Source organism: Xanthomonas sp. LMG 12461 (assembly GCF_009192935.1).
GTDB classification, from domain to species: domain Bacteria; phylum Pseudomonadota; class Gammaproteobacteria; order Xanthomonadales; family Xanthomonadaceae; genus Xanthomonas_A; species Xanthomonas_A sontii.
On the sequence record NZ_NQYT01000017.1, the window covers coordinates 1 to 40897 of the forward strand.

A 40897-nucleotide genomic window follows, 5' to 3' on the forward strand; every position below is an offset into this window, starting at 1 on the left:
AGGGGGTAAGACGGTATCTGCGAGTCAACCGCGCTCACCGAGCCATGGCAAGTGACTAGCGGTGCGCCGATGCCGCGCCTGCAGAGTCTGCTGAGGTCGCCGGCTCAGCACGTGCTGTCGCCTGTGTGCAGTCCGCACGCTGTGAGATGGCGAACGATGTCAGCGTCCAGTCATGCATGGATGCTTCCTCAACGCCGTAGATCCACGATTGGCGCAGGCCGTCGATGCAGCTGGCGATGGCGATGCTGTCGCCGGGCGCGCCCTGGTCGGGCAGCGGCAGCGCTACCGGCGCCTGGGTCGGCACGCCGTGCAGCGCACGTGCGTAGGTCAGCATCAGCGGGCCGAGTCGCTCCAGGTTCTGGGCCCGTGCCGGGCCGGCGTCCGATGGCCGATGCTGCGCCAGCCAATCGCGCACCTGGCGCCATTCGGGCGTGCCCGCGGCGTAGGTGTTGGTACTGGACACGCGCAGGCTGTCCGGCACGTCCGGCGCGGCGTAAGCCGCCAGCGGCAGCAGGGCGAGCAGCAGCGCGCCCATGCCCCATCGGGCGTGCCGGGGGCGCGTCTGCCCGTTTTCGAACGCCTCATCGCTGCGCTTGCGCATCCGCCCGCTCCCTGCTGGTTGCCGATGGCGCGACGATAGCACCATCGGTGGCCATGCCTGCCCGCGTGGCCCGGGCGTGTCGCCGGCCGCGCTCGCGCTCAGCGTTTGCCCGGGCGATCGGCCAATGAGGCCTGCAGCGCGGTCGCCAATGCCGCGTCGCCGCTGACCAGCGCACTCCGGCGCAAGTCCAGGCCCTTGCGACGACCTTTCTCGGTGAGCTTCAGGCCGTCCGGATCCACGGTCAGGGTGTAGTGCACGCCGTCGATCTCCAGTGCGCGGCGCAGGGGTTTGTCGAGCGGGGTCATGCGGCGGTTCCCGTTTTCACGATGCGACGAGGGTAGCGGGGCCAAGGTGATGGCAGATTCTGCAGGCGCGCCGGATGAAGACGCTCAAGATCGCCACCTACAACGTCAACGGCATCCGCAGCCGCTTGCCGCAGCTGCTGCAGTGGCTGCAGCGCGAGGCGCCGGACATCGTCGGGCTGCAGGAGCTCAAGAGCGTGGATGCCGGCTTTCCGCTGGCCGAGCTGCATGCCGCCGGCTACGGCGCGGTGTGGATGGGGCAGTCGAGCTGGAACGGCGTGGCGCTGCTGGCCAGGGGTTGCGATCCGGTCGAGAGCCGGCGCGGCCTGCCCGGCGATCCGCGCGACACCCAGAGCCGCTACATCGAGGCGATGGCGCACGGCGTGCTGGTCGGCTGTCTGTACCTGCCCAACGGCAATCCGCGCCCGGGTCCGAAGTTCGACTGCAAGCTGGACTGGTTCGCGCGGCTGCAGCGGCATGCGCAGCACCTGGTGGCGCTGCCGCATCCGGTCGCCTTGATCGGCGACTTCAACGTGGTGCCCACCGATGCGGACATCTACAACCCGGCCTCATGGCGGCGCGATGCGCTGCTGCAACCGGAAAGCCGCCAGGCCTATGCAGAACTGCTGGCGCAGGGCTGGACCGACAGCCTGCGCCAGGTGCACGGCGAGCGCCGCGTGTACACGTTCTGGGATTATTTCCGCCAGCACTGGCAGCGCGATGCCGGGCTGCGCATCGACCACCTGCTGCTGAATCCACCGCTGGCCGCGCGCCTGCGCGACGCCGGCGTGGACCGCTGGGTGCGCGACCTGCCGCACGCCAGCGACCATGCGCCGACCTGGGTCGCTATGGGCGCGGCGCCGGCCCGCGGTGCAGCTGCGTCGCGGGCGAAGCCGAAGCGCGGTGACGCGGGCGCTGCAGGAAACACGAAGGGCGCCAAGGCGACGAAGACCACACGCACCTCCGCATCTGGCGCGACGTCGTTGGCGGAGAAGGCGGCAGCGCGAACCAAGGACAAGACGACGGCCAGGACCAAGGCGAAGTCGACGACGCCAGCGCCGGCAACAAAAAAGAAAGGCGCAACAAAAACGGCAACCGCCAAGACGCCGAAAGCGTGCACGCCGCGCGCTGCCGCCACGGTGCCGCCGACGCCCTCGCGCGGTGGCAAACGCCGGAAACCACCCCTTCTCCCACCGGGAGAAGGTGGCGCGTAGCGCCGGATGAGGGTACGGCAGAATCGGAAAGACGCAGTTCCCGCTATGCCGCCGCGCGGTGTGACCGACGCGGCGGCACGTCTTCCCTTACTTCAACATCTCGGTAAACGCACGATCGGCCTCGATCACGTCCGGCAGCGCGGCGAACAACGCGTCCAGATCCACGTCGTCCAGCAACGGTCCGGTCACCGCCTGCCGCGCCTGGTCGTTGGCGCCGCCGTGGCGCTCCAGCGCATCGGCGACCAGCGCGGCCTGGGCGACGACCTTCGGCATCGGCTCGCCTTCCGGGGCCTGCAGCGGCCGCGCCTGGAAGGCGATGGCGGTCTGGATCACCTGCGGCAGGTGCCAGCGCCGCGCCAGCTCGGCGCCCACTTCCGGGTAGCCGAAGCCCAGTTGCACCGTCTCGTCGGCGGCGCGGCCGCTGGACGAGGCGTCCGGGTGCAGTTGCGCGGCGTAGTCGGGCGCGCCGGTCTGGATCAGCAGTTCGCCGATGTTGTGCATCATGCCGCAGGTGAACGCGGTCTCCGCGTCCAGGCCCTTCTGCCGCGCCAGCAGCCGGCACACGCCGGCCACTTCGAAGCTGTGCAGCCAGAACGCGCGCAGGTCGAAATGCGCCGGGGCATGGAACGCGCCGGTCACCGAGGAGGCCAGCACCAGGGTGCGCAAGGTGTTGAAGCCCAGGCGCAGCGCCGCGTCTTCCACCGTGGTGGAGTCGCGCGCGCCGCGGAAGCGCGCCGAATTGGCCAGCCGCAGCACCTTGGCCGCGATCACCGGGTCCCGCTCGATGTTGCGCGCCACCGCGTCCAGGCTGGTGCCCGGCGCATCGAACTGCAGGATCAGGTCCTGCGCCACCTGGGGAATGGTCGGCAGGGTGTGCAACTGGTCGAACAGCGCCTCTAGCTTCATGGGGACCCTCGGAACGAAACGGGAGGCGGCAGGACCGGAAGCCGGCCGCGCCGCCACGGTGGCGGAATGCGCGCATCCTACCGATTCGCGATGGCCGGCGTGTGGAAGACCGGTCCCGCGGCGACGGCCGCGCCCTGGTGCAGCGGAGCGCGCGGCTCAGCCGGCGGTGCGCACGCGCAGGGTCAGGCCCTTGAGGAAGTTGCGCAGCAACTGGTCGCCGCACAGGCGGAAATTCTTGTGCTCCGGCTGCCGGAACAGCGCCGACAGTTCCGGCTTGGACACCGGGAAACCGGCGGCGTCGAAAATCTGGTGCATGTCCACGTCCTTGAGCTGGAACGCCACGCGCAGCTTCTTCAGCACCACGTTGTTGGTGATGCGCGCTTCCACCGGGCGCGGCGGCAGGCTCTCGTCGCGGCCGCGGTAGTGGAACACCAGCCCGTCCAGCACATGCGCCAGCACCGCGTCGCTGCATTCGACGAAGCCGTCTTCGTCCTCCTTCTTCAGCCACGCCGGGATCTGCGCCTTGTCGATCGGGAACGCGGGATCGGCGAGGTGCGCCAGATCGACGATCTTCTGGTCGCTCAGGTCGAGCATGTAGCGGATGGAGCGCAGGATGTCGTTGTTGAGCATGGCGGGTGTGGGAGTGCGGGAGGCCCGGCGAGGGGCGCTAGTCTAGGCGCTGGCCCGCATCGGCGCGTAGACCGCGCAGGCCCGGGCCATGGCTGCGGTTCACCGAGGGTGTGCACGCGGCGCGGTTGCATCCGCGGGCGCATGCGCCATCATCGGCGCATGGACCATTCGATTCCCAAGCCGAGCGCGGTGTCCGCGCTGAATCCGCGCCAGGAGCAACTGGTGGCGCTGGTGCGCCAGCAGGGCTATGCCGAGGTGGAAGGGCTGGCGGCGCGCTTCGAGGTGACGCCGCAGACCATCCGCCGCGACCTGACCCTGCTGTGCGAGGCCGGCGTGCTGCGCCGCTACCACGGTGGGGTGAGCCTGCCGTCCAGCGTGGAGAACCTGGCCTACACGGCGCGCAAGTCGCTGCAGGCGCAGGAGAAGCGGCGCATCGCCACGCTGCTGGCGCAGCACATTCCCGACGACGCCTCGTTGTTCATCAACATCGGCACCACCAACGAGGACGTGGCGCGCGCGCTGATGGGCCACAGCGGCCTGCGCGTGATCACCAACAACCTCAACGTCGCGGTGATGATGAGCGCCAACCCCAGCTTCGAGGTGATGGTGGCTGGCGGGCGCGTGCGCGGCCGCGACCAGGGCGTCACCGGCGAGGCCACCATCGAGCTGATCCGCCAGTTCAAGGTGGACTTCGGCGTGATCGGCATCTCCGGCATCGATCCGGACGGCACCCTGCTGGATTTCGACTTCCACGAGGTGCGGGTGGCGCAGGCGATCATCGAGCACTCGCGGCAGGTGTTCCTGGCTGCCGACCACAGCAAGCTCGGCCGCAACGCCATGGTCCGGCTGGGGCCGATCGGGCGGGTGCACGCCTGGTTCACCGATCGCGCGCCGCCGGCCGAGCTGGCCGCGGTGCTGGAGGCGGCCGGCACCCGCGTGTTCGTCGCCGAGGGCGATGCGGCCGACCAGGGCGCGCCGGCGCTGGACGCGGCCGCGGACTGAACGAGGCCGGCCCTGCCGCCGCCGGGGTGGCCACAGGGCGTGTGTTCGGATTGTTTCGTTAATGTTGCGTGATGTGGCGCGGTCATCGCGCCGCAGCGGCCCCGCGCGCCCGCCTGGCTGTCTATGAGCTAAGCCGCTGGCCGGTTACGGCCGGTTTGCAGGATGCCGTCGACGCCACGCTGCAGTGCAGCGTGATATGTTCGGAAATGTTCGTTTACGATCTTTTAGTCCTCAGTTCTGCGCTCGGCCGCTGTAGCCGAGCCGGACACGACACTTCCGGGAGTCGGCTATGCGTGAGACCTACGATGTGCTGGTGGTCGGTGGCGGCATCAACGGCGTGGGCATCGCCCGCGACGCGGTGGGCCGCGGATTGTCGGTGTGCCTGTGCGAGCGCGACGACCTGGCCGCGCATACCTCCAGCGCCAGCACCAAGCTGATCCACGGTGGCCTGCGCTACCTGGAGCAGTACGAGTTCGCCCTGGTCGGCAAGGCCCTGGCCGAGCGCGAGGTGCTGCTGCGGCTGGCTCCGCACATCATCTGGCCGCTGCGCTTCCTGCTGCCGCACCAGCCGCACCTGCGCCCGGCGTGGATGATCCGCACCGGCCTGTTCCTGTACGACCACCTGGGCCGCGGCCGCCGCACCCTGCCGGGCTCGCGGCGCCTGGCGCTGCGCACGCACCCGGTGGGCGCGCCGCTGCTCGAGGAGTTCCGCACCGGTTTCGTCTATTCCGACGCCTGGGTGCAGGACGCGCGGCTGGTGGTGCTCAATGCGATGGACGCCGCCCAGCGCGGCGCGCGCATCCTCACCCGCACCCGCTGTGTCGGCGCGCGCCGCGTCGATGGTGTGTGGCAGGTGCAACTGCAGCACGCCGACGGCCGCCGCGAGGAACTGCGCGCGCGTTCGCTGGTCAACGCCGCCGGGCCGTGGGCGGTGCAGTTCCTGGACGAGGTGGCGCACGTCGGCCACGACCACGCGCTGCGCCTGGTCAAGGGCAGCCACATCGTGGTGCCGCGGCTGTTCGAACACGACCATGCCTACATCTTCCAGCAGCCGGACCGGCGCATCGTCTTCGCCATTCCCTACGAGCAGGACTACACCCTGATCGGCACCACCGACGTCGACTACCACGCCGACCCGGCCGCACCGCGCATCGACGGCGAGGAGACGCGTTATCTGTGCGAGGCGGCCAACCGCTACTTCCGCAAGCAGATCGCCCCGGACGACGTGGTGTGGAGCTACAGCGGCGTTCGCCCGCTGCTCGACGACGAGGAGGACAACGCTGCCGAGGTCACCCGCGACTACCTGCTGGAACTGGACACGCGCGATGGTGCGGCCCTGCTCAATGTGTTCGGCGGCAAGCTCACCACCTACCGCAAGCTCGCCGAGGAGGCGGTGGACCGGCTGACCGCGCATGCCGGGCGCAAGGCGCCGGCCTGGACCGCGCACGGTGCGCCGCTGCCGGGCGGCGAGCGCAACGACATCGCCACGCTGGCGCGCGAGTTGCGCGCGGCGCGGCCGTGGCTGGCCGAGGCCACCGCGCAGCGGCTGGCGCGCAACTACGGTACCCGCGCGGACACACTGCTGGGCGATGCCGCCTCGCTGCACGACCTGGGCCAGCACTTCGGCGCCGACCTGTACCAGGCCGAGGTCGACTACCTGCGCGAGCACGAATGGGTGGTGGAGGCCGAGGACTTGCTGTGGCGGCGCAGCAAGCTCGGCCTGCGCGTGGACCCCGCCGGCCGCCAGCGTCTGGTCGCCTACCTGCAACAGGCGCCGGCCACGCTGGCCGCGGCACCGGCATGATCTAAACGCTGCCGTCGGCCCCGTTCGGGCCGCGGCGGCGCGTGCACAATCGCGCTGCGCCCGGCACCCGCCGCGGCGCACGAACCTGGACGCAACCGTGGAGGGTGGCAGGCATGGGTGGATCGACAGCGGCAACGACGGCAGGCCGGGAGGCATGGGCATGAGCCGGCAACTGGTGGGTGAACTGATTTCCGAAGCGATCGCGATGCTGATCATCATCGCCTTCGGCTGCTCGGTGGCATGCATGTACGTGCTCTACGACCCCAGCCCGTACCAGCACGCCTACTGGGGCGTGTGCATCGCCTGGGGCCTGGCGGTGACCATCGCCATCTACGTCACCGGCTCGGTGTCCGGCACCCACGCCAATCCGGCGGTGACCCTGGCGCTGGCGCTGTACCGCGGCTTCCCCTTGCCCAAGGTGCTGCCGTACTGGGTGGCGCAGGTGATCGGTGCGTTTCTCGGCGCGTGGATCGTCTACCTGCTGTTCGCGCCAGTGATCGACCACTACAACCAGGCCCAGCATCTCACCCGCGCCGGCGGCGGCGCGGCCGGGGTGTTCTTCACCGCGCCCGGCCTGGCGATCACGCCGATGCACGCGCTGCGCGACCAAGTGATCCTGACCGCGTTCCTGATCTTCGGCATCTTCGCCATCACCGAGCGCTACAACGAAGCCGCGCCCACCGCCAACTCCGGTGCGCTGATCATCGGCCTGTTGGTGGCCACCATCGGCGCCTCGATGGGCTATCTGGAAGCCTGGGCGATCAATCCGGCCCGCGACTTCGGCCCGCGCCTGTTCGCCTACGTCGCCGGCTGGGGCTCCTCGGCGCTGCCGTCGGCCGACAACTACTGGTGGATCCCGATCGTCGGCCCGCTGATCGGCGGCGTGATCGGCGGTGCCGCCTACCAGTGGCTGATCTATCCGTTCCTGCCGGCGCGGGTGAAAGCGCTGGAAGAAGAACAGGCCGCCGCGCGCCGCGGCTAGCGCGCCGGCAGCGCGTTCGTTTCCGCGCGCGGCGTGCGCGCCTCCCTAATTCCCCGTTGGCGCCGCGCCCGTGCGCGCGGCGTGCATCCTGCAGGAGTCTCCGATGGAAAAGCAGTTCATCCTGGCCATCGACCAGGGCACCACCAGCTCGCGCGCGATCCTGTTCGACCGCCAGGGCCGCATCGTCGGCATGGCGCAGCGCGAGTTCTCGCAGATCTTCCCGCAGCCGGGCTGGGTCGAGCACAACCCGCGCGAGATCATGACCAGCGTCTACACCACGATCACCGAGCTGCTCAACAACCACCAGGTGGACGCCAGCGCCATCGCCGGCATCGGCATCACCAACCAGCGCGAGACCGCGGTGGTGTGGGATCGTGCCACCGGCCAGCCGATCTATAACGCCATCGTCTGGCAGTCGCGGCAGACCAAGGACATCTGCGACCAGCTCAAGGCCGACGGCCACGAGGACATGGTGCGGGCCAAGACCGGCCTGCTGATCGATGCGTACTTCTCCGGCACCAAGGTCAAGTGGATCCTCGACCATGTGGAGGGTGCGCGCGAACGCGCGCAGCGCGGCGAGCTGGCCTTCGGCACCATCGACAGCTGGCTGATCTGGAACCTCACCGGCGGCAAGGTCCACGTCACCGACTACACCAACGCCTCGCGCACGCTGCTGTACAACATCCACGAGCTGCGCTGGGACGAGGAACTGCTGCAACTGCTCGACATCCCCGCCTCGATGCTGCCGGAGGTGCGCTCGTCCAGCGAGATCTACGGCAACACCCAGGGCCAGTATTTCTACGGCCATGCGGTGCCCATCGCCGGCATCGCCGGCGACCAGCAGGCGGCGCTGTTCGGCCAGGCCTGCTTCGAACCGGGCATGGCCAAGAACACCTACGGCACCGGTTGTTTCATGCTGATGAACACCGGCGAGAAGGCGGTGGCGTCGAAGAACGGCCTGCTCACCACCATCGCCTGGGGCGTGGATGGCAAGGTCGAGTACGCGCTGGAAGGCGCGATCTTCGTCGCCGGTTCGGTGGTGCAGTGGCTGCGCGACGGCCTGCGCATGCTCGGCAAGGCCAGCGACTCGCAGGCCTACGCCGAGCGTGCCGGCGACAACGACGGCGTGTACTTCGTGCCGGCCTTCGTCGGCCTGGGCGCGCCGTACTGGCGCAGCGACATCCGTGGCGCGGTGTTCGGTCTGACCCGCGGTACGACCAAGGAACATTTCATTCGCGCGGCGATCGAATCGATGGCGTACCAGACCCGCGACGTGCTGACCGCGATGCAGGTCGACTCGGGCATCGAACTGAAGGAACTGCGCGCCGATGGCGGCGCCATCGCCAACGACTTCATGGCGCAGTTTCAGAGCGACATCCTGGACGTGCCGGTGCTGCGTCCGGAGGTGGCCGAGACCACTGCGCTCGGTGCGGCCTACCTGGCCGGCCTGGCGACCGGCTTCTGGAAGAATCGCGACGAGATCGCCCAGCAATGGGCGGTGGACCGCCGTTTCGAGCCGGACATGCCAGCCGAACGCCGCGAAGCGCTGTACGCCGGCTGGCAGCAGGCGGTGGAGGCGACGATGGGGTTCCGGATTCGCTGAGGCGGTCGCGCAGTGCAGTCGGGGCTGCGGCTGCTCCTTTGCATCTGCCGGCCGAGGCGTTGTTCGTCGCTGCGACTGCCGAAGGCGGCAGTCGCCAGCCGCCGCACCGAACCTGGTAGGCGTCAGCGGTGATGCCGCCGCGACAAGCGGAACCGAAAGCCGAAGGACACCTTCCGTCGTCGGGACTGAAGTCCCTCCCACAAGGGTGCCTTTCCCACAGGGTGTCCTGCCCCTTCCCTGTGCGAGCGGCTTCCGCCGCCGGGCGCTCTCGCGAAACGCCGCTCGCCGTCGTTCAAGCGCCGCTGCGGCCGAGCCGGCGCGCACTCCCGGCAACGGCGAAGGATTCAGACGTACTGCGTCGGCCCACGCGGACCCGGCACCGGGGAGTCGACGTCGCCGACCGGGTCTTGGATCGGCGGGATGGTCGGATCGGTCGGCTGGTCGGGGATCGGATCGATCGGGCGGTCCGGGGTCGGATCCACGCCCGGATTCGGCACCTGGCCCGGCACCTCGTTCGGTGGCTGCTGCGGGTCCTGGCCAGGATTGGGGGATTGCATGTGCATGAGCCTCTCCGTGCGATGGCGCTCCAGCGTGCGCGCCATGGCAGCGCGTGCGGGTGAAGCGCATGCCAAGGACGGATGAAAGACGGGCCGATGCGTGCGCCTTGCCATCGCGATTGGCACGCTCGCCGCTGGCGCCGACTCCAGCGCTCCGGCATGCTGCCGCCGCATGCACCGCTACGACCTGGTCATCTTCGACTTCGACGGCACCCTGGCCGATTCGTTCCCCTGGTTCCTGGCCACCATCAACGGCGTCGCCGACGAGTTCGGCTTCCGCCGCTTCGACGTGGCGCGGCTGGACGAGATCCGCAGCCTGAGCGCGCGCGAGCTGATGGCGCGCAGCGGCCTGCGCTGGTGGCGGGTGCCGGCGGTAGCGCAACGCATGCGCACGCTGATGAGCGCGCAGATCGAGCGCATCGCGCTGTTCGACGGCGTCGCCGACCTGCTCGCGCAGCTGGCGCAGGCTGGCGTGCAGTTGGCCCTGGTCACGTCCAACAGCCGCGCCAACGCCGCGCGCGTGCTCGGCCCCGCGTTGTTCGCGCAGTTCCGCGACGTGCGCTGCGGCGCGGCGGTGCTGGGCAAGCGGCGCAAGCTGCGCGCCAGCCTGCGCGCCTGCGGCGTCCCCGCCGCGCGGGCGCTGTGCGTGGGCGACGAGATCCGCGATGCCGAGGCCGCGCGCCAGGCCGGCATCGCCTTCGCTGGCGTGGCCTGGGGCTACACCTTGCCGGCGGCCTTGCAGCCGCACACGCCGCTGCCGTTGCTGCAGCGGCCGGAGGCGCTGCTGGCCCTCGTGCTTGGTGCTGATGACCGCACGCAGCCGCCTGCGCTGCAGGCCGATGCGTGCGGTGCCTGCGCGGCCATGGGTCGCGACGCATGATGTGGCTGCCCGACGCGATCGGTGCGGTGATCGCGGTCGTCTTCCTGGGCAGCGCCGCGTTGTCGATCGGTGCGCTGCATCGCATGGGGCGCAGTCAGGTGACGGACCTGCTGGAGGCTTCGTTCCGTGAGCAGGCGTTTCCGGGCGAGCACGGGCCGTTGCGTGGCAGCGACCTGACCGTGGTCAGGCGATCCAGGCAGACCATCGAAAGCAGCGACGGCCACGTGTATTCGATCGCGCCGGATGCCGCGCTGCAGACCGCCGATGCGTTCTGGTACTGCGTCGGGGCGGGACCGAGTTGGTTCCTGGCCATTCCGGTGGTGACGTCGGGCTTCGGCAAGGCGCAGGTGCATTGGATCGTGCGGCCGATGACCGAGGTGCGCATGCGCGTGGCGCTGCAGTTCGACCGCAAGGCGACCCGCCTGGCCTTCGGTACGCGGCCGGCTGCGCGCTGAGTCCGCCGACCCGAGCGAAGCAGCCAGACGCGCACGACGCGAAGTGACCTGTCGATCGCGTCCTCGCGCCGTCCCACTGTCCTCGGCGTGCCAGCGGCATGCGCCGCCACCGACGCCGCGGAATCCAGCGGCGCACTGAGTGCCATCGGGCGAACGTCGGCCCCGCCATGCGCCGGCTGGCGCGGCCGGCGCCGAGCGGAATTGCTGCGCTGCAGGTTGATTGTTCACTTGTGATTGCTATATTCATATGCGAACAGCCGCCGTGCCATCGCCATCCTGGGCGTGCATGCTGCGGCCTTCCTTCATCGCGCCCGATCCCGGGCAGAGGCGTGCCATGCGTGACCCCAGCCACTTCCGTCCCTCGCGCGTCCGTGGGCGATCCGCTGTGGCCGTCGTTCCGGGCGTGCGCGCATGGCGCTGAGCGCTGTCGCCGCCGACGCCACCCTGGCGCCGCGCGCGCTGGGCCGCAGTGGTGTGCAGCTGTCCACCCTGGGCTTCGGCGCCGCGCCGATCGGCAATCTGTACGCCGAGGTGGACGATGCGGTGGCGCTGGCCGCGGTGGCCGATGCCTATGCCGCCGGCATCCGCCATTTCGACACCGCGCCGTACTACGGCTACGGGCTGAGCGAGCAACGCCTGGGGCAGGGCCTGCGCGGGCTGCCGCGCGCCAGCTACACGCTCTCGACCAAGGTCGGCCGCTGCGTCTACGACGATGCCGCGGCCGCGCCCGGGCGCGAGGGCTTCGCCGTGGCCGGGCGCCGCGCCGAATTCGACTACAGCCGCGACGGCGTGCTGCGTGCCTTCGAGTCCAGTTTGCAGCGGCTCGGCACCGATCACATCGATGTGCTGCTGCTGCACGACATCGGCCGCCTGACCCACGGCGAGCGCCATCCGGCGATGCTGCGGCAGGCGCTGGACGAAGCGCTGCCGACGATGGCCGCGCTGAAGGCGCAGGGCGCGTGCCGGGCGATCGGCATCGGCGTCAACGAGGAAGACGTGGCGGTGGAACTGATGCCGCTGTTCCCGCTCGACTGCGTGATGCTGGCCGGCCGCTACACCTTGCTCGAACAGCATGCCGCGCAGCGGATCATGGCGCAGGCGCTGCAGCGGCAGATCGGCATCCTGGTGGCCGGGCCGTACAGCTCGGGCCTGCTGAGCGATGCGCGCGGGCCGGGCGAGACCTACAACTACGCGCCGGTGGATCCGGCCACACTGCAGCACGCGCAGCGCCTGTTCGCGGCCTGTGCGGCGCACGGCGTGGACGTGGGCGCGGCGGCGCTGCAGTTCCCGCTCGCCCATCCGGCGGTGAGCGCGGTGGTCGCCGGCATGCGCACGTCGGCCGAAGTGGCCAGCGCCGCCACGCGCCTGCGCGCGGCGATTCCCGCGGCGCTGTGGCAACAGTTGCGCGACGACGACCTGCTGCGCGCGCCGGTGCCGACGCCGTGACCATCATCGACGCCCATGTGCATTTCTGGCGCCTGGCGCGTGGCGACTATGCCTGGCTGACCCCGGACCTGGGCGTGCTGTACCGCGACTACCTGCCCGAGGACCTGGCCGCGACGCTCGACGCGCAGGACGTGACCGCGCTGGTGGCGGTGCAGGCGGCGCAGAGCGAGGCGGAAACGCGCTACCTGCTGCAACTGGCGCGTGCCGAGCCGCGCATCGTCGGCGTGGTCGGCTGGGTCGATTTCGAGGCCGCTGACGTTGCCGCGCGCATCGCCGCGCTGTGCGCCGACGGCGCCGGCCTGCTCAAGGGGCTGCGGCCGATGGTGCAGGACCTGGCCGATCCGCAGTGGTTGGCGCGGCCGCAGCTGGATGCGGCGTTCGACGCGCTGCTGCAGCACGATCTGGCCTTCGATGCGCTGGTGCGTCCGCTGCACCTGCCGGCGCTGCTGGCACGGCTGCAGCGTCACCCTCACTTGCGCGTGGTGCTGGACCACGCCGCCAAGCCGTCCATCGGCGGGGCCGATTTCCAGGCCTGGGCCGATGGCCTGGCGCACCTGGCGCAGCACCCCAACGTGGTGTGCAAGCTGTCCGGCCTGCTCACCGAACTGCCGGCCGGCGCCGCCATCGACGATCCTGCGCTTGCCCCCTACGTGGCGCACCTGTTCGCCTGCTTCGGCGCGCAGCGGCTGCTGTGGGGCAGCGACTGGCCGGTGCTGACCCAGCGTGCCGACTACGCCGCGTGGATGGCGCTGGCGCAGGCCTGGGTCGCGCAGCACGCCGTCGATGACGCCGAGGCGGTGTTCGCCGGCACTGCGCGGCGCGTCTATCGCCTGTCCGATCCGATTGCTTCCTCCCCCACCTGGAGTCCCGCCCCATGACCACGTTCGCGTCCGTTTCCGGGAGCCGCGCATGAGCGGCCGTCTGCAAGGCAAGCGCTGCCTGATCACCGCCGCCGGCGCCGGCATCGGCCGCGAGAGCGCGCTGGCCTGCGCCCGCGAAGGCGCGCAGGTGCTGGCCACCGACATCGATGCCGCCGCGCTGCAGGTGCTGGCCGCCGAGGCCGACGGCATCGTCACGCAGACGCTGGACGTCACCGATCCCGCCGCGATCCAGGCGCTGGTGGCGGCGCAGCCGACCTTCGACGTGCTGTTCAACTGCGCCGGCTACGTGCACCAGGGCAGCATCCTCGATTGCGACGCGCCGGCCTGGAAGCGCTCGTTCGCGATCAACGTCGACGCGATGTACTACCTGTGCCAGGCGGTGCTGCCGGGCATGCTCGCGCAGGGCCGCGGCAGCATCGTCAACATGTCCTCGGTGGCGTCCAGCATCAAGGGCGTGCCCAATCGCTTCGCCTACGGCGTGACCAAGGCGGCGGTGATCGGCCTGAGCAAGGCCATCGCCGCCGACTACGTGGCCAAGGGCATCCGCTGCAACGCGATCTGCCCCGGCACGATCAAGACGCCGTCGCTGGGCGAGCGGGTCAAGGCGCTGGGTGGCGACGAGCAGGCGGTGTGGAAGAGCTTCACCGACCGCCAGCCGATGGGCCGCCTGGGCGACCCGCGCGAGATCGCGCAACTGGTGGTGTACCTGGCCTCGGACGACTCCTCGTTCACGACCGGCCAGACCCACATCATCGACGGCGGCTGGTCGAACTGACCGCGCCTTCCCCTTCCTGACAGAGGACTTCCCATGAAACTGCTGCGTTACGGCGAACCCGGCCACGAACGCCCGGCCCTGCTCGATGCCGACGGCCACTTGCGCGATCTTTCGGCGGTGATCGACGACGTCGCCGGCGAGCATCTCACCGCCGCCGGCCTGGCCAGGCTGCGCGCGCTCGATCCGACCACGCTGCCGCAGGTGGATGGCGAAGTGCGCTACGGCGCCGCCGTGGGCCGCGTCGGCAAGTTCATCTGCGTCGGCTTGAACTACGCCGACCACGCCGCCGAGTCGGGCATGGCGGTGCCGGAGATGCCGGTGCTGTTCATGAAGGCCACCAGCGCGATCAGCGGCCCCAACGACACCGTGACCATTCCGCGCGGTTCGCTCAAGACCGACTGGGAAGTGGAGCTGGGCGTGGTGATCGGCGATACCGCGCGCGATGTGTCGGTGGACGAGGCGCTGTCGCATGTCGCCGGCTATGCGGTGATCAACGACCTGTCCGAGCGCGCGTTCCAGCTCGAGCACGGCGGGCAGTGGGTGAAGGGCAAGAGCTGCGACGGCTTCGGCCCGATCGGCCCGTGGCTGGTCACCGCCGACGAGGTGCCCGACCCGCAGAACCTGTCGATGTGGCTGGAGGTCAACGGCCACCGCTACCAGAACGGCAGCACCCGCACGATGGTGTTCGGCGTGGCCGAGCTGGTCAGCCACATCAGCCGCTATATGACGTTGCTGCCGGGCGACGTGATCAGCACCGGCACGCCGCCGGGCGTGGGCCTGGGGCAGAAGCCGCAGGTGTACCTGAAGCCGGGCGACGTGATGCGGCTGGGCATCGAAGGCCTGGGCGAGCAACGCCAGGCCGTGGTCGCGCATCCGCGCGACGCGGCCTAAAGCCCCTCTCCCCTCGGGAGAGGGGTTGGGGTGAGGGTAAGGGGCGAAGCCACCTCGCATTGCATCCCGGTGCGGCTTTCGCTCGCGCATTGAGCGACACCGCTACGTGCTGTTACTTCGTTCTTGTTTCACAGGGTCGGTACCCGCCATGCACCACCGCACCCTCACCCCAACCCCTCTCCCGGGGGGGAGAGGGGCTACTTCACCGCTTTTTTTGACTTTCCCACCGCCTCACCGACCAGGACCCCCATGAGCAAAATCGTCGCGCTCGAGACCTTCGACGTCCGTTTCCCCACCTCGCGCGAACTGGACGGTTCCGATGCGATGAATCCGGATCCGGATTATTCGGCCGCCTATCTGCGCCTGCGTACCGATGCCGACGACGGCCTCGCCGGCTACGGCCTGGCCTTCACCATCGGCCGCGGCAACGACGTGCAGAGCGCGGCGGTGGCGGCGCTGGCGCATCACGTGGTCGGCCGCGACGTGGAGACGGTGATCGGCGACCTGGGCGGGTTCGCGCGCAGCCTCACCGACGACTCGCAGCTGCGCTGGCTGGGCCCGGAGAAGGGCGTGATGCACATGGCCATCGGCGCCGTGGTCAACGCCGCCTGGGACATGGCCGCGCGCCGCGCCGGCAAGCCGCTGTGGCGCTTCATCGCCGAGCTGTCGCCGGAGCAACTGGTGGCCGCGATCGACTTCCGCTACCTCAGCGACGCGCTGACCCCCGACCAGGCGCTGGCCATGTTGCGCGATGCCGAACCGCTGCGCGCCGAACGCATCCAGACGCTGCTGGAACAGGGCTATCCGGCCTACACCACCTCGCCCGGCTGGCTCGGCTATTCCGACGAGAAGCTGGTGCGCCTGGCCAAGGAAGCGGTGGCCGATGGCTTCCGCACCATCAAGCTCAAGGTCGGCGCCAACGTGGAGGACGACATCCGCCGCTGCCGCCTGGCGCGCGCCGCGATCGGCCCGGACGTCGCCATGGCGGTGGACGCCAACCAGCGTTGGGATGTCGGCCCGGCGATCGCCTGGATGCGCCAGCTCGCCGAATTCGACATCGCCTGGATCGAGGAGCCGACCAGCCCCGACGACGTGCTCGGCCACGCCGCGATCCGCCGCGGCATCGCCCCGGTGCCGGTGTCCACCGGCGAGCACACCCAGAACCGGGTGGTGTTCAAGCAGTTGCTGCAGGCCGGCGCGGTGGACCTGATCCAGATCGATGCCGCGCGCGTGGGCGGCGTCAACGAGAACCTGGCGATCCTGCTGCTGGCGGCCAAGTTCGGCGTGCGCGTGTTCCCGCATGCCGGCGGCGTGGGCCTGTGCGAGCTGGTGCAGCACCTGGCGATGGCCGATTTCGTCGCCATCACCGGCAAGATGGAAGACCGCGCGATCGAGTTCGTCGACCACCTGCACCAGCACTTCGTCGATCCGGTGCGGATCGTCCACGGCCGCTATCTGGCGCCGACCACGCCGGGCTTCTCGGCCGAGATGCATGCCGCCTCGGTCACCCAGTTCCTGTATCCGGACGGCCCTTTCTGGAGCGCGGATCTGGCCGCACAGGGCGGCTGACGCCAGCGACCTTGGTGCGCTTCCGCCGAAGGAAGCGCGCCGGTTGCGGTGGTTGCCAGTGCATCTGTCGCGGCTGAAGCCGCTCCTGCGACGGCGGCGGCAGCGGTGCTGGATCGCTCGCTGTGGGAGCGACTTCAGTCGCGACGCACGAACCTGTGCACGCACCAGCTTCGGCAGCAGTCGGGACTGAAGTCCCTCCCACAACGTCGCACAGCATCCGCCGCGCCTGCCACGACCTCTGCAACCGCACCTGCCGCACTCTCTGCAACCGTGGGAGCTGCTTCAGCCGCGACGAGCGAAGCGGTAAACCAACCGGTCTCGCGCGCGCTCGGCACCGGCTTTCCAACACACGCGTACGCCCACGCAATACCTCAGCCCGCGCCGTTGCGCTCCTGCGCGGCCAGCGCCGCCTGCAAGGAAAAGATCTGCAGCGCTTCGCGCCATTTCTCGCCGGGCGCCGAACCGGGCAAGGGTTTCTGGAAGCGCCACATCAACTCCTCCCACGCCTGCACGCGCGGATCGGCGGCGTCGGCAGCGGCCTTGGCGGCGGGCGAATAGTCCTCGTCCACCTCCATCAGCATCACCAGGCGGTCGCCGCAGCGATGGATGTCCAGCTCGCGGATGCCGGCGGCGCGCAGCGAGGCGACGATCTCCGGCCACACGGTGTCGGGACGGTGCCAGCGTTCGTATTCGGCGATCAGCGCCGGGTCGTCGTGCAGGTCCAGCAGGTAGCAATGGCGCGGCATGGCTCAGGCTCCGCGGGCAGAGGGAAGGGGCGCCACGCGGTTTCGCGCCGCATGCAGCGCGAAGCCGAGGATCACCGCGAAGCCGATCGCAGGCACCGCGAGCGCCCAGTGGATGCCGGCATGGTCGGACACCGCGCCCATCACCGCGGTCAGCGCGGCGCCGCCGATGATCGCCATGACGATCAGCGACGCGCCCAGCTTGCGCGCGTCGTCGTCCAGCCCGTCCAGGCCCAGGGCGAAGATGGTCGGGAACATCACCGACATGAACAGGCTGCTGGCGACCAGCGCATACAGGCCGATCCAGCCCGGCAGCGCCACCGCCACCGCGCACAGCAGCAGGTTGAGCAGGGCGAACACGCCCAGCAGCCGTGCCGGCGCCAGGAAGCGCAGCAGCGCGGTGCCGATGAAGCGGCCGGCCATGAACAGCACCAGCGACAGGGTGAGGAAATCGGCGGCGGTCTTCTCCGGGGTGCCGGGCACGCCGTCCTGCAGGTAGCGGATCAGGTAGCTCCAGATGCCGACCTGCGCGCCGACGTAGAAGAACTGCGCGATCACCGCGAACACGAAGCGGCCATTGCGCCGCAGCTGGCCGAAGCCACCGGCGCGCGCGCCATCGCCACCGGCGCGGGTGGCGGGGAAGCGGGTCAGCCCGATCAGCAGCGCCCACAGCAGCACCACCGCACCGATGATCAGGTACGGCGTCTGCACCGCCAGCGACTCGGTGGCGAAGAAGGCCTCGCGCGCGGCCGGCGCCATCGCCGCCAGCTCCTGCGGCGTGTGCTCCACGCCGGAGAGGATGAAGTGCTGGCCTACCAGGATGCCGGTGATCGAACCCAGCGGATTGAACGCCTGCGCCAGATTCAGCCGTCGCGCCGCGCCCTCGGCCGGACCGAGCACGGTGACCAGCGGGTTGGCGGTGGTTTCCAGGAAGGCCAGACCGCTGGCGATGACGAACAGCGCCAGCAGGAACAGCCAGTAGGTGTGCACCTGCGCGGCGGGGTAGAACAGGAACGCGCCGACCGCGTACAGCAGCAGGCCCAGCACCACCGCGGCCTTGTAGCTGTAGCGTCGCATGAACATCGCCGCCGGGATCGCGAACACGAAGTAGCCCAGGTAGAACGCGCTCTGCACCAGTCCGGCCTGCAGGTCGCTCAGCTCGAAGGCCTTCTTGAACTGCTTGATCAGGATGTCGTTGAGGTTGTTCGCCATGCCCCAGAGAAAGAACAGGCTGACGATCAGGACCAACGGCGCAAGCGCGGTCCGGGTGAGACTGGCGGACGCCGGTGTGGCGGATTCGCTGCTGTAGTGCATTGCCGCCTACCCCTCCCAAGGTGTGCCGCGTCGCGTTCGGATTGTCGGCGGAGCGTACTGCGCTGGCGAGTGCCATGCAAATATAAAATTTGAGTTCATATGTGGATTGCAATGCAGCATCGACGCGTGGGCTGCGGGGTCCCAGGCGGTGCGAGCCGGCGCGGCCTCCCTGTACCCTAGTCCTCTTCACCTGCTGCCGGGCCCTCGACGGAATGACCACCCCCTTGCCCAAGTACCGCGCGCCCGCCCTGGACAAGGGGCTGGACATCCTGGAGCTGCTGGCGCGCGACGGGCGGCCGATGAGCATGGGCGAGATCTCGCAGGGCATCGGTCGCTCGCGCGGCGAGATCTTCCGCATGCTGCAGGTGCTGGAAGAGCGCGGCTACCTGACCCGCACCGCGGGCGAGGGCGGCTACACGCTGACCAACCGCCTGTTCATGCTCGGCATGCAGCAGCCGCGGGTGCAGAACGTCACCGAGGTGGCGTTGCCGGTGATGCGCGCGCTGGCCGACGCGATCCGCCAGCCCTGCCACCTGGTGGCGCCGTCGGACGACCAGATCGTGGTCATTGCGCAGATGGACGTGCCCAGCGACCTCGGCCTGGTGGTGCGCCCCGGCCATCGCCGCCCGTTCGCGCACTCCACCTCCGGCCTGGTGCTGTTCGCGTTCCAGCCGGCCGACGCGCAGGCGCAGTTGCTGCAGCGTCTGGATGCCAGCGAGGTGGCCTACGACCGCGCCGCGTTCCTGGCCGCGGCGCAGGAAGTGCACGCGCTGGGCTACAGCATCCACCCCAGCGAGGCGGTGGTCGGGGTAATCGACCTCGCCGCGCCGATCCTGCAGCACGGCGTCGCCCGCTACACCCTGACCGTGCCCTTCATCGAACGTCGCCCGCAACCCATCGACGCGCAGGCGGCGATGCGCGCGGTGTGCGATGCCGCGGCGCAGATCAGTGCGGCGTTGGCGTAGGTGCCGTGATCCTGGCGAGTCCGGGGCTGGGATGCCGGGACGGTGTGCAGGAAGTGAGCTGGGGGCGTGCCTTGCTCAATGAGCAATCATCTGGCGCAAGCCCCGGGGGCGCGATCCGTGGCATGCTCAACTCTCGGGGCGGTGCTGGGGAGCATGGTCCATGCGTTGACTACCTCCTGGCAGCACAGCCTAAGCATTCAGCCAAGCCGAAGTCGCGTCGCGTTGCTGCTTAACTCGGGCGTTAGGCATTACACGAACAAAAGAGGGTTCCATGGCAACAATGATCTCATGCTTGCTAAACGGCACTCCCATCAGCGTTGAGACGGCGATCGACATGAAGGATTCGGGGAAGCGTGGAGACTTTCGCTGTACAGAGTGCAAAGAGCCAGTGCGGCCACACCGCTCAGGAGGCCACGCCGCAGCCCACTTCGAGCACTTGGAGCGGAACTCGTCCTGCTCGCAAAGCCATGTTCCACGTAATGCCTAACCATTCATTAAACCGACGCCGCTCCGTGGGTTGGCTTAAATTATGGTGTTAGGCTCCAATTAGGAGAGTTCATGGCTATTTTCGGAATCGGTGCCTACTACGATCGCGACATGAGTGGAGAATTCATCTCGTCAGGAGTCGCGGGTCCTGGTTGGTCCAAAGCTGACGCACCAGAACTGCATCAGTTCATTCAATCGCTGAAGGTCGGCGACATCGTTTATCTGAAATCCTTTGCACCGTCCAGCCCAGACATGCTGATCAAAGCGATCGGCTTGGTGGCAGACCAGCACCTTGTAGAAGACATCACAGTGCTTTCCGCGGGCAGGAACATCAAATGGGTGGTTACCGAGGAGTTCCGCATTCCCAAACCGAGCGAGCGCCTCAATGTCCGGCTTAACACTATGTACGAGGAGTTCAATCCCATCGTACAAGCCGCGATCATCGGCCGCTTGTTTGGCAGCTAACAATAATTAGGTCTCATGTCCGAGGTCTTGCTCTTCACCGTTGACGATGTATTTCAGCTTTCCGGGCGACTCGGACTTGTGTTGGTTCCCGGAATTCCAGATTTGCCGGGCATGCCGGTCGTCCATATCGGTTCACCGATCATCCTATCCATCCCCGACGGCAAACGTATCAACACGGAAGTGGCGGGCTTTGAAATGCTTAAGTTTGGTGGTCGATCACGGCCTGCCATCTTGTCCACCCCACTCGCGTTGCCGGCGGGTATTTCAAAGCAAGACGTTCCTTGGGGTACGAAGGTATTCTTAGTCATCAGCGGCGCTAGCAACACTGGGGCATAACAGTTCTTCCAAACGGCTTCGCTGACCCCAGCCGCTTAATTCAAGCTTTAGATACTAACATGGATCAACGGAAGCTCGTTCTATACCTTGAGGCTCCGTTTGCTGCCTATGACGCGACTATCGCGCCAGCAAGGGATGTCGTTCTTGCTGGCTTGAGCACAATCTGGCCTTCTGATTACTGGGTGGCACTCGCGATCGGCTGGCTTGAAGAAGGAGCGCCAATCGATAGTGAAATAGTTCAGATGCTCGACGCCACGGTCAAGGGACCATTCTCGCAAAGTGTTCGGCATCGAGCATTTGCATTAGCTAGGCGTTGGTGCCGAGCGCACAACGCCTAGCAACTCGTTCAAAGCGGACGTGCGTACCTCGCGCCGCTGAACCCCAACGTTAGACGGCATGAACCAAATCACGTCACAAGCGGAGATTTGCAAGCAATTCGGCTCGCTCTTTGATCCTCCCGGCGAGGATGGGCACGTGGACGTCTGGTATGACCCAGCGCTTTTAGCCGTGTAGCGCGCGGCCTAACAACGCATTCAAGACAAAACCGCTTCGTGGCTCGGCTCAATTGAAACGTTGGACCAGCTGACCTGTCTTGCACATGGAGCGCCGAGAAGTCCTGACGGAAGCATCGCTACCCGTGCGTTGACCGCGCTGCGTCCCTCACGCTGCGCACCGCGCATGCGGCGAGGTCGCTGCATGCCCACATATGCGCCACACCGCTGGAATGCGCGCCCACGGTGCACGTGACTCGATCCCCAGCCTGATCACGCAGTCGCTGCGCGTGCGCGCAAAGCGTTGACCTGTGCGCCACCGCTGCGCAGCCTGCAGGGAACACGGCGACATGGACACACGGCATGGCACGGCGGTTTCCCTGGAGTTGGTTGGCGGTGCTGGCGGCATGCGCGTTGGTGCTGGTGCTGGCCTGGCAGAACCGCGGTCTGCGCGAGGAACGGCGCTGGTTCGTCACCCGCACCACCGAGCCGTATTTGGGCATGTATGTGCCGCGCATCGCCGCTACCACCTTGGACGGTGCGCCGCTGACGCTGGGTGAGCCGGCGACCGAGCGACAAGTCCTGTTCTTCTTCACCACCACCTGCCCGTACTGCAAGCGCTCGGCGCCGCAGATGGTGCAGGCCGCGCAGCGTCTGGCCGCGCAGCAGCCCGACGTGCAGGTGCTGGGCGTGTGCCAGTGCAGCCCCGCGCAGGCGCAGCGCTACGCCGCCGAGCACGGCTTTACGTTTCCGGTGACCACGTTGACCGACCGCCGCGCACTGATGCTGTTCCGCGCGCGCAACGTGCCGACGCTGCTGGCGCTGGACCACGAAGGACGCGTGCGCTATGCGCGCGTCGGCGTTTTCGAGACCACGGAGCGGATGCAGGACCTGATGGCCGCAGTGCGTCGCACGGATGCGCCGCCGGCCTTGGCAACCATCGAGGAGTAAGCCATGAAACAGCGTTGGACAGCGTTACGCAACGGGATGCTTGCGGCCGTGTTCCTGGCCAGCATGGGCTTCGGCGCGGTGCAGGCGACCGCCGGCGACGGTATCGAGAAGGAGGCGGCCTGCAGCGCCTGGGCCTGCCAGCAGGAGTGCGCACCGTTTGGCGGCGAGTTGGGGCCGGGCGGGCCCGGAAAGCCGCTGGTCTGCTACTGCTGTGGCTGAGCCGTTTCCGGAGCCGGTCGCACCAGGCCGGCTCCGGCATCGGGGCAGGCCTGGCGGCGATCACGGATCGCAGTGAGCATCTGCCGCGTTGCGACTCTGCAGGGCACGCCTGGTGCGCGCGATCGCGCCTTGCGTTACGGCCAGCCGCCGCCGATTCACGCAGGTTTGCGCGCTGGCTGGGCATGGTGGAACGCAGACCAACCAGGAGCGTTCCATGACCTCACCTCTTCATCCCGTCCGTCTGTCCCTGCTTGCCGCGCTGATCGCCGTGGCATTGAGCGGCTGCGGCAAGCCCGGCGACCAGGCCTCGCGTACCGCACCGGCCACCTCGCCGGAGCCCACCGCCGCGCCGGTCGGTGGCGAAAGCGGACGCGCACCGATCGGCGGCGACGCCTCGGCCAAGGCGATGCTGCAGGTGTTGGAGGGCAACGTGGTGGCGCTGTCGAAGCAGGCGCTGTCGCGCAACGTCAGCAAGACCGTGGCCGATTTCGCCCGCGAGACCATCGCCGTGCACCACGATGCCGACCCGGCCACGGCCGGCAAGGGCGGCCCCGGCGATGCGGAGAAGATCGACGCGCAGGTGGCCAAGGGCCGTGCGCAGCTGCAGGCGCTGGGCGATGAAAAGGACAATTCCGCCTACATGAACGCCTACGCGGCGGCAGTGGTGCGGCAGTACTCCGATGCACTGTCGGTGATCGATGCCGAACTGGTGCCGGCGGCCAAGGAAGACGCCACCCGCCAGGAACTGCAGCAGGCGCGCAAGCGCATCGCCGAGCAACTGGAGCGCGCGCAGGCGCTGGCCTCGGCCCGCTATTGAGCACCTGGCCCCTCTCCCATTGGGGCGACAGGGCGCGGCCTGCGCGCCACTGGCGCGCGCACCTGGAGCGCCCGCGCCGCAAGCGCGGGCCGGGGCGCGGAGCGGGGTTGGGGGTACGGCGCGGAGCGACGCGCAGAATTGGTGTGCACGAGGCTGGGAACGCGGCGTCCTCTCGAATCGGTAATACGCCCTAGCCGTCGGCAGCGACCGCGCGCGACGCCGGCCGCTCCTCGCGCCCATCCGGATGTCGCGCGAAGCGGGTCGGGTCGCTGCCGTGCACCGGCGCCTCGTCCCGCCATGGCCAGCCGCCGAACTGGGTGCGGCGATAGTCGGCCATGGCCTGGGCGATCTCGGCCTGCGTGTTCATCACGAACGGACCGTGTTGCGCCATCGGTTCGGCGATCGGTCGGCCTTGCAGCACCAGGAACTCGCTCGCCTCGCCGTCGCCATTGACCAACTCGACCGCCTGATCGGCGCGCAGCTCGATCGCCGCATGGCGGGTCACCGGGCGCCCGCCCACCGTCACCGCTGCGCCCTTGAAGAAGTACAGGCTGCGGCGCGTGCCGCGTCCTTGCGCGGCGGGCAGGGTCCAGCGTGCGCCGGGTGCCATGCGGATCGTCCAGATGGCCACATCGGCATCGTCCTGCGCGGCCCACGAATCCGGTGGCGGCGCGAGCGGGCCGCCGGCGCTGCCGGGCGCGGCGTCGACCGGGCCGATGCGGCCGGCCACGCAGGCCACCTCGGTGGTGCGGCCGGCATCGTCGGTGGCGGTGAAGCGCGGCAGGTCTTCCGACCAGAACATGGTGAAGTGCGGCGCAGCCAGCTTGTTGCGCGCCGGCAGGTTGAGCCAGATCTGGAACAGCTCCAGCGGGTTGGGTGCGGCCGTGTCCAGCAGCGGGAACATCTCCGAATGGACGATGCCCGCGCCGGCCGTCACCCACTGCACGTCGCCGGCGCCGAAGCGCGCCGCCGCACCGAGCGAATCGGCATGGTCGATCAGGCCCTTGCGCACGATGGTCACGGTCTCGAAGCCACGGTGCGGATGACCGGGAAAGCCGGGAATCTCTTCGCCGTGATACATGCTCCAGCCGTCCTTGCGGCTGAAGTCCTGGCCGATGGCGCGGCCATGCAGGGACGCCGCCGGCCCCATCGCACCGTTGCCGGCGGGGTAGGCATCGTCGTGGTAGACGCAGAACAGGAACGGGTCGATCGTGTCCCAAGGGAAGCCAAGCGGCTTGATCTGGACGATGGGGTCGGTCATGGAGAGATCCTTCATGCGAACGCCGCCCAAGATTGGACGCGGCAACCTTCACGATATGGGGCGATGCCGACGGAACGGAAGGCCGCTTCGAGAGACATCCTGTCCCGCACGGGAAACGCTGGGATGCGCCGCCGCCGCGTCCATGGCGAGGGCGCAGGCGCGGTGACCGGCCGCGTTGCATGCGCCGATCGCGCGAATCCGGCAGTCAGCGGTGAACTGAATGCTTGCCGGGGCGCAACCGCTCCGCTACGCCCGCAGGACCCGTGCGTCATCGGACTGTCATCGCCGAGGACCAGCATCGCAGCCTTTCCGAATCCGCCGGCCGCCGATGGCGCCGGCATTGCGAGTGGCTGGTGCGTTCCGAACCCCTGCCGGCGTTGTCGCGGCTGTTCCTGCAATGGCGGCCGTCGCTGAGCCGCTATTTCCGCAAGCGTCGCGCCGCGGCCTGGGATGCCGACGACCTGCTGCAGGAAGTGTGGCTGCGGCTGCAGCGCAGCGAGGCGCATGCGCCGGAGATCACCAATCCCGAAGCCTACCTGTTCACCATCGCCGCCAACCTGATGCGCGAGCATGCGCTGCTGCACCAGCGCAACAGCCAGCGCGACACCTGCCTGGACGATGTGCTGGAGCGGCTGGCGGTGCCCTGCGAGGCCGATGCACAGGTGCACCGCGCGCAGCGCCGGCAGCGCCTGGCCGAGCTGATGGCACGGCTGCCGCCGAAGTGTCGCGCGGCGATGACGCTGCGCTACCGCGACGAACTGGGCTACCAGGAAATCGCCGAGCAACTGCAGATCTCCAGCCACATGGTCAAGAAATACATCATCAAGGGCCTGGCGGTGTGCCGGCAGGGCATGGCGCGCTATGCGTGAGGATCCGCAGCGCGTCGCCGAGGCGGCCGCGGACTGGTACCTGGCGCAGCGCGAGACCGCGTTGCCGCCGGCGCGGCAGGCCGAGTTCCTGGCCTGGCTGCGGCAGTCGCCGGCGCACGTGGCCGCCTATTTCGACATCGCGCGGATGCACGCCGACCTGCCGTCCGCGGCGCAGGCGCAGCAGGCCAGCAGTGCGCAGCTGCGCGCGCATGCCTTGCGCAGCGGGGCGGTGGTGGTGCCGCTGCGCCCGGATGTGGACACGCCGACGTCGGTGCCCCACCCGCGTCGTGTCCTGCCACGGCGCAGGCGCTGGCCGTTGGCGGCCGCCGCCGTGCTCGCGCTGGCCGCCGTGGGTGTGGCGCTGCGCCTGAGCGCGCCGGAGCAGGTGCCGGCGACGGTGTACGCAGCGCCAGCGGACGCGCCGCGCAGCGTCGCGCTGGACGACGGCAGCGTGGTGCAACTGGAGCGCGGTGGCGCGATCGCGGTGCGCTACGGCACGCAGCGTCGCGACATCGCCCTGCTGCGCGGCAAGGCGGTGTTCGATCTCGGCCACGATCCGGCGCGGCCGCTGCGGGTCAGCGTCGGCGCGCTGGTGCTGCGCGACGTCGGCACCGTGTTCGGGGTCGACCCGCAGGCCGGCGGCGCCCGCGTCACCGTGCTGCAGGGGCGGGTGCAGGTGTCGCGCGATACCCCGGCGTGGTGGCGCCGCGGCGACCTGCCGTCGGAGGGGACGACGCTAGCCGACCTGGGCGGCGGCCAGCAGGCGCGGCTGGATGCGCAGGGCCGCGTGCTGGCGCGGCGCGACCATGCCGACATCGCCGACGCCACCGCCTGGCTGCCGGCGCAGGTCGGCGTGCACGATCGCAGCCTGGGCGAAGTGGCGCGCCTGTTCAACGCCTACACCACGCAGCCGCTGCGCATCGCCGACCCGGCGCTGGCGGCGCGGCGGGTCAGCGGCGTGTTCCACCTGCGCGATCCGGAGGCCTTCGTCGCCTATCTGGGCAGCCTGCCGGACGTGCAGGTGCAGCGCGATGCGCACGCGGTGACCATCCGCCACGCACCGGCACCGCTGTAAGAAAAAATTCATGCAATCGACGGTAGCCGCACGGCGCACCGGGGCACTCCTAGGAAGCATGGCCGTCGCGCAGCACGCGCGGGGCCGCCCTTCCTCCCCTCCGGTGTGATCGTCATGCGCAAGCCTCTCGTCGTCTCCATCGCCCTGCTGTTGGGCTGCACGTCCTCGCTGCCGGCCTGGTCGGCGCCCGCCACCGCGGCCCAAGCCATCGCGCCCATGCCGCTGGCGCAGGCGCTGGACCAGTTCGCGCGCAGCAGCGGGCTGCAACTGATGTACGACCCGGCGCTGGCCGAAGGCCTGCGCAGCAGCGGCGCCCCGGCCGGCCTGGCGCCGCCGCAGCAGTTGCATGCCTTGCTCGCCGGCACCGGCCTGGACTACCGCATGCTGACGCCCAGCTCGGTCGCCATCGTGCGCAGCAGCGTCGCCGCCGCGCCTGCCGCCGCACCACGGGCGCCGCGCAGCGCCGCCCCGGCCCGTGGCGAGGTCGACGGCGAACACGACGGCCCGCGCGAACTGGCGCCGATCAACGTCACCGCCAACAGCGTCGACACGCTGGCGCCCAGCGCCGCGCCGCTGGAGGCGAGCCAGCCGACCTCGGTGATCGACGAGCGCTTCATCCGCGACGGCCTGCGCCTGAATTCCAACTACGACGACATCATCAAGTACGCGCCCAGCGTGGTCACTACTTCGCCGGAAGGTCCGGGCCTGGGCAAGAACGAAGGCGTCAGCATCCGCGGCTTCCAGGACGGCCAGTTCAACATCACCTTCGACGGCATTCCCTTCGGCGATGCCAGCGACCTGCACCACACCACCTCGGCCTACTTCAACAATCACGTGCTCGGCCAGGCCGAGATCGACCGCGGCCCCGGCGGCGGCGCCACCATCGGTAACGCAACCTTCGGCGGCACCCTGGCGCTGCGCACGCGCAACCCCAGCCAGGTGGACGGCGTGACCGTGTACGGCACCGGCGGCAGCTGGAACACCTGGGCCGGCGGCGTCAGCGCCGACGAGCACATCGGCAACACGCGCCTGTTCGCGGACCTGTCCAAGGAAGCCAGCGACACCTACCTCAAGGGCACCGACGACCGCCGCGAGCACGCCTTCCTCAAGACCGTCACGGACCTGGGCGAGGCGACCACGCTGACCTTCGTCAGCAGCTACAACCAGGAGCACCAGAACACCGTGCAGGGCGCCACCCGCGCGCAGATCGCGCAGCATGGCTGGCGCTATGGCCTGGGCAACGATCCGACCCTGCAGAACTACACCGGCTACAACGCCGCGGCCTACTACTCCAGCTTCACCTACCTGGGCCTGAGCACGCGCCTTGGCGATTGGGACCTGGACAACAAGGTCTACTACAACAGCTTCGACCACACCGCTTCCAAGACCAGCATCCCCACCAGCGAGAGCGCTGCCGACAACGGCGTGACCTTCTACAGCGCGACCGGCAAGAAGCTGTCCAAGGCCGCCAAGGACGTGCCGGGCAAGCTCTCGGACAACGACTTTCGCGCCTTCGGCGACGTGTTGCGTCTGGCGCGGGACCTCGGTCCGGGCCAGCTGCAGACCGGCGTGTGGGTGGAGCGCAACCTGGACGAGCGCCAGCAGTTGCCGGTGGACATGACGACCGGCGCGGCCAGCGGCACCAAGTACGGCCCACTGTACAACTACAACCTGCACGACCGCACCGACACCCTGCAGCCGTACCTGCAGTACGACTGGAAGCTCAGCGACAGCCTGACCCTCAGTCCGGGTCTGCGCTACGCGCGGGTGCAGCGCCAGCTCGATGCCGAACTCAACAAGAGCACGCCGCCGGCGCCGGCGCACAGCGAGGCCAGCTACGACGCCACGCTGCCGTCGCTGAGCCTGCACCAGAGCTTCAACGAGCACTGGAGCGGCTATGTGCAGGCCGCGCGCGGCTTCCTGGCGCCGCCGATCGACGTGATCGAACTCAACGGCGCCCGTGGCCTGCGCCCGGAGCTGACCAGCAACTACCAACTCGGCACCAGCTATGCCGCGCGCGGCCTGACTTTCGGCGCCGACGTCTACTACATCGACTTCAGCAACTACATCAGCCAGACCCTGATCAACACCGACAGCGGCACCGAGAGCGCCTTCGTCAACGGCGGCGGTGCGGTGTATCGCGGCGCCGAGGCCGAGGCCACCTATGCGCTGACGCCGATCCTGAGCCTGTACGCAAACGCCAGCTACAACGACGCCACCTACAAGCACAGCAGCACCCAGGTCGCCGGCACGCCGCGGGTGACCGCCGCCCTGGGCCTGCTGTACAACAGCGGCACCGGCTATTTCGGTTCGCTGATGGAGAAGGTGGTGGGCGCGCAGTACGGCGTGGACAACAGCACCGCGGCCAACGGCGCCACCGTGTTCGGCAACGACCAGCGTCTGGGCGGCTACGCCAGCCTGGACGCGGCGCTGGGTTACCGCAGCACGCACGGGCCGTACGGCCTGAAGGGCTACTCGATCAGCATGGACGTCAACAACCTGCTGAACCGGCATGCGCTGATCGGCTACGCCGGCACCCGCTCTTCCGACAACCAGTCGCTGTACTTCGGCCTGGCCGGGCGCGGCGTGTTCCTCGACCTGTCGCTGAAGTTCTGAGGCCGGCCATGTTCGCTTCCCGATTCGCACGCGTGCGCAGCGGATGGCGCCTGGCCGCGGTGTTTTGCGTCGCCAGCGCCGCCTGGCCGGCGGCGGCATCGCCCAAGGCGCCTACCGCACCGGATGCGGCGCAGGTGCGCCTGACGATCGTGGTGATGCGCCATGGCGTGCGCGCACCGACGCAATCGCCAGAAGACCTGGCCAGGTACGCCACGCAACCCTGGCCGCAATGGCCGGTGGCACCCGGCCAGCTCACCGCGCACGGCGCCGCCGGCATGCAGGCGCTGGGTGCGCGCTACCGGCAGCGCTGGCTGTCCATGTCGGCGCTGGCGCCGGACTGCGCCGGATCCGGCGCGGTGGTGATCGCCGACAGCACGCCGCGCAACCACGACAGCGCGGCGGCCTTCACCGAAGGGCTGCTGCCGGGATGCCAGGCGCACTACCTGGCGTTGCCGACGACGCAGAACAATCCGCTGTTCCATTTCGGCAAGGACGAGGACAAGGACGACGATGCGCCCGCGCCGCCGTTGCACCTGGACGCGGCCACGCGCAGCCGGCTGCGGGCGCTGCAGCGGGTGCTGTCCGGCTGCGCGGGGTCGACCTGCGCTGCGCAGGCTTCGCCGCACCTGGACGATCCGCAGCGGCTGCAGGATCCGGTGCAGGCGGCCAAGGTCTTGAAGACCGCCGGCAGCCTGGCCGAGAACCTGATGCTGGAGTACGCGCAGGACCTGCCGTTGCCGCAGGTGGCCTGGGGGCGCGCCGATGCCGTGGCGCTGCAGCGGCTGATCGGCCTGCACAACGCCTCCTTCGCCTACAGCAAGCGGGCGTTGCCGGCGGCGCGTGCCGGCGGCTCCAACCTGCTCGCGCATCTGCTGGCGACGTTGCAGGCGGCGGCCGGGCAGGCGCCGGCGGTGGCGCCGCTGGCGCCGGCGGACACGCGCGCGCTGGTGCTGCTCGGCCACGACACCAACCTGGCGCATCTGGCCGGCCTGTTCGGCATCGATCCCATCGTGCGCGGCCAGCCGGACGCGTATCCGCCCGGCGGTGCGCTGCTGCTGGACATGGTGCGGCAGGACGGCCAGAACTTCCTGCAACTGCGCAGCGTGGTGCCGACCTTGCCGGCGCTGCGGGCCAATCGCTTCGACGGCCGCAGCCTGCGCGAGCGGCGCTGGCCGCTGCCCGGCTGCGGCGGCCGCCTGCGCTGCCCGCTGGCGATCGCGCTGCCGGCGCTGCAGGCGCGGCTGGATCCGCAGCGGATCGAGGCTGCCGTGCCGGCGATGACCGAGTGGCCGGCGCAGGCGGCGCCAGTGGGCGAGTAGACGCCGCCTACCTTGAGCGCTTGCGTGAGCGGAGCGCTACGCCTCGACACCGTTGGCGTTGGAAGTGACTGGCGGTCATCGTCACGCGCGTCGCGACTGAAGTCGCTCCCACAGGGGCGTGCGGCGAGCCCGCCGGGTGCACTGTGGGAGGGACTTCCGTCCCGACTGCAGACGGCCTGAGAGGACCAGGCAGGTCTTTCGTGCACTTCATCGCGAACATCGCCCGCCGTCACGGACCCCTCAGCGCGGAAGGTCGATCATCGCGGTTCCCCCACGCGTCTGCGCCTGCGTGCGCCGCGCTCTTTGCCAGGACCCCGCCATGTCCCCGATCCACGCCGCCGCGTTGCCCGACACCATGACCGCGATCGAGATCCGCCAGCCCGGTGCGCCCGAGGTGCTGGTGCCGGTGCGCGTGCCGCTGCCGCACCCTGGGCGCGGCGAACTGCTGGTGCGCGTGGCCGCGGCCGGCGTCAACCGGCCCGACGTGATGCAGCGCCAGGGCAGCTATCCGCCGCCGCCGGGCGCCTCGCCGCTGCCGGGGCTGGAGTTCGCCGGCGAGGTGGTCGGCCTGGGCGAGGGCGTGGAGCGCTACCGGTTGGGCGACCAGGTCTGCGCGCTGGTCGCCGGCGGCGGCTATGCCGAATACGCGGTGGTGCACGAGCGCAACGCCCTGCCGGTGCCGGCGGCGCTGAGCCTGACCGAGGCCGCGGCGGTGCCGGAAACCTTTTTCACCGTGTGGACCAACGTGTTCCAGCGCGGCCGCCTGCAGTCCGGCGAGACCCTGCTGGTGCACGGCGGTACCTCCGGCATCGGCAGCGTCGCCACCCTGCTCGGGCGGGCCTTCGGTGCGCGGGTGATCAGCACCGTGGGCTCGGCCGACAAGCGCGCGGCCAGCCTGGCGCTGGGCGCGGAGGCGGCGATCCTGTATCGCGAGGAAGACTTCGTCGCCGAGACCAAGCGCCTCACCGAGGGCCGCGGCGCGGACGTGATCGTGGACCTGATCGGCGGCGACTACCTGGCGCGCAACTACCAGGCCGCGGCGCTGGACGGGCGCATCGTGCAGATCGGCATCCAGCAGGGCAAGGTGCGCGAACTGGACCTGATGCCGCTGCTGGCCAAGCGGCTGACCCATACCGGCTCGACCCTGCGTCCGCGCTCGGTGATGGAAAAGGCGGCGATCGCGCGGGAACTGGAGGAGCGGGTGTGGCCGTTGCTGGCAGAGGGTCGCATCAAGCCGCAGGTGGACCGCTGCTTCCCGCTGCAGGAGGCGGCGCAGGCGCATGCGCTGATGGAATCCAGCGCGCATATCGGCAAGATCGTGCTGACGACGGACGCGCGGTGAACCGGGTATCGGTCGTGGCGACCCGCCTGCCGTCGTAGGAGCGGCGCGCTTCGGTCGCGACAGGCAGCCGGCGCAGGCACCGGCGCGGCCACACGGCACGCGCGCCCGCGCCCGCCGCTGGCCCGGTTCAAGCACCGCGCCGTATAGTGCGCCGCACGCGCGGTGGTCCGCGCTTGCCCGTGCCGGTCCCTGCGTGCGCCTGCTGCCCCGTTCCGCGTCGTCCTCTTTCCTGTTGCGTTACGCCTTGCTGCTGTTGTGGCTGTGCGCGGCGGTGGCGTCGGCCCAGCCGCAGGACGCCGCCGACGCACCGCCGGACCCGCAGACCCTGCTGGACAACGCCGCAAAGTCGCTGAAGGACGCGCGCGGCAAGGAAGTGGATGCCGGCAACCAGGCCGCCTTCCAGGACCTGGTCACGCAGGTCTCCGACGCCTCCAACGATGCGCAGACTGCCGCCGATGCGCTCTCGCAGCAGTTGGCGCAGGTCAATGCACGCTTGCAGCAACTCGGTGCGGCCGCCACCGGCGACTCCCCCGACATCGCCGCGCAGCGCAAGGCGCTGACCAAGCAGCGCGACAGCCTGGACTCGGGGGTCAAGCGCGGCAAGCTGATGGTGGTGGAGGCGCGGCAGCTGGCCGACGAGATCGAACGCGCGCGCGCCGAGCATTTCAGCCAGGAGCTGTCGCTGCGCTCGCCGTCGCCGCTGTCGCCGGCGCTGTGGAAGCAGATCGCCGCCGATTTCCCCGACGACCAGGCCAAGCTGCTGGCGCTGTACACGCTCGGCATGCAGTCGCTGCAGGACGCGATCGCCGAGCATGGCAGCGGTGCGCTTGGCGTCGGCATCGCCATCGCGCTGATCCTGCTGTTCCCGCTGCGCTACCTGCTGCGCTGGCTGGGCAAGCGCTATGCGGTGTCGCGCGCGCCGGGCAGCCGCCTGCGCCGGTCGGGTCTGGCGATCTGGTTCCTGCTGCTGGGCACGTTGACCCCGGGCTTGGCCGCACTGGCCCTGGCCGAGGCGCTGCGCAGCATCGATGCGGTGCCGGAGCGCCTGGACGCAGTGCTCAACGGCTTCGTGGTGGTCAGCTTCGCCGCGGCCTTCATGGGCTCGCTCGGCGCCAGCGTGCTGCTGCCGAACCAGCCGAGCTGGCGGCTGTTCCCGATCGACGACGCCACCGCGCGACGCCTGCGCAAGTACACCTGGGCCACCGCGGCGCTGGCCTGGCTCAGCAGCATGCTGCTGGTGATCAACCAGGCCGCGCGCACCAGCGACTCGGCCACCGTCGCCGCCGACGGGGTGATCGCGCTGGTCTACGGCGTGCTGATCCTGGCCACCCTGACCAGCCTGTCGCGGCTGCGCCGGCGCCAGTACTCCGAAGCGGCGGCGCAGGCCCTGGCCAATGCGCAACCGCCGCCGCCCGGGCAGCACGGCGGTGCGCTGGCGTTGATCGGCGTGCTGGTCAAGGTCGCGGTGGTGGTGGCGCTGCTGGCGGCGCTGCTGGGCTATCTGCACCTGGGCCTGTTCATCACCCGGCAGATCATCTGGATCACCATGATCGTCGGCGCGATCCGCCTGCTGATGACCTTCGCCGACGACTTCGCGTTGTGGCTGTTCGCCAGCGAAGGCCGCATCGGCCGCGCCGCCAATGGCGCGTTCGGGGTGCGCTCGAGCAGCCTGGAGCAGGCCGGGGTGCTGACCTCGGCACTGATACGGGTGGTGCTGTTGCTGATCGGCGTCGGCGCGCTGTTGATGCCGTTCGGCACCAACGTCTCGATCGTCTCGGACTGGTTCTCGCTGCTGTCCGATGGCATCCGCCTCAGCGACAAGGTGGTGCTGTATCCGGGCGCGATCGCCCGCGCGGTGCTGGTGCTGCTGCTCGGCCTGGGCGTCATGCAGTACCTGCATCGCTGGCTGACCCAGACCTACCTGCCCAAGACCGAACTGGACGACGGCTCGCGCAACTCGATCAGCACGGTGGCGCGCTATGTCGGCATCATCCTGGCGGCGTTGTGGGCGCTGGCCGCGCTGGGCATCGGCCTGGAGCGGATCGCGCTGGTGGTCAGCGCGCTGTCGGTCGGTATCGGTTTCGGCCTGCAGTCGATCACCCAGAACTTCGTGTCCGGCCTGATCCTGCTCGCCGAGCGCCCGGTCAAGATCGGCGACTGGATCAAGATCGGCGACCAGGAAGGCGACGTGCGCCGGATCAGCGTGCGCGCCACCGAGATCCAGGTCGGCGACCGCTCCACCCTGATCGTCCCCAACTCCGAACTGATCACCAAGACCCTGCGCAACATGACCCTGGCCGGGCCGCTGGGCCGGGTGCAGATCCAGTTCGCGGTGTCGCTGGGCACCGACGTGGTCAAGCTGCGCGCCATCCTGCTGGAACTGTACGCGTCGCATCCGGGCGTATTGGACGACCCGGCGCCGTCGGTGTTCATCGACTCCATCGCCAACGGCCACGTCACCCTCAACAGCTTCGCCTACGTGGCCTCGCCGCGATTGACCTACGGCACCCGCAGCGAACTGTTCTTCGCCCTGCTGCAGCGCCTGGCCGAGGAGGGCATCGCCCTGGAGTCGCCGCAGGAAGTGAAGCTTTTACGCGATCCTCAGGCGTAGCAGGGATTCGGGAGTGGGGATTCGGGATTGGTGGAGCGCGAAGCGACTTTGGCCGCCAGCTACCGGTGCTGCAGGTCGCAGCTGAAGCCGCTCCTGCGATTCCCCATTCCCGATTCCCCACTCCCGGCTTCTAGCGCCTACCGCGTTCCTCGCGCGCGCGGATGCGCCGGTCGAACAGCACGGCGCTGACCACGATGCCCAGGCCCAGGATCACGCCGAGCAGGAACAGCACCATCGCGATGGCCGGGTAGCCGAACAGCTTGCTGCCGGTGTCGATGCGCATCATCTGCGTGGAGGCCAGGATCAATGCGGCGGTGACGATGCCGGCGGCGACGCGGTTGGCGATCTTCTGCAGGCTCTCCATCAGCCGCGATTCCTCCAGCCCGGCCACGCGCACCTGCAGGCGGTTCTCCGCGGCCAGGGTGAGGATGTCCGAGAGCCGGCGCGGGCCTTCGCGCAGCAGCGCCTGCAGCTCCATCGCCTCGCTGGCCAGGTTGGCCGCCGACAGCGATTTCTTCAGGCGCGCGCGCATCACGTGCTGCAACTGGTCCTCGACCACCACGCGGGTGTCCAGGTGCGGCGATAGCGCCCGGCACACCGCTTCCAGGTTGAGCAGGGTCTTGCCGAGCAGGCTCAGCTCCGGCGGCGTGCGCAGCCCGTAGGCGGTGGCGATGCGCACCAGGTCCAGCACCACCCGGCCTTCGGACATCGCATCGTGCGCCGCGTAGCGGGCGATCATCTGCCCGGTCTCGCGCTGGTAGCGCTCCTCGTCGAAGTCCTCCAGGCGCGTGCTCAGCGCGATGGTTTCCTCGGCCACTTCCTCGCCGCGGCCGTCGACCGCGGCGAACAGCAGCTTGAGCAGGCGCTCGCGCAGCTTCGGCGGCACGTGCGCGACCATGCCCAGGTCGAAGATCGCCAGGCGTCCGTCGGCGAGCACGCGCAGGTTGCCCGGATGCGGATCGGCGTGGATCTCGCCGTGCACGAACATCTGGTCCAGGTAGCCGCGAACCAGCGCCGCGGCCAGGTCGTCCATCGGCTGCTCGGTGCGGCGCAGCCCGGAGATCTTGTCCACGCGCACGCCTTCGGCCAGCTGCATGGTCAGCACGCGGCGGCTGCTCAGGTCCCACACCGGCTGCGGCACCCACAGCTGCGGGAACGGGCGCAGGTGCTCGCCGAAGCGCGCCAGGTTCTCGGCCTCGGCCTCGTAGTTCAGTTCGGCCAGCAGCGCCTTGCCGAACTCGGCCAGCCAGTCGGCGAAGCGGATGCGCCGGCCCAGCCCGGTCAGCTTGTCGGCGGCGCTGGCGAAGCTGCGCAGCACCTCCAGGTCCGCGCGCACCTGCGCGGCGACCTCGGGCTTCTGCACCTTGATCGCCACCGGGGTGCCGTCGCGCAGCGCGGCACGGTGCACCTGCGCCAGCGAGGCGCTGCCCAGCGGGGTGTCGTCGAAGGCGGAGAAGGCCTTGTTGATGCCGACGCCCAGCTCGGCCTCGACGATCTCGCGGATGCGTTCGCTCGGAATCGGCGTGGTGTTCTCCTGCATCCGCTCCAGGGCGGTGGCGAACTCCGGCGGCACCACGTCCGGGCGCGTGGACAGCATCTGCCCGAGCTTGACGAAGGTCGGGCCCAGCGCCTCCAGATCGGTGACGAACTGTTCCGGCGTGCCTTCCGGCGGCAGCTCGTGCTCGCCCTGGGCGGTCTCCATGTCCATGCCGGAAAACACCCCGGAGCTGCGGTAGCGCAGCAGCAGGCGCAGGATCTGGGTACGGCGGCTGAGGCCGCCGACCACGTGCGGCGTGGCCGCAGCGTCGGGCGTCGCGCTCAAGGTGGGCTCCGGGCAAGGATGGGCGCGATCGAGTGTGGCGACGGCCGGGTCGTCGCGTGGTGAATCCCGCTGCGCGTCGTGGATCGCAGGTGCGCGGGCGTGGTGCCGGCGGCAAGGTCGGCGACGGCGCTGGCGGCCAGCCCGGCGGCGGCCGTTGCTGGGACGACGCACCCACGGCGTATCCTGCCCCGCAACGAGAGCCAGAGAACAGCGCGCAGTGCAGCAGGGTGAGTGGCGATGGCGGTGAGCGGGCAGGGATGCAACGGACGGTCGTGGTGCGTCGACCGATGGCAGATGACGCCAGCCACGCGACGTGCTGCACCGGCACCTTGCCTGTTCGGCAGGGCTCTCGACCGATGAGGTGGCGTCGGCTCGCGCTGCTGGCGGCTGGGGTGGTCGTGGTGCTGCTCGTGGCGGCCTGGCTGGGCGAGGACGGCGGCGGCATCGCCACCGAGGCGCGCACGGCGCTGCGGGCGCTGGCACGCGCGCTGTTCTGACGCGCCGAGGTCCGCTGGCCTCTGGCCGGCCGCCACGGCCGGCCTTACCCTTGGCTTTCGCTGCCCGCTGCCAGGAACACCACCATGTCCTTCATCGTCTCGCATGCCGTTGGCCATGCCCGTGTGCTGTCGGCGCGTGCACGCCTGGCCTTGCTGCTCGTGCTGCTGTCGTCGACCGCGACTGCGACCGCCGCGACGCAGACCCAGCGGTATGCCGGCGACGACTTCGACGCCAAGGCCTTCGCCGCCAGCACGCACCGCCGTTACGACCTGCAGGACTTCTCCGATCGCTACCGCGCCACCTTGGAGATCGAGGACAGCGGCGAGGTGTTCCGTCCCGGCATCGTGCGCGTGTTCGCCCGCGGCAACGCCACGCCGCTGCTCGAGGTGGCCTCGCCGGAGCTGGTGCTGGACACCGATGCGAAGAGCGGCAAGGTCAAGGCCAACGTGCACGAACTGCCGTACGGCGAGCAGAGCGTGCTGATCTACGACGATTTCAATTTCGACGGGATCAAGGATCTGGCGGTGATGGACGGCCAGAACAGCTGCTACCACGGTCCGTCCTACCAGGTGTACCTGGGCACCGCCGACGGCTTCGAGGCCGATGCGGACTTCACCGAGCTGGCGCAGAGCAATTGCGGCCTGTTCGAGGTGGATGCGCAGGCGCGCGAACTCCACACCATGACCAAGGACGGCTGCTGCTGGCACCAGTTCGCGACATACTCGATCCGCGATGGCGCGCCACTGCTGGAGCGCGAAACGGTCGAGGACGCGCGCGGCGACGGGCCGGGACTGGCGCAGGAGACGGTGTACCGCGACCGTGCCGGCAAGCGCGTGGCCGACATGCACTACCTGTGGGACGAGGAAGGCGAGACGGCGGTGGGTCAGCGCAAGATCCTGCTTGAGTTCCGCCTGGCGCCGGCTGGCAAGCGCATCGTGGTGTTCGCCAATGTCGGCGACGGCGCAAGCGGCGCGCCGTACTACGCGGCGCTTGGCGCGCAGCAGCGGGTGGATCTGCTGTATCCGGACGCGCAGGGCGAGGCGATGGACTACGACGCCGACCGCCATCTGCTCAGCTTCGCGCGTGGCGACACCACCTACCGCATCGTCGGCAACGCGCAGGGCGTGCCGCAGCGCATGGAGGTGGTGGTGCGCGGCAAGACTCAGCCGCTGGCGCTGCAGTCCGGTTCGGTGCGCGGATCGCTGCAGGCGGTGGCGCAGGTGCTGGACGCGGCGTCGGCGGAGTAGGGGGGCGACGGGGCGTTGCTCCGAAGCAACTGGCGATTTTGGCTTGCGCGCGTCGGGACTGAAGTCCCTCCCACAGTGCGCTCGGACAGCTCGCCGCAAGCCTTGTACGAGCGGCTTCAGCCGCGACGGGCATTCCCGAACACGCCTGCCGCCCCGATTGACCCAGACCTGCCTCGCACCGCATCGGCCGACCCGACCGGCCGCTTCACCGCCACGCCGCGAACGCGCGCGCCACCGCTTCGGCGCCGGGATCGATCACGCCACGTAAGGCGTCCGCGGGCACCGCGGCAGCGCGGCCGGCGCCGGCGCGGGTGAGCTGTGCGGTGGCATCGGCGCCTGCGCGGGCGGCGCGCGCGGCGGCCTCCACGTCGGCGCCCTGTGCCAGGGCGTCCAGTGCCGGCAGCAGCGCATCGAGCAGGGTGCGGTCGCCGCGTTGCGCGCCGCCGTAGTGCTGCATCCGCGCCACGCCGGCCTGCAGCGCCTGCACCCAGTCGCGGCCGTCCGCCAGCGCACCGGCAGCGGTGGTGAACAGGATCGACAGCAGCACGCCGCTGGAGCCGCCCATGCTGTGTTCGATCGTCGCCGCCAGGCCGCGCGCCAGTGCGGCGGTGTCGCCGGTGGCCAGCGCATCGGTGTCCAGCGCCTGCCGCAGGGCGCGCGCGCCGGCGGCGAAGGTGCTGCCGGCGTCGCCATCGCCGCTGCGCGCGTCCAGCGCGTCCAGCTCGGCCTGCGCGGCGATCAGGGCTTGCGCCACCCGGCCCAGGGCCGCTGCGCACTGCGCATCGCGCGCGCCATCGCGGTGGCGGTCGTCGCGCTTCAGTGCCGGCGCAAAGGTCTGCACCGCATGCGGCACACGCACGCCGGGCCAGCCCAGGGTCTGCACCGGTGCCTGCAGTGCGGCCAGCACGTCGGCATCGGCCGGGGCGAGGGTGATCGAGAAGCCGTGCATGTCCATCGAGGTCATCAGCGCTGCCGGCACCGGCATCAGCGCGACCCGCGCGACACCGATGCGCTGCAGCGCCAGCCGCGTCAGCACGCCCAGTTCCTGCGTCGAGCAGCCGCCGAGGTCGTTGAGCATCAGCACCAGCGGCGCGTCGGCGCCCAGGCGCGCATCGGCCTGCGCCAGCAGCGGGTCCAGCACCAGCGCCAACGCCTCTTCCACCGTGCCCGGCTGCACCGGCCGCGCGCCCGGCTCGTTGTGGATGCCCAGGCCCAGTTCCGGCGCGCGGCGGCCGACCTGTTGGCCGGGTACGCTGCAACTGGACAGCGCCATGCCCAGCGACAGGAGGCGGTCGGCGAAGGCTTGGCCGCGCTGCGCCAGTTCGGCCAGCGGCACGCCCTCGCGCGCCAGGTGGCCCACGTACTTGTGCACCAGCACCGTGCCGGCGATGCCGCGCGGCTGCGCCGCGTCGGGCAGGGCGATGTCGTCGGCGACCAGCACGCTGGCCACGTCGATGCCCTCGGCACGGGCGCGCTCGGCGGCCAGGCCGAAGTTGAGCCGGTCGCCGGTGTAGTTCTTGATCACCAGCAGCACGCCGGGCGCGTCGGCGCAGGCGCGGATCGCCGCCAGCACCGCCTCCACCCCGGGCGAGGCGAACAGGTCGCCGGCGATGGCGCCGCTGAGCATGCCCGGGCCGACGAAGCCGGCATGCGCCGGTTCGTGCCCGGCGCCACCGCCGGACAGCACCGCGACCTGGCGCGGATCGCGCTCGGCCTGCAGCACGATGCGGTTGCCGCTGTCGGTTTCCGACAGCAGCAGCGGTTGCAGCATGGCCGCGGCCGCGAGGACGTCGTCGACGATGGCGCGGGGGGCGGTGAGGAACTGGTCCATGCGGTGTCCTGTGCATGCCGTGCGGCGGTGTGACGCACGATAGCCGGGCCGGCGTTACGCGCGGTTGAGGCCGGCCTGCTCACGCACCTGGTCGGCGGAATCGGCGAGAATCGCCCCTCACCCCGAATGGAATCCCCGCATGGCCGGCGCCAGCCTGTTCACCCTGCTCGACGATATCGCCACCCTGCTCGACGACGTGTCGATCCTGACCAAGGTCGCGGCCAAGAAGACCGCCGGCGTGCTCGGCGACGACCTGGCGCTGAACGCGCAGCAGGTGACCGGGGTGAACGCCGACCGCGAACTGCCGGTGGTGTGGGCGGTGGCCAAGGGCTCGCTGCTGAACAAGGCGATCCTGGTGCCGGCGGCGCTGGCGATCAGCGCCTGGCTGCCGTGGGCGATCACCCCGCTGATGATGATCGGCGGCGCCTTCCTGTGCTTCGAGGGCGTGGAGAAGCTGGCGCACCGCTTCCTGCATTCGAAGGAAGAGGACGCGGAACGTCACGCGCAACAGGTGCAGGCGCTGGCCGACCAGCAGGTGGACGTGCTCGCGCTGGAAAAGGACAAGGTCAAGGGTGCGATCCGTACCGACTTCATCCTCTCGGCGGAGATCATCGTGCTGTCGCTGGGCGTGGTCGCCGGCGTGCCGTTCGTGCAGCAGCTCGCGGTGCTGGTGGCGATCGCGCTGGCGATGACCGCCGGCGTCTACGGACTGGTCGCCGGCATCGTCAAGCTCGACGACCTGGGGCTGTACCTGAGTCGCAAGGGTGACGCCGCCGCGGCGATCGGCCGCGGCATCCTGTGGCTGGCGCCGTGGCTGATGCGCACGCTGTCGATCGCCGGCACCGCGGCGATGTTCCTGGTCGGCGGTGGCATCCTGGTGCACAGCATCGGCCCGCTGCACCACGCCATCGAGGGCATTGCCCCAACCGGCGGGCTGGGCAGCCTGGTGCTTGCGCTGGGCAACGCCTTGGTGGGAATCGTGGCCGGCGCGGTGGTGCTGGCGGTGGTGCTGGGCATCAAGAAGGTGCGGGAGTAGGGATTGGAGATTCGGGATTCGCAACAGCGCCGTACATTCCCGCCCTCGCGAATCCCCAATCCCGACTCCCCAATCCCGCGCCGCC

The 40897-nt window shown here is 69.8% G+C and carries 37 protein-coding genes; 27 read left to right on the forward strand and 10 right to left on the reverse strand.

The genetic code is table 11. The annotated features are described in order from the left end of the window. Positions 1–55: 55 nt before the first annotated feature. Positions 56–601 (reverse strand): hypothetical protein, encoded by a 546-nt coding sequence (locus tag CEK68_RS04570; RefSeq protein WP_226977751.1) that lies wholly within the window; start codon positions 599–601, stop codon positions 56–58. A 98-nt stretch (positions 602–699) separates the two neighbouring features. Beyond that, positions 700–906, reverse strand: coding sequence for a hypothetical protein (locus tag CEK68_RS04575; RefSeq protein ID WP_152238669.1), 207 nt, complete (start codon positions 904–906; stop codon positions 700–702). A gap of 74 nt (positions 907–980) precedes the next feature. Here CEK68_RS04575 and CEK68_RS04580 point away from each other — a divergent pair, with 74 nt between their 5' ends. After that, positions 981–2117, forward strand: a complete 1137-nt coding sequence (locus CEK68_RS04580) for an exodeoxyribonuclease III (RefSeq protein ID WP_152238670.1) — start codon at positions 981–983, stop codon at positions 2115–2117. Positions 2118–2204: 87 nt separating this feature from the next. Here CEK68_RS04580 and CEK68_RS04585 read toward each other — a convergent pair whose 3' ends face one another. Together CEK68_RS04585 and CEK68_RS04590 are read right to left on the reverse strand one after the other, a co-directional pair. Then, a complete protein-coding gene (locus CEK68_RS04585; RefSeq protein WP_017907477.1) occupies positions 2205–3023 on the reverse strand; it encodes an HDOD domain-containing protein in 819 nt (272 codons plus the stop codon). A 156-nt stretch (positions 3024–3179) separates the two neighbouring features. Continuing rightward, positions 3180–3653, reverse strand: a complete 474-nt coding sequence (locus tag CEK68_RS04590; protein ID WP_152238671.1) for a DUF1456 family protein — start codon at positions 3651–3653, stop codon at positions 3180–3182. Between the two features lie 141 nt (positions 3654–3794). On the opposite strand from CEK68_RS04590, the gene CEK68_RS04595 reads away from it, so the two are divergent. From CEK68_RS04595 to glpK, 4 genes are all read left to right on the forward strand, one after another. Next, the gene (locus tag CEK68_RS04595; RefSeq protein ID WP_051064828.1) at positions 3795–4655 is read left to right on the forward strand and encodes a DeoR family transcriptional regulator; all 861 of its coding nucleotides are present in this window, start codon (positions 3795–3797) and stop codon (positions 4653–4655) included. A 289-nt stretch (positions 4656–4944) separates the two neighbouring features. After that, positions 4945–6459 carry a glycerol-3-phosphate dehydrogenase gene (glpD, locus tag CEK68_RS04600; protein ID WP_152238672.1) on the forward strand — a complete coding sequence of 505 codons (1515 nt, stop codon included), beginning with the start codon at positions 4945–4947 and terminating at the stop codon, positions 6457–6459. 160 nt (positions 6460–6619) lie between these two features. Then, positions 6620–7441 carry an MIP/aquaporin family protein gene (locus tag CEK68_RS04605; protein ID WP_152238673.1) on the forward strand — a complete coding sequence of 274 codons (822 nt, stop codon included), beginning with the start codon at positions 6620–6622 and terminating at the stop codon, positions 7439–7441. Between the two features lie 103 nt (positions 7442–7544). Continuing rightward, positions 7545–9044 carry a glycerol kinase GlpK gene (gene glpK, locus CEK68_RS04610; protein ID WP_148829561.1) on the forward strand — a complete coding sequence of 500 codons (1500 nt, stop codon included), beginning with the start codon at positions 7545–7547 and terminating at the stop codon, positions 9042–9044. A 344-nt stretch (positions 9045–9388) separates the two neighbouring features. On the opposite strand, the gene CEK68_RS04615 is transcribed toward glpK, so the two are convergent. Beyond that, entirely contained in the window at positions 9389–9607 is a 219-nt protein-coding gene (locus tag CEK68_RS04615; RefSeq protein ID WP_026143701.1) for a hypothetical protein, read from the reverse strand. Positions 9608–9773: 166 nt separating this feature from the next. Here CEK68_RS04615 and CEK68_RS04620 point away from each other — a divergent pair, with 166 nt between their 5' ends. The 7 genes from CEK68_RS04620 (at position 9774) to CEK68_RS04650 (ending at position 16498) form a co-directional block, all read left to right on the forward strand. Beyond that, the gene (locus tag CEK68_RS04620; protein ID WP_152238674.1) at positions 9774–10481 is read left to right on the forward strand and encodes an HAD-IA family hydrolase; all 708 of its coding nucleotides are present in this window, start codon (positions 9774–9776) and stop codon (positions 10479–10481) included. After that, positions 10481–10936, forward strand: coding sequence for a hypothetical protein (locus CEK68_RS04625; RefSeq protein WP_226977752.1), 456 nt, complete (start codon positions 10481–10483; stop codon positions 10934–10936). The genes CEK68_RS04620 and CEK68_RS04625 overlap by 1 nt, the downstream gene beginning before the upstream one ends. A 411-nt stretch (positions 10937–11347) precedes the next feature. Then, positions 11348–12382, forward strand: a complete 1035-nt coding sequence (locus CEK68_RS04630; protein WP_152238676.1) for an aldo/keto reductase — start codon at positions 11348–11350, stop codon at positions 12380–12382. Then, entirely contained in the window at positions 12379–13260 is an 882-nt protein-coding gene (locus CEK68_RS04635; protein WP_152238677.1) for an amidohydrolase family protein, read from the forward strand. The genes CEK68_RS04630 and CEK68_RS04635 overlap by 4 nt, the downstream gene beginning before the upstream one ends. Before the next feature lie 31 nt (positions 13261–13291). Beyond that, the gene (locus CEK68_RS04640) at positions 13292–14038 is read left to right on the forward strand and encodes an SDR family oxidoreductase (RefSeq protein WP_152238678.1); all 747 of its coding nucleotides are present in this window, start codon (positions 13292–13294) and stop codon (positions 14036–14038) included. Between the two features lie 33 nt (positions 14039–14071). Further along, positions 14072–14929, forward strand: a complete 858-nt coding sequence (locus CEK68_RS04645; RefSeq protein WP_152238679.1) for a fumarylacetoacetate hydrolase family protein — start codon at positions 14072–14074, stop codon at positions 14927–14929. 249 nt (positions 14930–15178) lie between these two features. After that, positions 15179–16498: an L-fuconate dehydratase gene (locus CEK68_RS04650; RefSeq protein WP_017916375.1), complete on the forward strand. Its 1320-nt coding sequence runs from the start codon at positions 15179–15181 to the stop codon at positions 16496–16498. A gap of 371 nt (positions 16499–16869) precedes the next feature. Here the strand turns inward: CEK68_RS04650 and CEK68_RS04655 are convergent, their stop codons facing one another. Further along, complete coding sequence (locus CEK68_RS04655) at positions 16870–17244, reverse strand: L-rhamnose mutarotase (protein WP_152238012.1); 375 nt, start codon at positions 17242–17244, stop codon at positions 16870–16872. 3 nt (positions 17245–17247) lie between these two features. Next, positions 17248–18555, reverse strand: a complete 1308-nt coding sequence (gene fucP, locus CEK68_RS04660) for an L-fucose:H+ symporter permease (protein WP_017911550.1) — start codon at positions 18553–18555, stop codon at positions 17248–17250. Between the two features lie 212 nt (positions 18556–18767). Here fucP and CEK68_RS04665 point away from each other — a divergent pair, with 212 nt between their 5' ends. The 6 genes from CEK68_RS04665 to CEK68_RS04695 all read left to right on the forward strand — a co-directional run bounded on the left by CEK68_RS04665 (position 18768) and on the right by CEK68_RS04695 (position 23285). After that, on the forward strand, positions 18768–19520 hold the full coding sequence (locus CEK68_RS04665; protein ID WP_152238680.1) for an IclR family transcriptional regulator: 753 nt from the start codon (positions 18768–18770) through the stop codon (positions 19518–19520). 558 nt (positions 19521–20078) lie between these two features. After that, the gene (locus CEK68_RS04675) at positions 20079–20471 is read left to right on the forward strand and encodes a hypothetical protein (protein ID WP_152238682.1); all 393 of its coding nucleotides are present in this window, start codon (positions 20079–20081) and stop codon (positions 20469–20471) included. A gap of 15 nt (positions 20472–20486) precedes the next feature. Beyond that, the gene (locus CEK68_RS04680; protein ID WP_152238683.1) at positions 20487–20807 is read left to right on the forward strand and encodes a hypothetical protein; all 321 of its coding nucleotides are present in this window, start codon (positions 20487–20489) and stop codon (positions 20805–20807) included. An 881-nt stretch (positions 20808–21688) separates the two neighbouring features. Further along, positions 21689–22249 carry a TlpA disulfide reductase family protein gene (locus CEK68_RS04685; protein WP_193314109.1) on the forward strand — a complete coding sequence of 187 codons (561 nt, stop codon included), beginning with the start codon at positions 21689–21691 and terminating at the stop codon, positions 22247–22249. Positions 22250–22252: 3 nt separating this feature from the next. Continuing rightward, positions 22253–22468 carry a hypothetical protein gene (locus CEK68_RS04690; RefSeq protein WP_026143700.1) on the forward strand — a complete coding sequence of 72 codons (216 nt, stop codon included), beginning with the start codon at positions 22253–22255 and terminating at the stop codon, positions 22466–22468. A gap of 214 nt (positions 22469–22682) precedes the next feature. Beyond that, the gene (locus CEK68_RS04695; RefSeq protein ID WP_193314107.1) at positions 22683–23285 is read left to right on the forward strand and encodes a hypothetical protein; all 603 of its coding nucleotides are present in this window, start codon (positions 22683–22685) and stop codon (positions 23283–23285) included. A gap of 190 nt (positions 23286–23475) precedes the next feature. On the opposite strand, the gene CEK68_RS04700 is transcribed toward CEK68_RS04695, so the two are convergent. Continuing rightward, positions 23476–24546, reverse strand: coding sequence for a pirin family protein (locus tag CEK68_RS04700; protein WP_226977753.1), 1071 nt, complete (start codon positions 24544–24546; stop codon positions 23476–23478). 353 nt (positions 24547–24899) lie between these two features. On the opposite strand from CEK68_RS04700, the gene CEK68_RS04705 reads away from it, so the two are divergent. From CEK68_RS04705 to CEK68_RS04730, 6 genes are all read left to right on the forward strand, one after another. Then, positions 24900–25415 carry a sigma-70 family RNA polymerase sigma factor gene (locus tag CEK68_RS04705; RefSeq protein WP_193314108.1) on the forward strand — a complete coding sequence of 172 codons (516 nt, stop codon included), beginning with the start codon at positions 24900–24902 and terminating at the stop codon, positions 25413–25415. Then, entirely contained in the window at positions 25408–26490 is a 1083-nt protein-coding gene (locus tag CEK68_RS04710; RefSeq protein WP_152238686.1) for a FecR domain-containing protein, read from the forward strand. The genes CEK68_RS04705 and CEK68_RS04710 overlap by 8 nt, the downstream gene beginning before the upstream one ends. A gap of 114 nt (positions 26491–26604) precedes the next feature. After that, the gene (locus tag CEK68_RS04715; RefSeq protein WP_152238687.1) at positions 26605–29106 is read left to right on the forward strand and encodes a TonB-dependent receptor; all 2502 of its coding nucleotides are present in this window, start codon (positions 26605–26607) and stop codon (positions 29104–29106) included. An 8-nt stretch (positions 29107–29114) separates the two neighbouring features. Beyond that, complete coding sequence (locus tag CEK68_RS04720; protein ID WP_152238688.1) at positions 29115–30425, forward strand: histidine-type phosphatase; 1311 nt, start codon at positions 29115–29117, stop codon at positions 30423–30425. Between the two features lie 319 nt (positions 30426–30744). Next, positions 30745–31767, forward strand: coding sequence for an NAD(P)H-quinone oxidoreductase (locus CEK68_RS04725; RefSeq protein WP_152238689.1), 1023 nt, complete (start codon positions 30745–30747; stop codon positions 31765–31767). A gap of 232 nt (positions 31768–31999) precedes the next feature. Next, on the forward strand, positions 32000–34378 hold the full coding sequence (locus CEK68_RS04730) for a DUF3772 domain-containing protein (RefSeq protein WP_152238697.1): 2379 nt from the start codon (positions 32000–32002) through the stop codon (positions 34376–34378). A gap of 130 nt (positions 34379–34508) precedes the next feature. Here the strand turns inward: CEK68_RS04730 and CEK68_RS04735 are convergent, their stop codons facing one another. Continuing rightward, entirely contained in the window at positions 34509–36200 is a 1692-nt protein-coding gene (locus CEK68_RS04735) for an AarF/UbiB family protein (RefSeq protein WP_152238690.1), read from the reverse strand. A gap of 356 nt (positions 36201–36556) precedes the next feature. On the opposite strand from CEK68_RS04735, the gene CEK68_RS20940 reads away from it, so the two are divergent. Further along, entirely contained in the window at positions 36557–36697 is a 141-nt protein-coding gene (locus CEK68_RS20940) for a hypothetical protein (RefSeq protein WP_017915346.1), read from the forward strand. An 84-nt stretch (positions 36698–36781) separates the two neighbouring features. Then, positions 36782–37945: a hypothetical protein gene (locus tag CEK68_RS04740; protein ID WP_152238691.1), complete on the forward strand. Its 1164-nt coding sequence runs from the start codon at positions 36782–36784 to the stop codon at positions 37943–37945. Positions 37946–38150: 205 nt separating this feature from the next. Here CEK68_RS04740 and CEK68_RS04745 read toward each other — a convergent pair whose 3' ends face one another. Continuing rightward, a complete protein-coding gene (locus CEK68_RS04745) occupies positions 38151–39776 on the reverse strand; it encodes a dihydroxyacetone kinase subunit DhaK (protein ID WP_152238692.1) in 1626 nt (541 codons plus the stop codon). Between the two features lie 139 nt (positions 39777–39915). Here CEK68_RS04745 and CEK68_RS04750 point away from each other — a divergent pair, with 139 nt between their 5' ends. Next, positions 39916–40812, forward strand: coding sequence for a DUF808 domain-containing protein (locus CEK68_RS04750; protein ID WP_152238693.1), 897 nt, complete (start codon positions 39916–39918; stop codon positions 40810–40812). The last annotated feature ends 85 nt before the right edge of the window (positions 40813–40897 follow it).

What these genes read in the sequence shown, in the direction of transcription:
- CEK68_RS04570 (WP_226977751.1), bottom strand. Translation starts at nt 601, where the DNA reads ATGCGCAAGCGCAGCGATGAGGCGTTCGAAAACGGGCAGACGCGCCCC.
- CEK68_RS04575 (WP_152238669.1), bottom strand. Translation starts at nt 906, where the DNA reads ATGACCCCGCTCGACAAACCCCTGCGCCGCGCACTGGAGATCGACGGC.
- CEK68_RS04580 (WP_152238670.1), top strand. Translation starts at nt 981, where the DNA reads ATGAAGACGCTCAAGATCGCCACCTACAACGTCAACGGCATCCGCAGC.
- CEK68_RS04585 (WP_017907477.1), bottom strand. Translation starts at nt 3,023, where the DNA reads ATGAAGCTAGAGGCGCTGTTCGACCAGTTGCACACCCTGCCGACCATT.
- CEK68_RS04590 (WP_152238671.1), bottom strand. Translation starts at nt 3,653, where the DNA reads ATGCTCAACAACGACATCCTGCGCTCCATCCGCTACATGCTCGACCTG.
- CEK68_RS04595 (WP_051064828.1), top strand. Translation starts at nt 3,795, where the DNA reads ATGCGCCATCATCGGCGCATGGACCATTCGATTCCCAAGCCGAGCGCG.
- glpD (WP_152238672.1), top strand. Translation starts at nt 4,945, where the DNA reads ATGCGTGAGACCTACGATGTGCTGGTGGTCGGTGGCGGCATCAACGGC.
- CEK68_RS04605 (WP_152238673.1), top strand. Translation starts at nt 6,620, where the DNA reads ATGAGCCGGCAACTGGTGGGTGAACTGATTTCCGAAGCGATCGCGATG.
- glpK (WP_148829561.1), top strand. Translation starts at nt 7,545, where the DNA reads ATGGAAAAGCAGTTCATCCTGGCCATCGACCAGGGCACCACCAGCTCG.
- CEK68_RS04615 (WP_026143701.1), bottom strand. Translation starts at nt 9,607, where the DNA reads ATGCACATGCAATCCCCCAATCCTGGCCAGGACCCGCAGCAGCCACCG.
- CEK68_RS04620 (WP_152238674.1), top strand. Translation starts at nt 9,774, where the DNA reads ATGCACCGCTACGACCTGGTCATCTTCGACTTCGACGGCACCCTGGCC.
- CEK68_RS04625 (WP_226977752.1), top strand. Translation starts at nt 10,481, where the DNA reads ATGTGGCTGCCCGACGCGATCGGTGCGGTGATCGCGGTCGTCTTCCTG.
- CEK68_RS04630 (WP_152238676.1), top strand. Translation starts at nt 11,348, where the DNA reads ATGGCGCTGAGCGCTGTCGCCGCCGACGCCACCCTGGCGCCGCGCGCG.
- CEK68_RS04640 (WP_152238678.1), top strand. Translation starts at nt 13,292, where the DNA reads ATGAGCGGCCGTCTGCAAGGCAAGCGCTGCCTGATCACCGCCGCCGGC.
- CEK68_RS04645 (WP_152238679.1), top strand. Translation starts at nt 14,072, where the DNA reads ATGAAACTGCTGCGTTACGGCGAACCCGGCCACGAACGCCCGGCCCTG.
- CEK68_RS04650 (WP_017916375.1), top strand. Translation starts at nt 15,179, where the DNA reads ATGAGCAAAATCGTCGCGCTCGAGACCTTCGACGTCCGTTTCCCCACC.
- CEK68_RS04655 (WP_152238012.1), bottom strand. Translation starts at nt 17,244, where the DNA reads ATGCCGCGCCATTGCTACCTGCTGGACCTGCACGACGACCCGGCGCTG.
- fucP (WP_017911550.1), bottom strand. Translation starts at nt 18,555, where the DNA reads ATGCACTACAGCAGCGAATCCGCCACACCGGCGTCCGCCAGTCTCACC.
- CEK68_RS04665 (WP_152238680.1), top strand. Translation starts at nt 18,768, where the DNA reads ATGACCACCCCCTTGCCCAAGTACCGCGCGCCCGCCCTGGACAAGGGG.
- CEK68_RS04675 (WP_152238682.1), top strand. Translation starts at nt 20,079, where the DNA reads ATGGCTATTTTCGGAATCGGTGCCTACTACGATCGCGACATGAGTGGA.
- CEK68_RS04680 (WP_152238683.1), top strand. Translation starts at nt 20,487, where the DNA reads ATGTCCGAGGTCTTGCTCTTCACCGTTGACGATGTATTTCAGCTTTCC.
- CEK68_RS04690 (WP_026143700.1), top strand. Translation starts at nt 22,253, where the DNA reads ATGAAACAGCGTTGGACAGCGTTACGCAACGGGATGCTTGCGGCCGTG.
- CEK68_RS04695 (WP_193314107.1), top strand. Translation starts at nt 22,683, where the DNA reads ATGACCTCACCTCTTCATCCCGTCCGTCTGTCCCTGCTTGCCGCGCTG.
- CEK68_RS04700 (WP_226977753.1), bottom strand. Translation starts at nt 24,546, where the DNA reads ATGACCGACCCCATCGTCCAGATCAAGCCGCTTGGCTTCCCTTGGGAC.
- CEK68_RS04710 (WP_152238686.1), top strand. Translation starts at nt 25,408, where the DNA reads ATGCGTGAGGATCCGCAGCGCGTCGCCGAGGCGGCCGCGGACTGGTAC.
- CEK68_RS04715 (WP_152238687.1), top strand. Translation starts at nt 26,605, where the DNA reads ATGCGCAAGCCTCTCGTCGTCTCCATCGCCCTGCTGTTGGGCTGCACG.
- CEK68_RS04720 (WP_152238688.1), top strand. Translation starts at nt 29,115, where the DNA reads ATGTTCGCTTCCCGATTCGCACGCGTGCGCAGCGGATGGCGCCTGGCC.
- CEK68_RS04725 (WP_152238689.1), top strand. Translation starts at nt 30,745, where the DNA reads ATGTCCCCGATCCACGCCGCCGCGTTGCCCGACACCATGACCGCGATC.
- CEK68_RS20940 (WP_017915346.1), top strand. Translation starts at nt 36,557, where the DNA reads ATGAGGTGGCGTCGGCTCGCGCTGCTGGCGGCTGGGGTGGTCGTGGTG.
- CEK68_RS04740 (WP_152238691.1), top strand. Translation starts at nt 36,782, where the DNA reads ATGTCCTTCATCGTCTCGCATGCCGTTGGCCATGCCCGTGTGCTGTCG.
- CEK68_RS04745 (WP_152238692.1), bottom strand. Translation starts at nt 39,776, where the DNA reads ATGGACCAGTTCCTCACCGCCCCCCGCGCCATCGTCGACGACGTCCTC.
- CEK68_RS04750 (WP_152238693.1), top strand. Translation starts at nt 39,916, where the DNA reads ATGGCCGGCGCCAGCCTGTTCACCCTGCTCGACGATATCGCCACCCTG.